The organism is Serratia sp. PL7 (assembly GCF_945957435.1).
In genome coordinates this window covers 56,785-114,455 of sequence record NZ_CAMFLB010000007.1, presented here as the reverse complement: position 1 = coordinate 114,455, position 57,671 = coordinate 56,785, and the positions used below count along the sequence as shown (strand labels likewise).

The window sequence follows — 57,671 nt, the reverse complement described above, 5'->3', positions numbered from 1 at the left end:
GTCGGCTCGACGTTTTGCACCGCGATAGGCTCATGCAGATGCACGATGTTGCCGGTATCGTCTTCCTTGCCTTCTTCTGCCTTGTACTGCCAGCGGCAGGCATTGGTGCAGGTCCCTTGGTTGGGATCGCGTTTGTTGATGTAACCGGAAAGCAGGCAACGGCCGGAATAGGCCATGCACAGTGCGCCATGCACGAAGATCTCCAGCTCCATTTCTGGCACCTGGCTACGGATTTCCGCCACTTCATCCAGCGACAGCTCGCGGGAAAGGATCACTCGCGTCAAGCCCATCTGCTGCCAGAACTTCACCGTTGCCCAGTTCACCGCGTTAGCCTGCACCGAGAGGTGAATGTCCATCTGCGGGAAAGCTTCGCGCACCATCATGATTAAACCGGGGTCGGACATGATCAGCGCGTCCGGGCCCATGTCGATCACCGGTTTCAGGTCACGCAGGAAGGTTTTCAGTTTGGCGTTGTGTGGCGCGATGTTAACCACCACGTAGAACCTTTTGCCTAGCGCATGGGCTTCGTTAATCCCAAGCTGCAGGTTCTCGTGGTTAAATTCGTTATTACGTACCCGTAGGCTATAACGCGGCTGGCCAGCGTAAACCGCATCGGCCCCATAGGCAAAGGCGTAACGCATGTTTTTCAGCGTTCCCGCCGGGGAGAGGAGTTCTGGTGTAAACATAGTGATTCTCGGTCTGATTTCAGGTCAGCACCGCGCCACCCAATGGCGCAGTGAAAGCGGGGGATTGTAGCGGCAGCCCGCCAAGAAATCAGCAATTAACCGGAAATTTTAAAGGGAGATTGATCTTCATCATCAGAAAAACCGCGCGGTAGCGGATACCGCGCGCAGGCCTGATGAGATTTATACGCTTAAATCACGTACATCTGTTGTAGGGCCATTCTTGATCACCGACTGAATCCCGCTTTTCGCTGCGCTATCCGAGCTGTACATCTGGCTGGTGCCAATCACCTGATGGTTTTTGGCTTTCAGCACGAAATAGGGTTTGTTGTTGCTGCTGACTTTCACTTCAAACTGCACCTCATTAGGCGAATTGGTTTGCACGGAGGCAATTCCGTTTTCCGCCGAGGCTTTGCTGGCATACATCTCGCTGGAGAGAATGATCTCGCCATTGCTGGCCTTCAGGTTGAAGTGATACTGCCCGTTGCTCGATTTTGTCAGCTCATAATGTCCACTTGCCATGGTCCTGCTCCTGATTAGTGCCAATAAGTGAGATAAGTGTAGCTAATGTCTCAGCAAGCGTTTTTTTAACGGTGAAGTAATGCGTATCAGAGCACAGAAATGGGTGGCTTTTTGTGTTCATGGACAGGTTGGGCTGGGGGTCGGTTGCCCTGGTTGCATTGGCGATTGCGTAACGGTTCGCATCGTTGGCACAAAACGTTCGACGGCAGATGATTTTGCTACGTTGAGAGGATAGGGTGGCTGATATCCGCATTCCTTATGTGAATGAAAAATATGTTCGACACTAACACGGTGAGCCTGCTTTTTCGTCAACATCCCCGGCTGCTTGCGGCGATGGAGCGGGTACCGCCATCGTCGGTGTGCATTTCCAGCATCACCCAGGCGGAACTGCTTTATGGCGTAGCCAAGCGACAGAACAAGGCGCTAAAACAGACGGTGATGATGTTCCTGGACGCCGTCACCGTTTACTCCTGGGACTCTGCGGCGGCACATTGCTATGGAGTCATGCGCGCAAGCATGGAAAAACAAGGCAGACCGCTGGGGGCGCTGGATCAGCTGATTGCCGCACATGCGGTAAGCCGTGGTGCAACCATAGTGACTAGCGATCGGGCTTTCACTATGGTCGCGGAGCTTGAGGTGGAAGACTGGACGCAGTAAGCGTCACAACCCATTGACCAACCGGCACTGTTCGGCTTCCCAGCGGTAGCCCACCCCGTAAACCGAACGGATAAACGCCTTGTCGCCGTCGATCAGCTCCAGCTTGCGGCGCAGATTCTTGATATGGCTATCGATGGTGCGATCGGTCACCACTCGGTAATCGTCATACAGATTGTTCAGCAGTTGTTCGCGGGAAAACACGTTGCCCGGCTGGCAGGCCAGGGTTTTCAGCAGGCGGAACTCCGCCGGTGTCAGATCCAGGATATGGCCCTGATAGCTGGCCTGAAAGCGCGGCTCATCAATATGCAACAGTGAATCATCATCGCTATGTTCCTGGGGCCGATAGCAACGGCGCAAGATGGTTTTCACCCTGGCAACCACTTCGCGCGGGCTGTAAGGTTTGCAGATGTAGTCATCCGCCCCGATCTCCAACCCCAGTAGCCGGTCGATCTCCTCGATTTTGGCGGTCACCATGATGACGGGGATGTCGGTAAAGCGGCGTAGCTCACGGCAAACGGTTAAGCCATCGCAGCCTGGCAGCATCAAATCCAGCAAAATAAGCGCCGGTGGCTGCTCATGCACCGCCGGGATCACCTCGCTGCCGTTGCTCAGCCAGCGGGTGGCATAGCCAGCCGCCTGCAGATAATCGACCAACAGCTGGCCCAGCTTGGGTTCATCTTCCACAATCATGATCTGTAGTGGCTGATTTTGGTTTTCCATCAAACAACCTTATTATTCACCAGAGATGGGGAAATCTACTGTAATGCGCACGCCGCCTAAAGGCGAGTGTTGTGCACGGATCTCGCCGCCGTGTGCCTCCACAATGTTCTGACAGATGGAGAGCCCTAGCCCCGAACCGCCGCTGGCGCGGTTCCGCGAACCTTCAGTGCGATAAAAACGTTCGAAGATGAGAGCCAGCTGCTCGTCGTTCACTCCTGGGGCGCTGTCCTGCCAGTAAATCCGCACCGTTCCCGGCAGGCGTTCGATACCAATCTCCAGCCGACCACCGGCATCGGTATAGCGTTGGCTGTTTTCCAACAGGTTGTTGAATAACTGGAGCAGTCGGTCAGGATCGCCGAACAGTGGCATCTGTTCCGGCAGGTTGGTGACGATTTCCAACTGTTTGGCATGAAAACGTTCACGGAAGGCCGCCACTGCGATCTGCACCAGATGCACGCAATCCACCGGCAATTTACGGTAGGCAAGGGCACCGAGATCGGAGAGTGATAACTGGTGCAGATCGTCCACCAATTTGGTGAGGGTTGAGACCTCCGCCTGTAGCGAACTGAGCGAAGCCGGTGTGGGTTGGCGAACGCCGTCTTGCAGCGCCTCCAACTCGCCACGCAGTACCGCCAGTGGGGTACGCAGCTCGTGGGAAACATCCGCCATTAACGCCCGCCGCATTTGCTCGTTCTTTTCCAGCGAGGTGGCAAGCTGGTTAAAGTCCTGCGCCAGTCGGCCCAGCTCATCTTGGCTGCTGACCGCTACCCGAGCGCTGAAATCACCCGCCGCCAGCCGATGGGTACCGGCGACCAGGCGTTTAACCGGTGCCAGCAGGCCGCGCGACATCAGCCAGGTCACTGCCGCCGCCAACAAGGTGGATAGCCCAACGATCATCCAACTGGTGCGCCGCTGCTGGCGATCGAAGTTGATGTCCGCATTGCGTGTCAGTTTTTCTGGCGGTGTAGCCACTACCCAACCGACGATCTGATTGTTGTAATGAATCGGGTGGCGGGTACTTTCTTTAGGGATCGGGCCGGAATGACCCACCAGCCGGTTATACTGGCTATCTACCACCCAGAATTGGGTGCGCCAGCCCTTGGGGGGGAGATTGTGGCTGCTGTCGCTGTTCTGCTCAAACGAACGCATAATCTGATACACCACCTGATCGTTGTTACGCAGAAACTCCCAGTTGCCATGGCGACGATACTGATCTTCCAACGCGTCGCCGAGCATGCTGATGCGTTGCTCATTGCTGTGCTTGATATAATCGATAAAACCCCGTTCAAAGCTGACGCGTACGCCCCAGTGCATGGTGATCAACACCAACATGCAGGTGGCGAAGATCGCCATAAACAGCTTACCGGTAATGCCAATTCTCATTGTGTCCTCGTGGAGCCGGTGCCCGGCTCTTTGGTCAACGTACGGTTGGGGGCGATGTCGGTCGGTACGCGGGCGAAAGCCAGCGCCGGTAGGGCAATAATCAGTGCCATGCAGCCATAGCTGTAGATAAAGGCGTTGTGGATAGCCGGGCTATCGGCCACCACCTGATGATGCGCGAAGCTGCCAATCAGGATCCCGGCAATGCTGACGCCCAGGCTCATGGAAAGCTGCATCACCATCGACAGCAAGCTGTTGCCGCTGCTGGCCAGCCGATCGGGCAGATCTTTCAGCGTCAGGGTATTCATGGCGGAAAAACGCAGGGAGTTAACCATGCCCTGGAAGAACAGCACCACCGGCAGCAGATAAACCCAGCCCAGCATCGCCACCAGCGGAAAACTCAGGGTGACCAGCGCCAACATCAACGTGGCAGTCACCAGCACATTACGATAACCGAAGCGGTTAACCACCTGTACCACGATGCGCTTCATGCCCATGCTGCCGATGATCATCGGGATCATCATCAACCCGGCGTGAAAAGGGGAAAACCCCATGCCCACCTGGAGAAATAACGGGGTCATAAAGGGCAACATACCGCTGCCGATCCGCCCCAACAGGCTGCCAGTCAGACCAACGCGGTAGGTTTCCGTCTTGAATAATCGTAGTGAAAACAGCGCCCGGCTGTTACCTCTGGCGTGCAACCAGTAGCCAGCCAACGCAGCGCAACCCATCACCACCAGCCCGGTGATGGTAGCAGAGGAAAGCCCCATGCCTTTATGCCCGTCAAGTGCCAGCGTCAGCGTAGCCATGCCGATCGCCAACATGATAAAGCCGCTGATATCGAAACGCCGGGTCTGCATGGTGTAATTGGGCATCAGCAGCGCGGTGGCAATCGCTCCGGCGATACCCACGGGAATATTGATCAGGAAGATCCAGTGCCAACTGGCGTATTGCACCAGAAAGCCCCCTAAAGCAGGCCCCATCAGCGGGCCTATCTGGCCGGGTAGGGTGACGAAGGTCATCGCCGCCATATACTGTTCACGCGGGACGATTTTCATCACCGTCAGCCTGCCGACCGGCACCATCATCGCGCCGCCGATGCCCTGTATCACGCGGGAGGCCACCAACTCATTCAGGGTTTCTGAACGGGCGCACAGGATCGACCCGAGCGTGAATAGCACGATGGCGCTGAAGAACACCCGTTTGACGCCTACCCGATCCGCCAACCAGCCGCTGGCAGGTAGCATTACTGCGACCGTCAACACATAGGAAACAATCACCGATTGCATGCGTAGCGGGTTTTCCCCCAAGCTGGCCGCCATGGAGGGCAACGCGGTATTGACGATGGTGGTATCCAGCGTCTGCATAAAGAAGCCGAAAGCCACGATCCACAGCTGCCATCGCACCGAGGTGGATCCTGGCGGGGCGCTGGGTTTGATGCTCATAGGTCCTTTCTCTCCCGCGTTGCTGTCGATCAGTGAGGCAGCGGCGTCAGTTTTTTACCGTGCCGGAACTTCATCTGTAAGCGGTCAAAGTACAGATAGATCACCGGCGTGGTATACAGCGTCAACAATTGGCTCATCAGCAGCCCCCCGGCGATGGTGATCCCCAGCGGCTGTCGTAGCTCCGCCCCGTCGCCGCTGGTCAGAACCAGTGGTAAGGCGCCAAACAGGGCCGCCAACGTCGTCATCATGATGGGGCGAAAACGCAGCAGGCAAGCCTGGAAGATGGCCTCACGGGCGCTGATCCCGCCGTTGCGTTGCGCATCCAGGGCAAAGTCGACCATCATAATGGCATTCTTTTTAACGATACCAATCAACAGCATAATACCGATTAGCGCAATCAGGCTAAACGGTGCGTCAAACAGTTCCAGCGCCAGCAACGCCCCAACCCCGGCAGAAGGCAGCGTAGACAGGATGGTCAGCGGATGGATATAGCTCTCATACAGTATGCCCAGCACGATATACACCGTGGCGATGGCCGCAGCGATCAGGAACAGCTGTGATTTCAACGTTTCCTGGAATACCTGTGCGGTACCGGCAAACGAACCTCGCACGGTGGAGGGAACACCCAATTGCGTCATGGTCCGTTCGATGGCTGCTGTCGCCTCGGACAGGCTGCCACCGTCCGGCAGGTTGAATGAGATAGTGGAGGCTGCCGACAGCCCCTGATGGTTCACCGCCAGCGGTGCGTTAGCTGGCCGCCATTGGGCAAAGTAAGACAGCGGGATCGGCTGGCCGCTGCTGTTGATCACAAACATTTTGTCCAGCGAGCTCACGTCCTGGGTATAGGGCGGAGCCACCTCCATCACCACTTTGTATTGGTTGAGCGGCTGATAGATGGTGGAAATCTGGCGCTGTCCGAAAGCGTTGTTGAGCAGGTTGTTGGCGTCGTTGACCGAAATGCCCAGTCGCGACATGGTCTCGCGATCGTAGGTCAGATCCATTTCAGAGCCTTTGTCTTGCTGATCGGAGTTGACGTCCGCCAGCTCCGGCAACGCTGCCAGCGCGGTGCGGATCTTCGGCTCCCATTCGCGCAGTGCGCCAAGATCGTCGGCCAACAGCGTGTATTGATAGCTGGCGTTGGCCTGCCGCCCACCGACGCGGATATCCTGTACCGCCATCAAGAACAGGCTAGCCCCCGGTTCTTTCGCCAGTTTGGCACGCAGGCGAGCGATCACCTTCTGGGCATCATCGGTACGTTCCGAGAGCGGTTTGAGGGAGATAAACATCGAGCCGCTGTTGGTGCGCGAACCGCCGGTAAAACCGGTGACGTTATCCACGTCCTTGTCTTCCCGCACGATCTTCATAAAGTCTTGCAGTTTGCTGCGCATTGCCTGAAATGAAATGCTCTGGTCGGCCTGGATAAAGCCCATCAGGCGGCCGGTATCCTGCTCGGGGAAGAAGGTTTTTGGAATACTGATGTACAGCCAGACGTTGAGGGCAATAGTGGCCAGGAACACAGCCATTACCCAGCGGGAATGGCCCAATACCCAGTTGAGCGAGCGGCCATAGCCCTGCTGCAAACCCAGCAACATGCGGCCAAAACCCCGAATACGCCGCTGTTCGCGCGGTGGCTGGTAGCGCAGCAGATAGGCGCACATCATTGGCGTCAGCGTCAGTGAAATCAGCAATGAAAGCCCGATCGACACCGAAAGCGTCACGGCAAATTCACGGAACAGCCTGCCTGGCAAGCCGGCCATAAACAGCAAGGGGATAAACACCGCCACCAGCGATACGCTCATGGAAAGCACTGTGAAGCCGACCTCTCGCACCCCTTGCAGGGCGGCTTTGATCGGTTTCATCCCGGCCTCGACGTGGCGCGAAATGTTTTCCAGCACCACGATGGCGTCATCGACCACAAAGCCGGTGGCGATGGTCAGCGCCATCAGCGACAGGTTGTTCAGGCTGAAGCCGCACAGATACATGGCGGCGAAGGAGCCGATCAGGGAAACCGGTACGGCCACTGCCGGGATCAGCGTTGCGCGGCCAGAGCGCAGGAAGATGAAGACCACCAGGATCACCAGCCCGATGGCTATTACCAAAGATTGCTCCACCTCGGCCAGCGAGGCACGGATCGTCGGTGAGCGATCCTGGGCAATACTCAGTTCGATCGAGGCGGGGATGTTCTCCCGCAACGCGGGCAACTCGGCGCGGATACGATCCACGGTTTGAATGATATTGGCACCGGGAGCACGGCTGATGGTCAGAATGATGGCAGGCTTGGCGTTGGTCATCCCGGCGTTGCGTACGTCCTGGACAGAATCGATGACGTTGGCCACGTCGCTCAGGCGTACCGCTGCGCCGTTGTTATAGTGAATAACCAACGGCTGGTAGGCCGCCGCGGTTTTCAATTCGTCGTTGGCCTGGATCTGCCAGCGCTGCTGTGGGTCATCTACCGCGCCTTGCGGTCGGCGTACGTTAGCGTTGGCGATGGTTTGCCTTACCGCATCCAGTGAAATCCCCTGGTTGAATAAGGCGCCGGGATTAAGCTCTACGCGTACCGCAGGTAGGGAACTCCCGCCGACAGAGACATCGCCTACGCCTTCCGTCTGGGCAATTTTTTGCGCCAGCTGCGTTGAAGCGAAGTCATACAGCTGCCCTTGGTTGTAGGTATCCGAAGTCAGCGTCAGGATCATGATTGGCGCGTCGGATGGGTTGATCTTGCGATAGGTGGGGCGGCTTGGCATCCCGGTAGGCAACAGACTTTGGGCGGCGTTAATCGCTGCCTGTACGTCACGCGCAGCCCCGTTGATATCGCGATCGAGATCGAACTGCAGGATCACCCTGGTGCTGCCAAGTGAACTTGTCGAGGTCATTTCATTCACCCCGGCGATCCGGCCCAGGGCCCGTTCCAGCGGTGTAGCCACCGAGGAGGCCATGGTTTCCGGATCGGCGCCAGGCAACGAAGCGCTGACCAGAATGACGGGGAAATCCACCTGCGGCAGCGGCGAAACCGGCAGCAGCCGAAAGCCAATCACTCCGGCGATGGTGATCGCCAGCGTCAACAGCGTAGTGGCAACCGGCCGGTAGATAAACAGGGCAAAGAATCTCACGACAGCTCCTGCGGTTCTGGCTGGCGGTGGGTATTGCGCGCCAATTTATCAAACAGCAGGTAAATTACCGGCGTGGTGAACAGCGTCAGGATCTGGCTCATCACCAGGCCACCGACCATACAGACTCCCAGCGGGCGGCGCAGTTCGGCGCCGACGCCGGTACTCAGCATCAGCGGTAATGCCCCCAGCAGCGCGGCCAGCGTGGTCATCAGGATCGGGCGAAAACGCAGCAGGCAGGCCTGATAGATGGCGTCGTATGGCGTCATCCCTTGCTCACGTTCGGCGGCCAGCGCAAAGTCGATCATCATGATGGCGTTCTTTTTGACGATGCCGATCAGCAAGATGATACCGATAATGGCGATCACATCCAGCTCATGGCCGGAGAGCATCAGCGCCAGCAGCGCCCCGACTCCGGCAGTGGGCAGTGTAGAAAGAATGGTCACTGGGTGGATAAAGCTCTCATACAGCACGCCCAGCACGATATACATCGCGACCACCGCCGCCAGGATCAGCCACAGCGTGCTGCCAAGGGCAGCCTGGAATGCCAGCGTGGCCCCCTGGAACTGGGTGGTGATGTCTTTGGGCATATTGAGGTCTTTCTCAGCCTGAGTGATCGCCTCTACCGCTTCCCCGAGCGAGTAATTACCGGCCACGTTAAACGACACGGTGGCCGACGGGAACTGATCGAGATGGTTGATCGACAGCGGGCCAACGCGTTCTTCTATTTTGGCGATGGTGCTTAATGGCACGATGGTGCCGTTGCTGCTGGTCAGGCGGATATCGTTTAACGCGGAAAGCCCTGGAGTGGTGGAGACATCATGTTCCAGCACCACCCGATATTGGTTGGCCTGGGTGTAAATGGTCGAGATCAGGCGCTGACCGAAGGCGTTATACAGTGCGCTGTCGACATCGCTCATGGTGATGCCAAGGCGCGAGGCCGAGTCTCGATCGACATTCACATAGGCTACCAGCCCCTGATCCTGCCAGTTGCTGGTCACTTCGGCCAGTTGTGGCGCCTGCTGCAATTCGGCCATTAACTTCGGCACCCACAGGCTGAGTTCATCCAATGACATTGCCTGGAGGGTGAACTGGTACTGCGTGCGGCTCACCTGCGTATCGATAGTCAGATCCTGCACCGGTTGCAGATACAGCTTCACGCCGGGGAACTGTGCCGTTTGTTGTTGCAGGCGAGTAATGATCGCCGGAATGCGATCGCTACGTTCGCTCAGCGGTTTAAGGTTGATCTGCAAACGGCCGCTGTTGAGCGTGGCGTTGCTGCCATCCACACCGACAAAGGACGTCAGGCTCTCTACTGCCGGATCCTTGAGGATTTCGGCGGCCACCTGTTGCTGGCGCTCGGCCATGTTACTGAACGAAACACTCTGTGGGGCTTCCAGCGTACCCTGAATGATGCCGTTATCCTGCACCGGGAAGAAGCCTTTCGGCATCAGCACATACAGAAACACGGTCAGCGCCATGGTGCCGAAGACGACGCCTAACGTCAGCCACTGATGGTTCAACACCACTTTCAGCCACACGCCGTATTGGGCGATCACTCGGTCAAAGAAACGCTCGGAGGCGCGGGAGAAACGGTTTTGCTTACGCAGCGATTCGTGGCTAAGCATCCTGGCGCACATCATCGGCGTCAGCGTCAGCGACACCAGCGCGGAAATCAGGATCGCCACTGCCAGCGTCACCGCAAACTCGCGGAACAGACGGCCAACGATATCGCCCATAAACAGCAGCGGGATCAGCACCGCTACCAGCGAGAAGGTCAGCGAGATAATGGTAAAGCCGATCTCTCCGGCCCCTTTCAGCGCCGCATCGAGCGGTTTTTCACCTTTTTCGATATAGCGCGAGATATTTTCGATCACCACGATGGCGTCATCCACCACAAAGCCGGTGGCGATGGTCAGCGCCATCAGCGTCAGATTGTTGATGGAGAAGTCGAGGAAATACATGACGGCAAAGGTGCCCACCAGGGAAAGCGGCACCGCCACGCTCGGAATAATGGTAGCGGGTACGTTACGCAGGAAGACGTAGATCACCATGATGACCAAGGCGATCGCCAGCAGCAGCTCAAACTGTACGTCGCTGACCGAGGCCCGGATGGTGGTGGTGCGGTCGGTCAGCACCTTCACATCTACCGACTTTGGCAGGCTCTTGATCAGCTCTGGCAGCATCTCGCGAATACTGTCGGCGGTGGTGATGACGTTGGCACCCGGCTGGCGCTGAATATTCAGCACGATGGCCTGCTCTTTATTGGCCCATGCCGCCAGGCGGTTGTTCTCCGCGCCTTGCTCAATGGTGGCGATATCTTGCAGGCGGATGGCTGCGCCGTTCTGATAGGCGATAATCAGCTGACGGTAATCCTCAGCGGTCTTCATCTGATCGTTGGCAGAGAGCGTAACCGAACGCGTCGGGCCATCCAGGCTACCTTTGGCCGAATTGACGTTGGCGTTACTGATGGCGGTGCGAATGGTTTCGCTATCCAGCCCATAGGCGGCCACCGCCGTGGCATTGAGCTTCACCCGTACGGCCGGACGCTGGCCGCCGGAAATGGTGACCAGACCGACCCCGCTGACCTGCGAAATCTTTTGTGCCACCCGGGTTTCCACCATGTCTTCTACCTGGGTCATCGGCAGGGCGGTTGAGGTGACGGCCAGCGTCAGGATCGGTGGATCGGCCGGGTTAACCTTGCTGTAAATCGGCGGGTAGGGCAGATCGTTGGGCAGCAGGTTGGTGGCGGCATTGATAGCCGCCTGCACTTCCTGCTCGGCAACGTCCAGCGGCAGTTCAAGCTGGAATTGCAGCGTGATCACCGAGGCTCCACCGGAACTCTGCGAGGCCATCTGCTTAAGGCCGGACATCTGCCCGAACTGTCGCTCCAACGGCGCGGTGATTGCCGAAGTAACCACATCCGGGCTGGCGCCAGGGTAGAGCGTGACGATCTGGATGGTTGGATAATCCACTTCCGGCAGGGCAGAAACTGGCAGTGAACGATAGCCAATGATCCCGGCCAGCATGATAGCCAGCATAAACAGCGTGGTGGCTACCGGGCGAAGAATAAACAGGCGGGAAGGCCCACCGCCGCTATGGGGGGACATCGACTGCATCAGGAATTCCCCTGAGGTTTAGCGCGGCGTTTCGGTTGTTCTGCATTCGGGGTGGCCGCCGCTTTATGAGGTGCCACCACTTCAACCTGCATGCCTTCGGTCAGGCGGTCGATCCCGTCAGTGACGACGCGGTCGCCCGCATTGACACCGGCGCTAATCACTACCTGCTGGCTATCCTGAATACCGGCGGTAACCCGATGTTTGCTGACCTTGTTGTCTGCGCTCAGCAGCCAGACGAAGTTGCCTTCGTTGCCCATTTGCAGCGCGGCGGTAGGGATCACCACCGCATTTTGCAGGGTGGCAACCTTCAGCCGGGCGTTAACGAACTGATTCGGGAACAGTGCATCGTCCTGATTGTCGAAGCGAGCCTTTAGTTTGATGGTGCCCGTCGCGGTATCGATCTGGTTATCCAGGCTCAATAACTCACCGGTGGTTAACAACTGCTGATTGGTACGATCCCAGGCTTGGACGCTTATCGGGCCAGCTTTCTGCGCTTTGACCAGATCGGCGATATTGCTCTCCGGCAGGGTGAAGACCACATCGATAGGGTGCGTTTGGGTGATCACCACGATGCCGGTGGTGCTGCCGCTGGCGATGTAGTTGCCTACATCAACCAATTTCAGACCCACGCGGCCATCAATCGGCGCGGTGATCTTACTGTAGGTTATTTGCAGTTTGGCACTGTCCACTGCCCCTTGATCGGCTTTGATGGCCCCTTCGGTCTGGCGAACCAACGACTCCTGGGTATCCAGCTCTTGGCGTGATACCAGGTTGGTTTTCGCCAACTGTTGGTAACGGGCGAGGTCACGTTTGGCATTGGCCAAGGTCGCCTGATCTTTGGCTAATTGCCCCAGAGCCTGAGTTAATTGCACTTCGTAAGGGCGCGGGTCGATCTCAACCAGCAGGTCTCCTGCCTTGACCTGTTGGCCTTCGGTAAAGTGGATTGCCATTAATTGACCATCGACGCGGCTGGTGACGGTCACGGTGTTGGCCGCGGTGGCGGTGCCTAATCCCGAGAGGAAACGCGGCACGCTCTGCACTGTGGCGGTGGCAGCCTGTACTGGAGACATCGGTGCTCCTCGTCTACCACCGGCTCTGCCTGCGGCTCCCGCTGGGCCTGAACCTGCCTGCTGCGCACCCGGCGCTGCATCGGTAGCCTGTGGCGCGCTAAAGTGACGCCAGATCAGAATGGCGGCAAGCACCACGATAACTATGGCTAGCAGGCGCAGGAGCAGTGAGCGGCGTTTGGGTTTTGTATTCATGGCGTTGGGCATTCTCTCCAGAGACAGTCATGCGGGCAATCAGTTGCCAAAAGTGATACTCCTTACAGGATACTAGTTTAGCGAGCCGTCACGGTGTAAAAATGAAGGAAATATGGAGGAAACGTCAGGTTTATCGGCGGAGAATGTATATTTAACCGAAACAACGCTTAGCTAGACATTTTCTGACATATAACCGATTCGTTTTAGCGTTCCAGCCGCTTTCGCGCTAATAATTGAGAGCGAATTTTTTCTTTTCCTTCAGGAGCGACATCATGAGCAAGCAACCGTTGGGCCGTTCAGGTATTCAGGTTCCGCAACTGACCTTTGGTGGCAACGTCTTTGGCTGGACGGTAGACGAGGCCACGTCTTTCAGTCTGCTGGATGCGCTGGTAGCCAATCAGCTGAATTTTATCGATACCGCCGACGTCTATTCGAGCTGGGCACCAGGCAATAAAGGCGGTGAATCGGAAACGGTGATCGGTAACTGGCTGAAGAAAAGCGGCAAGCGTGACCAGGTGATCATCGCTACCAAGGTGGGAAAACCGATGGGTGAGGGCAAACAAGGCTTGTCGCCACGCTATATTCGTCAGGCCGTAGAGGATTCATTGCGCCGCCTGCAAACCGATTATATCGATCTTTATCAGTCTCATGATGACGACCAGGACACCCCGCTGGCGGAAACCCTGGCGGCGTTCGATGAACTGATCAAGGCCGGGAAGGTGCGAGCCATTGGCGCTTCCAACTATCAGGCAGACCGGCTGGTGGAAGCGCTGAAAGTCAGCGAGCAAAACGGACTGGCGCGCTATGAAACCCTGCAACCGGAATACAATCTGTATGCCCGTGAAGGCTATGAGCAGGCGCTGGAAGCGGTGGCGCAGCAACAGGGGTTGGGGGTGATCAACTTCTTCTCACTGGCCAGTGGTTTCCTCACCGGCAAATATCGTAGCGCCCAGGATGTGGGTAAGAGCCAGCGTGGAGACACCATTGTGTCGCGTTATCTGAATCCGCGCGGTTTCCGCATTTTGGCGGCCCTCGATCTGCTGGCAGAGAAGCACCAGACCACGCCCGCACAGATCTCGTTGGCCTGGTTGATTGCTCGCCCAAGCATCACCGCGCCAATCGTTAGCGCCACCTCGTTAACCCAGTTGGATGAGTTGGTGAGTGCCACACAGTTGCAATTGGCTGCCGAGGATATCAAGACGCTGGATGAGGCAAGTGCCTGGTAAGACACCTGACATCAAATATTATTCAATGAGTTATCATCACCATCACGTGTTTGGCGACAGCTTACGATACAACACATGCTGGCGTAACGGATGGCCCAGAGGTAAACGGGGATGCTCGAAGGTTTCACCGCTGAAGGTCATCCCGATGCGCTCCATCACTCGGCGGGAAGGGAGATTAATTACAGCGGTAAAGGACACGACTTCTGACAGTTGCAGCCTATTGAAAGCGATATCCAGCGCGCAATGAGCCGCTTCGCTGGCATAGCCTTGGCCCCAATGCTCCTTCGCCAACCGCCAGCCAATTTCCACGCAGGGCGAGCAGGGCAAATCGTCGCCAGGAATGGCTAGCCCCACAAAGCCGATAAAGGCGGCTTGATGCTTCACCTCGACGGTCCACAGCCCCCAGCCGTGCTGTTGTATAAATTGGCGGATGCGATTGGCCTGAGCGTCGCTTTCAGCGTGGCTTAGCGTTGCCGGGAAGTACTTCATCACCTCAGGGTCGCTATTGAGCGCGGCAAAGGCGGGCAGATCGCTATCTTGCCAACCGCGTAGCAGCAATCTGGGTGTTTCACCTGCGATGATAGCCATAATGCTCCATTGTCAGGGGCGTTAGCCGCCCCTACGTTAATCAACGAAACAGCGTCTGCGCCCAGCGTGCCAACCCGGCGGTGACCGAGCCAAAATCGTTGCCACCGACGATCGGGATCCCCGGCAACTGCTGTTGCAGAGCGGTTCGCAGCAGCGGTGAGCGTGCGCTACCACCGGTCAGGTAAATGACCTGCGGCTTGCTTTGGCTGGTGGCCAAGGCGGCGCTAACCTGTTCCTGGATACGTAGCAGAGGTTGGGCAATGGCATCGGCCAACTGCTCCTGGCTGATCATCTCTGCCAGCTCCGGCTGCACAAAATCCAGTTGGGCGCTGATGCTTGCCTGACCAGATAGCGCGATTTTACTCTCTTCCGCTGCACGTACCAGCCGATAGCTCAGGCGCTGCTGATGTACTTTCAACAGACGTTTCACCTTCTCGGGTTCGGCAGCGTCACGGATCAGATCGCGCAGCATACGGCCATTGGCCGTGCTGTAGAAATCGATTTGGGCCGGGACATCGTTGGTCGCTACCGCGTTCCAATAAGGCAATGCAGGCATGGCGATGCCCTTCTCCGTTTCACCGCCCATACCAAACAGCGGCATCAACTGTTTGAACGCCAGCATGATATCCAGATCGTTACCGCCCACGCGGCAACCGCTGTGCCCCAACAGGCTCTGCTGGCGATCGGCACGATCGCGCCATTGTGGTCCCATCAGCAGTACCGAGCAGTCGGTGGTTCCGCCGCCGATATCGACCACCAGCACGGTTTTCTCTTCGCTTAGCGTCGCTTCAAAGTCTAGCCCGGCTGCAACCGGTTCGAACTGAAACTCGATCTCTTTGAAACCGGCCCGTTGTGCGGCGCGATGCAAAATCCCCTGCGCCTGCTGGTTAGCCTCTTCACCGCCGGTGCCCTGGAAGTTAATCGGGCGGCCAATGACGGCCTGATCGATGCCGGTTTGTAACACGTCTTCCGCCTGGCGCTTGATGTGGAACATCATGGCGCACACCAGATCTTCAAATAGCGCAATCTGCTGTGGCTTAAGGCCGTTAGCCCCGAGGAAGGATTTCGGTGAGCGGACAAAATACACTTCTTCCGGATCTTCGATGTAATGAGCCAGCGCCTGCAGGCCGAACAGCACGCTGTCGCCGTTGACCGGGATATCTTCCTCGCGGTTGAAGGTAATGGCGCGGCGCAGCAACTGCTGGTTTTCCTCACTGCCGGTTGGCACCTGCCAGTGGCGATGCAGGCACTCACTCACCGCCTCACGCGTCGGTGCGCACAGCATCGAAGGGAGATACGGTTCGTTGTTTTCCAACGTCAGTAGTTCAGGACCCTGGTCGCGCATAACGGCGACAGAACAGTTGGCAGTGCCATAATCGAAGCCAATAAACATTTTTCGTTCCCCATGCCGATGAAGGGGGGCGACTTTACCCGAGACTGGTCTGCCGAGCAACGAGTGGGCGGCTAACTGGCGAAAAATTTAGCGGCAATCGCGGCGGCATGGTTAACTTGATGGCAGCGATATCAAACAGGTTAATGTCCGATTCCCGCACGTCAGCCACAGGTCCGAACGCCATAATGAACAAAAAACTGACTCCGAGCGATGCCATGAAGAATCAACAACAGGCGCTGTATAGCGCGCTGAGTGCGCGTGACCGTAAGTTTGACGGACGATTTTTTGTCGGTGTCTCCTCCACCGGTATTTATTGCAGGCCGGTATGTAGCGCCCGCACGCCAAAAATCGAAAATTGTACGTTTTACCCTAGCGCTGCCGCCGCTGAACTGGCCGGTTTTCGCCCCTGCCTGAAATGCCGCCCTGAATTGGCTCCAGGGCTGGCGCTGATCGATCTGGGCAATCGCTATGCTCAGGTTGCGGTTCAACTGATCGAGCAGGGCTATCTTTCAGAGCACAGCTGTGAACAACTGGCTACCCGACTGGGGATTTCCGATCGCCATCTGCGGCGCATTTTTGCCGAGCAGTTCGGCGCTTCCCCCATTGATTACGCCCAGTCGCACCGTCTGTTGCAGGCCAAACGGCTGCTGGCGGATACCGATTTGCCCCTGAGCGAGGTGGCGTTTGCCGCCGGGTTTGGCAGCCTGCGGCGTTTCAATGAGCTGTTTAAAGCCCGTTATCGCCTGATCCCTTCGGTATTGCGTAGCACTGCTGGCCGAAGTGAGCGTGCCGCCTCCAGCGGGCTGGTGTTTCATCTGGGGTATCGACCACCTTACGATTGGCCGCGTATGCTGGGGTTCTTACAGGCGCGTGCAGTAAGCGGCGTGGAAAGCGTTGTCGGGCAACAATACTGCCGTTCGATCGCGGTGGATCAGGGGGGCGTCGAATATTGCGGTTGGGTGAGCGTCCAGCCAGAAGAGGCGCGCAACCGGGTGCGGGTGGAAATTGCCCCATCGCTCAGCCGAGTGACGACCGAAGTCCTGCGGCGTATTCGCCAACTGTTTGATCTGGATGCCGCGCCGGACCGTATTTGCGAGGCGTTAGGCGCGTTAGCGGCGGATGCGCCCGGTTTACGTTTGCCAGGCTGCGTCAGCAGCTTTGAGCAGGCTACGCGTGCGGTGTTGGGGCAGTTGGTCAGCGTCAAGATGGCGGCTACCTTTGCCGGACGGATGGCCGAACGCTGGGGAACGGTGCTGGAGCAACCGTATGGCGATATCACTCATATTTTTCCGCAGGCGGCGCGGATTGCCCAGCTGCAACCGGAAGATCTGCGCCCATTGGGCGTACAACTGAAGCGTGCGGCGGCGCTGATTGAAATTGCGCGCAGGGTGACAGAAGGGCGTTTGCAACTGGATAACGTGCTGGATATCGACCAGGGTATCAAAGAGTTAACCGCACTGCCGGGGATAGGCAGTTGGACCGCCAGCTATATTGCTATGCGGGCCTGGTCATGGCCGGACGTTTTTCTGGCGGGAGACTATCTGATCAAACAGCGTTTCCCCGGCATGACGCCACGCCAGATTGAGCACTATGCTGAACGCTGGCGACCTTGGCGTTCTTACGCCACCTTGCATCTGTGGCATAACGATCGTTGGGCACCTTCAGTGAATACCGAAGTAGCCGCCGCTGAGTAAATCGCTCAGCGGTAGCTCCAGCGCAACGGTGTCACCGTCTACCAGATCGACCCCGATGGCAGTCAGCGCACTTAGCGTAACTTGCTGATGTGCGGGGCCGGCCAGAGTTTGGGTATTAATACGATGCGCGGCACCATGGATCATCGAAACCATCAGCTCATCCATTTGGTTGCAGTGGACGTCGGTGATAAAACGCTCGTCGATGCGGATGTAATCGATAGTCTGGCCGTTTAACTGATCGAAGGCGTTCAGATTGCGGCCAAAACCATTGACGATCAGCTTGCAGCCCATCTGCTGCAAACGGCGAATAAAGGCACCGCCATCCTCTGGGTGATCGAGCACAATGGTCTCATCCACCATCAGATACAGTGCGCTGGCCGGCAGCACGGAAGCTGCCAGTAACTCCAGCAAATAATGTTGAAAATCAAGATCCAGCACGCTGTCTGTGGCCAATGGCAGCGCAATGGCCAGCCCCTTGCGGCGCAGAGCCTCGGCGTGTCTTTCCAGTACCTGGCTTACCATCCAGCGATCGACATCCGGCAGCATGCCGTAGAGCTGGGCGGCGGCAAGGAAGGACCCTGAGGCCAGCAGGCGATCGTCGGGTGGGTTAACGTGCAGCTTTAACTGATAGAAACAGACCGCCTGCGGCGTTTTAGGCGGTGAGGCAGCCCTGACGTGTAACAGCAATTGCTGATCATCGATAATATTCAGCACTTCCTGGCGCGTTAGCAGCTCATGCTGGCGCTCCATCTGTTGTTTTTGCCGGGCTTCATAAATATAAACCTGACCGCGGCCATGGTGCTTGGCGGTATAACAGGCGATATCGGCCTGTGCCAATAGCTCGCTGCTCTTGCTGCTGGTGGCCCCGATTTGGGTAATACCGGCGCTGGCGCCGACATGATAAACCTTGCCTGCCCAGCAGAATGGATGTTCGCCGACCTGCTCGATCATCTGCTGCATCAGGAGCTTGGCCTGCTCCAACGAACAGTCGAACAGGATCAGGCCAAATTCGTCGCCACCGAGCCGCGCCAGGCAGTCGCTGTTACGCAGTTGGCGTTGCATCAGTTGGCCAATCTCCCTGAGCAAGGCATCGCCTGCCGCGTGTCCGGCGCTATCGTTAACCGCCTTGAACCTGTCGAGATCGAGGAATACCAGCGAGTGCTGTTGCTGGTGTTCGGCCGCGCTGGCAATGGCACCCTTCAGCCTCTTTTCGAAGCTGGTGCGGTTTTTCAGGTTGGTCAGCGCATCGTGTGAGGCGTTATAGCTGAGCTTTTTCATCAGTTCCCGCGAGGCGCTGACGTCCTGCAACACCATCACTGCCCCCATCACCTCGCCCTCGATGGTTTTTAGCGGCGACACCGATTCCTGTACGTCGAAGCGGCGTCCGTCACGGCTATGCAGTACCAGAGCGTATTCTGCTGGCAGGGGGGGCCCCTCATGCAGACAGTTTTGCACCGGATTTTCTATCTCTGGGCCATCCTGGCCGTTGGTCATCCGCACTACGCCGTTGATCGGCATACCGAGCGCCATCTCCAGCGGCCATCCGCACATTTGTTCAGCTACCGGGTTCATAAAGGTGATACGCATGTCGCGGTCGGTGGAAATCACCCCTTCGCCGATGGCGTCCAGCGTAATGTGCAAACGTTCCTTCTCTTCGTGCAGCGCTTCGGTCAGCGATTTGATTTCCGTCATGTCGATATGGGTACCGATCATCCGCTTTGGCTCGCCGTGTTCATCGAAAATGGTATTACCCTGGGCGCGAATATGACGAATTCCCCCCAGGCGGGTCTTGATACGGAACTCCATCACAAACGGCTGGTGGCGGTCTGTGAGTGTTGCCATTTGCCGCTCAATGCGTTCACGATCCTCCTCCAGCATCAAAGAACTCCACAGTGCCAAGGTGGGGTTTTGATCCGGCGTCAGTTCGTACAGCTCGAACATTCGTTTGTCCCAGGTGAGTTTATCTCCGGGCAACATCCATTCCCACACGCCGATCCCGCCGGCCTGATTGGCTAGCGTTATGCGTTCCATCAGGCTGCGGTTCTCCGCTTCGGTACGTTTTAGTTCGTTGATATCTTCTACTTGGGAAATAAAGTACAGCGGTTGGCCCTGCGGATCGCGCACCAAGGATACCGCCAGCAGTGTCCAGACGCTCTCTCCGTCGCTGCGGATATAGCGTTTTTCCATGGTGTAGCTGCTGATGTGGCCATCAAGCAGGTCTTGTAACTGTGTCAGATCGGCATTTAAATCATCGGGATGGGTAATTTCTTGAAACGTCAGGCGGCGCAGGGTTTCTGGGGGATAGCGCAGCAGTTTGCACAGCGCCTGATTGACCTGTAACCATTTCCCTTCAGGTGACACCAGCGCCATGCCGATAGCCGAATACTCCAACGCATTACGGAAACGCGCTTCGCTTTCCACGATATGCTCTTTTTCTACCCGGAAGGCATGCATCACCATCGCCATGGCATGGGCCGGGATCAGGATCAACATCAGCGGCAGGTAGATTGTCACATCGCTTAAAAACGCTCCCCTATCCTGATAATGCAACAGCCCTAGCGAGATCATCACCGTAATCATCAGGGTCGTGGTAAAACAGATGATAAAGGCTTCGAGCCGCGGTAGGCTGATCGCTGCCCACAGCAACGGCAGGATGATTAAGTTAAACGGGAAGGGCATGTTGAGCAGCGCCAGATAGCTGAAGACCAGTGTCCCCAGCGATACCAGCAGCAGTTCAAACAGGTTTAGCGTTCTTAACATTGAGCGGCGATAAACCAGCCCGATCGGCGCCAGAGCCAGTACGCCAATCGCTTCGGAAATAAACCAGGTGCTGAAGGGCTGCCAAAAGGTTTCCCCTGGTTCCGGCGCTACTGCGGCCGCCAGTAGTGCGCTGAACATAGGCATGAAGATCACGGCGCAGAAAACAAATTTCAACCAGCTTGCCAAGTCGTTTAACGGATCGTTCGGCTGCAGTATTCGCCGTAATAGCAGGGTACAGACGGTGGCTTCCAGCAGGTTGATCAGTGTGAGTTTGACCGGGAACCAACTGAGGCCGAACAGCACGAAACTGGCAATACACATGCCGATCCCGCTGAAGATCAAGTGCAACGGCCAATTGCGTGGTGGTTGGTGGAACATCAGCATAATAACGGCGGCAGTCGGGAACCACAGCGGGGTAAAGTGGCTGGATTCTGCTGACAGCGTCAGGCACAGGTAGGCCAGCAGAAACACAATCAGTGCGCTCAGCAACGAGTGGGTGAACAAGGCACCTTTAGCCTTGAGTGGGTGCTGCGCTGTGCTGAGATCCATCGGTAACCTTCACTTGTGCTATCGACCAGGAAAACCTGCCGCCATTTTACTCACCAGAGGGGGTTCCGCGGGCGAGTAATACCTATCCAAGTATATACTTGTCTTGTTACAAGCCACAGTGTTACGCACAACTTGGCTCCGTTTCAGTCTGACCATCGGTGACACCGGCTAAAGCAGGAACACGGTCGCCAACCCCAGAAAGATAAAGAAGCCGCCGGTATCGGTCAGGGCGGTGATCAGTACGCTGGAGCCCACGGCAGGATCGCGGCCCAGTTTGAGCATGGTCATCGGTATGATCACCCCCATCAGCGCGGCGACCAGCAGGTTGAGCATCATGGCCAGCGTCATCACGCCTCCCATTGCCAAATCGCCATAAAGCAGATAGGTGACCAGCCCCATGATGCCGCCCCAGACGATCCCGTTGATGATGGCTACGCCCAGTTCTCTGAACAACAGGCGCGAAATATTGCCCTCTTCGATCTGATGCAGCGCCAGCGCGCGCACGATCATGGTAATGGTCTGGTTGCCGGTATTGCCGCCGATACCGGCGACGATGGGCATCAAGGCGGCCAGCGCTACCAATTGTGAAATGGTGTGTTCAAACAGGCCAATAACTCTGGAGGCGATAAAGGCGGTACAGAGGTTGATTGCCAGCCAGGCCCAACGGGTTTTCACCGCCTTGCTGACCGGGGCAAACACGTCTTCTTCCGGGCTTAACCCCCCCATACGACGCAGAGTGGTGTCGCTTTCTTCGTTAACCACGTCAACGATTTCTTCGATGGTTAACCGCCCCATCAGTTTGCCTTTGGCATCGATCACCGGGGCGCTGATCAGGTCATAACGTTCGAACGCGCTGGCCGCAGCTTCGGCTTTGTCTTCCGGCTGGAAGGTGGTGGGATCGCTGTCCATCACCTTAAACACCGGGGTTTGCGGATCGTTAAGCAGGATCGCGGTCAGCGGTAGTTCACCTAACAGGGTATTTTTGCGATCGGTGACGAACAGTTTATCGGTAGCGTCCGGAATGGTTTTGCGTTGACGCAGGAAGCGGTGTACGGCCCCCAAAGAGACATCAGGGCGTACCGAGACCAGCTCGAAATCCATCATCCAGCCGACGGTATCCTTGCCGTAATGCACCATCTCGCGCACCTGCTCACGCTGCTCTGGCTCCAGTGAGGTCAGCAGGCGGCCCATCAGGTTGCGCGGCAGATATTGCGCCAGATAGGCCTGTTCATCGACATCCAGGGTTTTGATCGCCTTGAGCAGGTCTTTATCGCTCATCTCTTCGATCAGGCTATCCCAGACGGGTTCAGCAACTTCTACCAGGGTTTGGCCGCGCTTGGTGTTATCCACCAGCCGCCACAGCGCCAGGCGTTCATCTTGTGGCAACGCTTCTAGCAGGTCCGCAAGGTCAGCGGCGTGCATATCTTGCAGCAAGTGGGTGATTTCGGCGGTATGATTAAGCAGTTCGCCTTCGCTGAGTTGTTTTTCATCCCCTGAGCGACCAAGAATGCCGTCAATCAAAGGGGCATTATTTAACAGTAGGCTTAGAATGCGCTGACGATACTCAGCGACTTTTTTGACGTTATGTGTTGCGGCGGACATGGAATTCCTTAACGCTGACTTGGCACACCGGGTTCCTTTTAGACTATCTTTAAAAGATAGAGCATAGCGGCAGTTGGCGTGATTTTTATCAATCTGATGGCGCAGGGTCAGCAGCTTTGGCGTGCCAGTGACTCAGGGTGAGGGTCGCTTGGTAGGGCAAGATAATCACCGATTATCCACGCGGGCTTCCTGGGTCTGCGGTTCAGGCAGCGATCTTTTTTCCTGATGATGGGGAATAGCGGCAATGGCGGCATACAGCAGGCGACCGACTAGAATGATGAAACTGATCAGCAGCACGACTTTGGTCATACGCCCGGTTGTGGTCTTTCTCATGGTTCATTGAGCCCGTCGGTTTTTCCCATTGGCATTGTTCAAGCACCGTTTGGGGCTGCCGCTGGTAAATGATGGTGGCGATTACTGTTGTTTGGCCTGCCATGGCTAACATTGATCTAAATTGTAAATGGAATTCTAGGCTCTGATGACAAAAGATGTCCATTTATTTCCGTGCGTTTGACTGAGCAATTTAGTTGTGGTTTATGTCCACCGCTTTTTAAGCGGTCACTCTAAATGCATGGGATATAGATTTTGTCTGATTTTTTGTTGTGTATTAATAGGTTATTATCAGCCTATGAAGTGGCGTATGGATTTTTCTTAGCCTTTTCTCTATTAATTGATCGTGGTCAAATCTTAAGCTATCGCAGAGAATAGAATTCACAGCCATTCTTGATGCTGGAAGTGCATGTCTCAGCTTGCTCCCCGAATGGTTCTGTGGTGGGATCGGATCCTGCCTTTTCTGCGATTTAAAACGCTTAAGCGACGAAGTGAATCACGCCTTAGCGGATACAGTGTCTTGATGGGTATTTTAAAGTTCTGGAATAATTTACGTGACCGTTGGTGGGGCCAGCCTATAGTGCTGAGCCTGCTGCTGGTGCCGCTTGCAGGCTGGCTATCGCCACGCCTGATGCTGCCTGACGGCAAAGTGTATCTGGTTTATCTACCGCTGGTGGTCTGCTTTTCTTTGCTGATGGTGTATGACTGGCGTGCCATGCCAGGCATCGCTTTGGCGATCCTCATCCGTTACTCCAACCGTTCCAGCAGCGAAGTCGACGTGATCATGACGTTGCTGTATGTGGGATGTCTGAGCATTTGCTGGTGGGGCTATCGCTGCCAGTCGCAGCGCCGCTGGTGTGTGGGGCTCACCGAGCTGAAGCTGGGTAAATACCGGCTGATCTGGCTGGTGCTGATGCCGCCAGTGCTGTTTATATTTGGTTTACAGCTGGTTATCGGCCTCGATTTTTTGCCGGACGAACTCGGCATGCTTTCCGGTAGCGGTAATCATTTACACGCACTGATCAATTTTCAGGCCATCCTGATTGGCTGCCTGTCTTCCATGCAGTTGTTCTATTTCGCCTTACGGATCATTAAGAATCCCAAATTTGCCCGCGTACTGTTGGGAAGGATCCGCCGTGAGATGGCGCCGTCGGTCAAAAAGAGTGAGCTGCAACTGTGGTTGGTGGTGCTGATTGCCTTGGTGGTGGTACTTGCCTACCACACGGCAGATACCAACGCGATGCAGGTGCCCGACTACAGTCTGACGCTGTTATTGCCGGTGATGCTGTATAGCGCCATGCGCTTTGGTTATCTGTTCAACTGTATTATCTGGGCGGCGACTCTGCTGGTGCTGTTCTTTAACTATCCGGGCTATGTGCAGTGGGACAGCCTGCTGCATAACCTGACCATGATCTCGTCAATGATGCTGGCGTTCACCCTCAGTATTTTGCTGACTTCTGCGGTGCACACTCGCCAGCGAATGGATCATGCCAAGGCGCAAAACGCCTCTCTGAAAGATCCCGTTATCGGCCTGCCCAACCTGCGCGCATTGAAGCGCGATCTGGCCAAGGTGCCGCGCTCTACGCTGTGCTTCCTGCGGATTTCCGAGTTGGATTTGCTCAGCCGGAACTATGGTATGCAGTTGCGCATCCGCTTCAAACAGAAATTGGCGGGCAGCCTGCGCACGGTGCTCGAGGAAGGGGAAGACGTCTATCACCTGTCGGGGTACGATCTGGTGCTGCGGCTCAACGGTTCTGACGGTGAGGCACGGGTGGCCAAAATCCAGAGTACGCTGGAGAAGTTTCGTCTGGTGTGGAACGGTCTGCCAATCCATCCACCGCTGGGAATGAGCTACTGTGGAGTCTATTCGGAAGTGGAACATCTGCATCTGTTACTGGGGGAATTGAGCTCGTTGGCGGAAATGTCGCTGACCAGTGGTCGGCCTGAAAACGTGCAGAACGGTCATCATGTGGTGCAGGATGAAATCAAGCGCAAAGTCGCTTTGTTACACTGGGTGCAACGTTCGCTAGATAACGACGGTTTCATGCTGATGGCTCAACCGATTGTCGGGATTCGCGGCGATTCTTATCATGAGATCCTGCTGCGTATGCTGGATGATGAAGGTAACGTCATTCCTCCCAACGAATTTCTACCGGTGGTGCATGAATTTGGTTTGGCTTACCAGTTGGATATGTGGGTACTGCGCCAAACCCTGCAATTTATGGCGCTCCATCGCGAAGGTATGCCTAGCGCGCGCTTTGCGGTGAATCTGTCACCGTCCTCGCTATGTCGCCCAAGCCTGTGCCAAGACGTGCGCGATGCCCTGCGGCAATACCAGATTGAGCCTTATCAACTGGTGCTGGAGGTGACAGAGTCTCATCTGGTGCAGGATGTGAAATATGCCAAGAACTCGCTGAAAGAGCTGCGTCAGTTAGGTTGCCGCATTGCCCTGGATGATTTTGGCACCGGCTATGCCACCTACGATCGACTGAAAGAGCTGCATGTCGATATCTTGAAGATCGATGGCAGTTTTGTGCAGGACATGCTGACCAGCAAGGTGGATTACCAGATCATTTCGTCAATCTGTAAAGTGGCGCTGATGAGAAGGTTGTCGATTGTGGCGGAATATGTCGAGTCGGCCGAGCAGCGCGATGCGCTTAAAAGCCTGGGCGTGGATTATATGCAGGGCTACTTTATCGGTAAACCTCAGTTGTTGGCGTCTCTAGTGCCGATGGAACCACAGTCGGAAGACGAAGAGTCTGACTGAGAGTATGCCCCTCACCCTAACCCTCTCCCACAGGGAGAGGGGACCGATCGAGTACGCTGATTTTTCTGCGCCATACTCCATCCGCGTTCTACTCCGCATATACCGGAGCAGCATAGGCCACCCAAACACTCCGGTCAGCTCCCTCTCCCACAGGGACCGATCGAGTACGCTGATTTTTCTGCGCCATACTCCATCCGCGTTCTACTCCGCATATACCGAAGCAGCATAGGCTAACCAAGCACTCCGGTCAGCTCCCTCTCCCCGTGGGAGAGGGTTGGGGTGAGGGGCACAAACGGCTGGATATTCCATTAAGATCTCAATCAAAACGTACTGAATACGGTGTGGGTTACGCCGCAGGTTTTGCGTCTGCGTCCTGCTCGCCTTCTTCTTCTATCACCAGTTTCCAGCCAACCACGTCATTCCAGTATTCCTGCTCACGCTCGAAATCGAGCTGTACCAGGTTATTCTGCGTCAGATAGCCCACTGGGAAGCGTAGCGTCCAGTGATTATCATCGGTTGTCAGACGTAGAGTTTCCGGCGTGGTAGTGGCCTGACGCTGATTGTTAAGCAGGGTACTCAGGCGTAACAACTGGATCAGCGGCAGATAATATTTCTTCTTGAACAGGTTCAAGCGGGGTAACTCTTCGAGCTTGATCGCTTTACGCTGGAAGCGCACCAGCGCCGACAGCAGCAACTGCTGTTCCTGGTTGAAGCCCGGCAGGTTGGTATTTTGCAGAATATAGGCGGAGTGGCGGTGCATACCGCTATGGTTGATGCTCAGCCCCACCTCATGCAGCATGGCGGCCCATTTCAACAGCGCCTCTAACTGTGGCTGCACCAGTTTGGTATTTTGCGCCATCCACTGAGCGTACAACAGCTCGGTGGTATCGAGCACGCGCTTTGCCTGCTCGCGGTCAATATTATAGTGATCGGCCAGGCTTTTGGCCGTGCGGCTGCGAATATCCTGGTGGCGGAAGCGGCCTTCCATTTCATACAGCACACCTTCGCGCAGGGCTCCGTCTGACAGGCGCAGATCGCGGATTGCCAGCGCATCAAACACCCCACACAGGATCGCCAGCCCCGGCACAAATACCGATTGACGATCTTCCGACAGGCCCGGCAGGCTCAGGGCGCTGAAGTTTTTAAACTGCAACACCTGCTCAACCAGCAACTCCAGCCGTTCAAGGGTAATCAAACCGTCTTTTTCACCCATGGCCACCAAAACTTCGTGAGCGGCCTTGATGGTGCCAGATGCCCCCAAGGCATATTGCCAACCCTGAATGCGGTATTGCCAGGCCAGGGTTTCCAATTTTTGTGCGGCGGCCAGGCGTGCCCGCTTAAAGTTGGTTTTGCTGATCTCCCCATCTGGGAAGAACAGGTGGGCAAAGCTCACGCAACCCATGCGACGGCTCTCTGCCAGCAGAGGCTCGAAATCCTCCCCGATCACCAGTTCGGTAGAGCCACCGCCGATGTCGATCACCAGCTTGCGGCCTTTTTCCGGCTGAGTATGTTCGACACCCATAAAAATCAGGCGGGCCTCTTCCTGCCCGGCGATGATTTCGATTGGATAAGGGATCACTTTTTCCGCCCGCTTGAGGAACACCTCGGCATTCACCGCCTGACGCAGGGTGTGAGTACCTACGATCGTGACGTTATCCGCCGGGAACCCCTGTAATCGCTCGGCAAACAGCGCCAGGCAGGCCAAGCCGCGCTCCATGGCTTCTTCACTGAGCACGTTTTCGCTGTCCAATCCATCGGCAAGGTGTACCCGCTGTTTTAAACGGCCTAACACCTGTAAGGCGCCGTTAACGACGCGGGCGATCACCATATGGAAACTGTTCGAGCCAAGATCGATGGCAGCGATTTCCTGTGGCTTATTATTGGTTGCAGTGCTTTTTAGCGGCATAGTTGCTGGCCTAGTTGTCCGGTTGTTCCAGAGCTTTTAAATACTCATAAATGGCCACCTGTGCACGGACCTTACGGCGATTGCCACGCGGTACATACTGGTTGCTCAGTTCTTTATCGATATAGCGTGCCTTGACCGTATCGCTGAACAGCAGCTCCAGAATGTCCAGAACGCGCTGCTTGAGCGCCGGATCCAGCAGCGATACTGCCACTTCGATACGGTAATCTATGTTACGGGTCATCCAGTCGGCGGAAGAGAGGTAAACCCGTTTGTCACCTTTGTTTTCGAAAACGTATACCCGATCGTGTTCCAGAAAACGGTCGACGATGCTGATAACCTGAATATTGTCACTAATGCCCGGCAGGTTGGGGATCAGCGAACACATGCCACGTACCAACAGACGGATTTTCACGCCGGCAGCGGCAGCGGTATATAACCGATCTACCAGCCCTTTATCCACCAGATTATTTATTTTCAACATAATAGCGGCGTTTTCACCGGCTAATGCGTTGGCAATTTCACGATCGATCAGATCGTACAGCATACGGCGGGAGTTCTGCGGCGACACCATCAGGTTGTCGAAGGAGACCGGCCGGTACGGATTTTCAATAAAATTGAATACCCGGCGTACTTCGTTAGTGATGCGCGAATCGGCGGTCAGCAGCGAGTAGTCGGTGTAGATACGGGCGGTTTTTTCGTTAAAGTTGCCGGTACCAATATGAGCATAGCGCACAATATCGTCGCCTTCACGGCGCGAAATCAGGAATAGTTTGGCGTGAATTTTCAGCCCCGGTGCGGAGAAGATCACGTGCACCCCGGCCTCGGTCAAGCGTTTGGCCCAGTGGATGTTGGCCTCTTCGTCGAAGCGTGCCTGTAGCTCCACCACCACGGTCACTTTCTTGCCGTTATGCGCCGCATGGATCATCGATTCGATAATGCGCGAGTCTTTGGCTACCCGATAGATATTGATTTTTATCGCCAGCACGCTGGGATCGAACGACGCCTGACGCAACAGCTCCAGCACGTGTTCAAAGGTGTGGTACGGGTAATACAGCAGCACGTCTTTTTCGCGGATGGCATCGAAGCCATTGCGGAATTTATCGAACCAGATATGCCGCAGGCGCGGTAACGGGCGATTGACCAGATTGGCCTTGCCGACGTTCGGGAAGCTGATGAAGTCTTTAAAATTGTGGTAACGGCCACCGGCAATCACCGAGTCGTAATTGGATATCCCCAGCTTGTTGCGTAGCAGCTCCACCATCTCGTTGGGCATATCGCGCTGATACACAAAGCGTACCGGCTCGGCGGTCAGGCGCTGTTTCAGGCTCGACGACATCAGTTCCAACAGGCTGGATTCCATTTCGGTCACCAGATCGTATTCTGCATCGCGCGTCATTTTCATCGAATAGGCGTTGAGCGCGTCATAGTCGAAGAAGCCCTTGAAGATGTCGTCCAGGCAATAGCGCAGGATGTTATCCAACAGGATCATTGGCTTGCGTCGGCGGGGGGCTTCCGGCGGCAGATTGACGAAACGGGGCACTTTATCGGAAGGAATTTCCAGTAACGCATAATCGATGCGCGTACCGCGAATGATCTCCACCGCCAGATAGGTGTAATCGTCCTTCAGGAACTGCACCAGATTGGTGTCGTGATTGATCAGGATCGGCGTGATGTGCTGGCGCAAATGATGCTTGAAGTATTGCCGCAGCCAGATTTGCTGGTTCTCCGACACCTGGCGCTCGTTGATCAGGAAGATCTGGTTGCGCGCCATCTCCAGCAGCAGATCGTTGTACAGGCCGTCGAACTCCTGATCGGTCTTCAGCACCTTGGCCTGAATTTTTTTCAGCAAATGACGTGAAGCGCCACCTGAACCCTGTTCTTCGCTGATCAAGATGCGCCGTTTCAGATCGGCAAAGCGGACTTTGTAGAATTCATCCAGGTTATTGGAGTAAATGCCCAGAAATCGCATGCGCTCAATCAAGGGATTGCTCTTATCTGCGGCTTCCTGCAACACGCGTTCATTAAAGGATAACCAGCTTAATTCTTTGTCGATGTAGAGCTTTTCCTGACCCATTGCTACTCCAGTTCAATTTTAGAAAAGGATCGGACTTATCGCCGAATACCGCTCTAGTGTCCTTCTTCATTATTGCGAGAGATTGACAACAATGTCCAACATATCTGCGGAGTTATCCCGCCGCATTGCCCGCCACAAATTGTTATTCCTCCATCGTGGTACCCGGCAACTTTGTCATGCAAACGTCACAAAACTGACATAAGATGCCCGGTTATCTTTGGGTGCAAGCCCGACAACGGAACCGACGACAGGCAAATGGCACAGACAACGCTTAACCAACATCCCCGGGATCGCCTGCGTGCGCACGTTGATCGTGGCGTACAAGGGGCCGTGACCGTCAGCGGGCTGCTGGTATTGATGACGCTGATGCTGATCTTTGTCTATCTCTTGCTTTCGGTTTTACCGCTGTTCAAACCGGCCTCGCTAGGCACTTCGCGCGTATTGCCAATGAGCTACAGCTCCCCGGCGCTGGCCATTGGGATGGACGTACAGCAGCGTATTGGTTATCGCATCGATCGCCAGGGGGAAGGGCATTTTTATCCGTTGCAGGCACCGAGCAATAACCCTGCACAGCAAACGCTATTGAGCCAGCCTACATTATTGGCTCAGGCGGTTGGAGAGCGTGACCTGTTTGCCCTGGCTCGCGGGGATGGCCGATTGGTGGTTGCCCAAGCAGATTTTGCACCGGCGGGCGGTGGTGAACCCCAGTGGCGTTTCCCGCTGGGGCAGGAGCCCTTGGCGTTTGATCCCCATGGGCATGCATTGACATTGCTAAGCCTGGCACAAGTCCGCCAGGCCAATTTCCTGCTGGCGGCGGTAACGGACGACAATCGGCTGCTGTTTGGGCGTTTCAGCCCGACGCTTCAGGGCCAACCCACGGAAATCCCTTTGGCCGACGCACCACAACAACTACTGCTAACGCCGGATGGCCGCCAGCTTTATCTGTTAACCGGTAACCAACTGGCCCGCTATCAGATTGAAGGGACGCAACCGCAGCTGCGTGAAACGCGAATCCTGGGTGAACATCCTCCCTACCGCCTGACGGCGTTGCCAGGGGGGAGCGCATTACTGATCCAGGCTGGCGACGGCAGCCTGCGTGAATGGTTTGACGTGGAGAAAAACCAGCGCTACCAGTTAGCACCGATACAGCAATTTGCCCATCAGACTACCACGCAGGAGTTGTTGGTCGCCGAACCGTATCGGCGGGTGTTCGCCACCTTGCAGCCGCAGGGCGAGTTCGCCTTGTTTTCCAGTATCCAGTCCAAGCCGTTGCTCAAGGACAAGCTCCCCGCCAACGTACAACAGATGGCGTTTGCCCCACGTGGCGACGGTCTGTTGCTGGAAACGGCCCAGGGTTGGCAGCATTACGCCGTGGATAATCTCTATCCAGACGTCACCTGGCGTTCACTGTGGCAGCGGCTGTGGTATGAGAACTACCCTGAGCCGGCCTATGTGTGGCAATCCACCTCGGGGGAAGATAGCTACCAGGCTAAATTCAGCCTGATGCCGGTGATCTTTGGCACCTTCAAGGCGGCGGCGTACTCCATGTTATTCGCCATCCCGCTGGCGTTGGCCGGGGCAATTTATACCGCCTGCTTTATGTCGGCAGGGTTAAGGCGGGTCGTCAAACCGGCGGTCGAGGTGATGGGCGCGTTGCCAACGGTGGTGATTGGGCTGGTGGCCGGTATCTGGCTGGCACCGATGATCGAGCGTTATCTGCTGGCCGTGTTGGCTTTGCCGTTCTTGTTGGCAGGGGTCGTGCTGTTATGCAGTTGGCTGGTTAACCGATTTACGACGCGGCCTTGGTCACCGGGTTGGGATTTACTGTTGCTGTTACCGGTGGTGGTGCTAACGGTTTGGCTGGCGCTTGCTGTAGGACCTTGGCTGGAGCTTAAGCTGTTTGGTGAACCGCTGCATTTCTGGTTGGGTGAGGACTTCGATCAGCGCAATACGTTGGTGGTGGGCGTGGCGATGGGCTTCGCACTGGTGCCGATTATCTTTTCGCTGGCAGAGGATGCGTTGTTCAGCGTGCCAGCCTCGCTTAGCCGGGGTTCATTGGCCCTGGGGGCCACCCAGTGGCAAACCGTATTGCGCGTGGTGTTGCCTTCCGCCAGCGCCGGTATTTTCTCTGCGCTAATGATCGGTTTTGGCCGCGCGGTGGGGGAAACCATGATCGTGCTGATGGCCACCGGCAACACGCCGCTGATCGACGGCAGCCTGTTCCAGGGCTTACGAGCGATGGCGGCCAATATCGCCATCGAAATGCCAGAGGCCGTCACGGGCAGCAGCCATTATCGGGTCCTGTTCCTGACCGCGCTGGTGCTGTTCATCTTTACCTTTGTGTTTAACACGCTGGCGGAGGCGGTACGTTTACGCTTGCGTAAGCGCTATACGCTGAACCAGGAGACACCATGAGAAGCTGGGTGAAAAGCGGCTCCCCGTGGATTTGGCTGACGGCGGCATCGGTGGCCATCAGCCTGCTGGCGCTGATCGGCATTTTACTGCTGCTGGCCGGGCAGGGGACGCGTTATTTCTGGCCCAGCCCAGTCTATCAGTTCGAGCTGAATCAGACGGCCGCAGGCCCGGTAACGGTCGTGGGTGAGCTGTATCAACGGCAGACGATCTCGCGCCAGCAATTGCAAGACGCCGGTGTTGCATTGCCACCAGGAGAAGCACAAAGCTTTATCCGTTACTTGATCAAAGTGGGGAACCGGGAAAACGAAGGGCAGGATTTTCGTACTTTGCTGGCCAGTGACGTCAGTAAAATGACCACCCCACGCGACTTATTGGTGTTGGAGCGCAACAGTCACGGCACCGCTTACGGCTACCTGGCCGGTTTACTGGAAGATGGCCAACCGTTAACCGGCAGCGATCTGAGCCAGGCGTTGCAACAGCGCTTGCCGCAGATTGCGGCGCTGACGCGACAGGCACATGATATTCAGTTTCGCGACATGGCACGGATTAACGAACAGTTTGAGCATTTACGCCTGCATGAAAAGAGCCTGCAGCGTGAGAATAAGCTGGATGCGCGCTGGCAAGCCTCTATCCGTGCCGAACGGCAGGAGTTGCAACGCCAATACCGTCAGCTTGCAGGCAAGCTGCAAGGATTGGAACGCGATCGCCAGCGTGATGCCTTATTGCTGCGCGACATGCACGGGCAGGTTCACACCATTGCCCTGAGCCAGGTGCGCGATGCCTGGTACCCGAACGACATGAGCAGCGGGCAGAAGCTGGCGCACTGGGCCAAGCAAATACAAAAATTTCTGACCGACAGCCCACGGGAAGCCAATACCGAAGGGGGCGTGTTCCCGGCGATCTTTGGTACCGTGTTGATGGTGATCCTGATGTCGATCGTGGTGATGCCGTTTGGCGTGATTGCCGCCGTCTATCTGCACGAGTATGCCGGTAATAATCTGCTGACGCGGCTGATCCGCATCTCCGTAGTGAATCTGGCAGGGGTGCCGTCGATCGTCTACGGGGTATTTGGTCTGGGATTCTTTGTCTATATGGTGGGAGGCTCGCTCGATCGGCTGTTTTACGCCGACTCCTTGCCGAACCCAACGTTCGGCACACCGGGCGTGCTGTGGGCCGCCTTGACCCTGGCCTTGCTGACCTTGCCGGTGGTGATTGTCGCTACTGAAGAAGGGTTGTCGCGCATTCCCGTTTCGTTGCGCCAAGGGTCATTAGCTCTGGGAGCCACCCGGGCGGAGACCCTCTGGCGGATCGTGCTGCCGATGGCGGCACCGGCGATGATGACCGGCCTGATCCTGGCCGTAGCACGAGCGGCTGGGGAAACAGCTCCGCTGATGCTGGTTGGCGTGGTGAAATCGGTACCGGTGCTGCCGGTGGACGATATTTTCCCCTATTTGCACCTGGAACGTAAATTCATGCATCTGAGCTTCCAGATTTACGATATGGCATTTCAGAGCCCCAGCGTAGAAGCAGCGCGGCCACTGGTGTTTGCCACGGCATTCCTGCTGGTGTTAATTGTTGTTGGGTTGAACCTGACGGCAATGGGTATCCGGCATTCGCTAAGGGAGCGGTATAAAGCATGGTCGCAGTAACAAGGTTAAATCTTTTGGGGAGTGCCAAATGAGTCTGATAACGCCGGGCAGCCTACCCCGGTTGGATGTCCAGCATCTTGCCGATGAGCATACCGCGCTGGCGGTCAACGGCCTGGATCTGTTTTATGGTGACAAGCAGGTGCTGCACAATATTTCCCTGCGCATTCCCAAACACCGGGTGACGGCGCTGATCGGTCCTTCTGGCTGCGGCAAGTCGACGCTGTTGCGCTGCTTTAACCGGATGAACGATCTGGTGGATCGCTGCCGGATTGACGGCGAACTGCAACTTAATGGCGAAACCATTTCCGGCCCGCAGATTGACGTTGCCGCTTTGCGGCGGCGCGTGGGCATGGTATTCCAGCGGCCAAACCCGTTCCCGAAATCGATCTACGAAAACGTGGTTTACGGCCTGCGCTTACAGGGCGTCCGTGACAGGCGCATTCTGGATGAAGCCGTGGAGCGATCCTTACGTGCCGCCGCGCTGTGGCATGAGGTGAAAGATCGGTTACGGGAAAATGCGTTCCGCCTATCCAGCGGCCAACAACAGCGGTTGGTGATTGCACGGGCGATCGCGGTTGAACCGGAAGTGTTGTTGCTCGATGAACCGACCTCTGCGCTGGATCCGATTTCCACCTTAACCATCGAGGAACTGATATCGGTGCTGAAACAGCGCTACAGCGTGGTGCTGGTGACCCACAACATGCAGCAGGCTGCGCGGGTTTCAGATTATACGGCGTTTATCCACCAGGGGACGCTGGTGGAATATAACGATACCGACGAGATTTTCACTTCGCCACGCCAACGCCGTACAGAGGATTACATTACTGGCCGCTATGGCTGACGGGCGAGGAGCTTAATTGGCATGCTTGCTCGGCTGTGCGGTCGGTTGTTCCTGCTGTTCAGTTTCAACCTTTTTCAGTGCGGTCACTTTTGCCTGAGCGGGCTGGGCCTGTGGAGGCGTTTTTTGCATCAACTGCGATTGGCCAATAAACAGGCCGCCTTTCTCGATGGAGATTTCGTCGGCGAAAATATCACCGCGCATGCTGCCCTTCGGCTGGATTGACAGCGAGTCGGCGAAGCAACGTCCTTCAACGGGGCCATTGATCATGATTTGCTGGGCGCGGATCTCGCCTTTGACATGGCCGCTGGTTTCAATGCGCACCATGTGGCTGCAAATGATGTTTCCCTCAACCCGGCCTTCGACAATGATATTGCCATCGCCTTCGATCACACCGGTGAACAGCGCACCATTGGAGATAAAGGTGTCCTTCTTGGCACGGATTGGCTTGATGGCGTCGGCAACTTCAGGCAGGGCGTTTGGCTCAGAGTGAGCAGCCGGCTGAGGCACGGGCTGATCGATCAGCTCCTGCGCTTTTTCCTCATTAACGGCTTTATTTTTCTTATTGAATGACAGCATTTGATCCATCCTTGTTATTTTGTAGATAAACGCCAGCGTTGCCAACAGTGCCAGGACCAAGGCGGCCAGCAGCGCGCGTTTTAAGTAGATACCGGTGAAGCTGATCCCTGTCAGCCAGAGAACGATGGACAGTGTCCATAATCCCCATATACACCATAATAAGTTGTAATTACGCATGTTTTTCAGGCCGTTAGAAGTCCATTCGCCGCGAAAGTGCGGGATGCCAGGCGGCAGCCAGCGTGACGGTTCCTGTAGGGCTATCCGTAGTAGCGGGTGATGATACCTAATAATGCTAGCTAATTCACCACTCGCTTGACCAACCCAGGATATTCTGAAGTTGCCAAAAAATTGATTATTTGTATGATTTTAAAGGTTAAATTGATTTTTTGCATGAATATCGAGTGCGGACACACTCTGTCAAACAACTCAACGACATTACTCTGGCAACCGGCGTAAGATGGCTGGTCACTCACATCTGGAGGTTGTATGTCTTTATCGATTTATGCCCATTCCCCATTGCAGTTTGTCCGTGGTTTGCAGATCCTGTCGGCGTTACTGAAAAAAGGTGAGCAGTTCTTGCAGCAGAAGCAGCAGGCTGAAAGCGTGCTGTTAGAAGCTCGACTGGCGCCAGATATGTTTCCACTGCTGCGGCAAGTACAAATTGCCAGCGATGCTGCCAAAGGCGCAGTGGCCAGATTAGCCGGGCAGGAAGTACCGTCCATGCCGGATAACGAAGCCAGCTTTGCCGAACTGTACCAGCGTATCGAAAAAACCATCGCCTATGTGCAGGGCTTCCAGGCAGCCGATTTTGCCGAGGCCGATGACCGCAACATTGAGATTAAAAGCAAAACGCGTGACTTCCACTTCACCGCGCAAGATTTCCTGCTGACTTTCGCCATCCCCAACTTTTATTTCCACCTGACCACCGCCTATAACATCCTGCGTAATCAGGGTGTGGAAGTGGGAAAATGGGATTATCTGGGCGCGAAGTAATTCTGCATCTTTCGGGGAGAATAATATCTCCCCGGCTGGCTGTTATTTAATCAATGGCTTATCACCAGACTGGGCAGTCTTGAACTTCGCCAAATACTGCGGCTGGAAGATGCACATGCGCAGCACGGTGCGGTATGCACCGCTAACGAAGAATTCGTCAATCAATTCGCCTTCGACCTCAAAGCCCAGCTTGCTGTAAATATGGATCGCCTTCGGGTTTTCTTTATCGACGATCAAATACAGCTTATACAGGTTAAGTACCGAGAAGCCGTAGTCCATCGCAAGTTTGGCGGCGGTGCTGGCGTAGCCTTTGCCCTGATGCGCCGGATCGATGATGATCTGGAATTCGGCGCGGCGGTGGATATGGTCGATCTCTACCAGTTCAACCAGCCCGACCTTGGCCCCTTCATGCTCGATGATAAAACGCCGTTCGCTCTGATCGTGAATGTGTTTATCGTACAGATCGGAAAGCTCGACAAAGGCTTCATAAGGTTCTTCGAACCAGTAGCGCATGACGCTGGCGTTGTTATCCATCTGGTGAACAAACGCCAGATCTTCCCGCTCCAGCGGGCGCAGCCTGACGTTGGTGGTACTCGACATACATTCTCCTAGGTATCAGTAATCTGGCAAAAGTATAACCCCAGGAGCAGATTCAAGGCGAAAAAAAACGGCGCCGTGAAAGGCACCGTTTAGATTGCGGCTAAATTGCGGATCAGTCGGCGGCATAACCTTGCGCTGGCAGGCGTTCATCGTCCAGCCAGGCGGCGTTATCGTGCATTGCCAGCCGCCCTTCGATAAACCAGCTCACCACCAGAGGGTATATGGTGTGTTCCTGGGTCTGCACCCGCTCAATGACCTCATCTTCCTCGTCACCGGGGAAGATCGGTACCTTGGCTTGCAGGATCACCGGGCCACCGTCGAGCTGCTCCGTGACGAAATGCACCGAAGTGCCATGTTCGGCGTCGCCGTTGTCGATAGCCTGACGATGGGTATGCAACCCAGGGTATTTCGGCAGCAGAGAAGGGTGGATATTCAGCATGCGCCCGGCATAGTGCTGCACAAAGGCGTTGCTGAGAATGCGCATATAACCGGCCAGCACCACCAGATCGGGTTGGTATTGGTCGATAGCCTGCGCCAACGCGGCGTCAAAGGCTTCGCGATCGGCAAAGGCTTTGGCATCCAGCGCTTGAGCGGCAATGCCAGCCTCTTCGGCACGCTGCAGGCCATAAGCCTGCGCGTTATTGCTGAATACCGCCACGATAGTGGCGGCAATCCGGCCCTGTTGGCAGGCATCGATCAGCGCCTGGAGATTACTCCCCTGGCCGGAGACCAACACCACAATCTTTTTCATCACTGGATGACCACTTGTTGTTCGTCAGAAGAAGCGGTCAGTTTACCAATCTGCCAGGCTTTTTCACCCGCGGCGGTCAATATGGCGATGGCTTTTTCTACCGACTCCTGTGGCAGCGCAATCACCATACCGACACCGCAGTTAAAGGTACGGTACATTTCATGACGGCTCACGTTGCCTGCCTGCTGCAACCAACTAAACACGGCAGGCCACTGCCAGCTCGACTCGTCGATCACCGCCTGCATCCCTTCTGGCAACACACGTGGGATGTTTTCCCAGAAGCCGCCACCGGTCAGGTGAGCAATCGCGTGCACTTCCACTTTCTCGATCAATTCCAGTACCGATTTGACGTAAATCCTGGTCGGCTCGAGCAGATGATCTGCCAGCGGTTTGCCTGCCAGGTCAGTGGTGGTGGGGTCGGTCTTGCTCACTTCGAGTATCTTGCGCACCAGCGAATAACCGTTGGAGTGCGGGCCTGAAGCGCCCAGAGCGATCAGCGCATCGCCGGACTGTACTTTGCTGCCGTCGATGATTTCAGATTTCTCAACCACGCCCACGCAGAAACCGGCGACGTCATAGTCTTCACCGTGGTACATGCCGGGCATTTCGGCGGTCTCGCCACCCACTAACGCACAGCCGGACTGTTTACACCCTTCGGCAATCCCGGTGATCACGCTGGCGGCGGTATCCACATCCAGCTTGCCGGTAGCGAAGTAATCGAGGAAGAACAAGGGTTCAGCGCCCTGAACCACCAGATCGTTAACACACATCGCCACCAGATCGATACCGATGGTGTCGTGGCGTTTTAAATCCATCGCCAGACGCAGCTTGGTGCCCACGCCGTCGGTGCCGGAAACCAGTATCGGCTCGCGGTATTTTTGCGGCAACGCGCACAGGGCGCCAAAACCGCCCAGTCCACCCATCACTTCCGGGCGGCGGGTCTGTTTCACTACACCTTTGATGCGGTCTACCAATGCGTTGCCAGCATCGATATCGACACCTGCGTCTTTATAGCTGAGAGAGGTTTTGTCGGTCACTGCGCGATCCCCACGACGGTTTGCGGTTTGAGAACGGTGCTTCCGGCGGTGGTGCCGGAACCAGGCGCGGCAATTCTAACAGCGCAAGCAAACGTTTGCGAGAACCATGTGAGCCCGCTCGAACTTTTCGTCTTCTATACTGTTGATCACGCTTTTGTTGATCTCGATCCGGCTATTGGTAGTGGCGTCGGAAGCAAAAGGCGGTATAATCCGGCGATTTTTTTGGCCGTCAACCACCTTAATAGGAGAAAAATGATGAAGATCGTTGAGGTGAAACACCCGCTGGTTAAGCACAAGCTTGGTCTGATGCGCGAACACGATATCAGCACCAAACGCTTTCGTGAGCTGGCTTCTGAAGTGGGTAGTTTGCTGACCTATGAAGCGACCGCCGATCTGGTGACAGAGAAAGTTACCATCGAAGGTTGGTGTGGGCCGGTTGAAGTTGAGCAGATTAAAGGGAAGAAGATTACCGTAGTGCCAATCCTGCGTGCCGGTCTGGGCATGATGGAAGGGGTGCTGGAGCACGTACCGAGCGCTCGTATCAGCGTGGTTGGGGTTTATCGTGATGAAGAAACCCTGGAGCCGGTCCCTTATTTCCAGAAACTGGTTTCCAACATTGATGAGCGCATGGCGCTGGTGGTTGACCCAATGCTGGCTACTGGTGGTTCGATGATCGCCACTATCGACCTCCTGAAGAAAGCCGGTTGCAGCAGCATTAAGGTGCTGGTGCTGGTCGCCGCTCCTGAAGGGATCGCCGCGCTGGAGAAAGCGCATCCAGATGTTGAGTTGTATACCGCTTCGATCGATCAATGTCTGAATGACAAAGGGTACATCGTGCCTGGCCTGGGTGATGCAGGCGATAAGATATTTGGTACCAAATAATAAATAAGCCGACCTGAGAGTCGGCTTTTTAATGCCCTTTGGATTGCCAACCCTGACAATCCATTGAGCATTTATCACCAAGCCAACACAACTGATACTAACTCAGAGGAAAAACACCCCATGACCCGTCGCGCCATCGGCGTTAGTGAACGCCCGCCGCTGTTCCAGACCATCCCACTCAGCTTCCAGCATCTGTTTGCCATGTTCGGGGCCACCGTGCTGGTGCCAATCCTGTTCAAGATCAACCCGGCGACGGTACTGCTGTTTAACGGCGTGGGGACATTGCTATATCTGTTTATCTGTAAGGGCAAGATACCGGCCTATCTGGGCTCCAGCTTTGCGTTTATTTCACCGGTGTTGCTGCTGTTGCCGCTGGGGTATGAGGTTGCACTGGGTGGCTTTATCATGTGCGGCGTGCTGTTCTGCCTGGTCGCGCTGATCGTCAAGAAAGCCGGAACCGGCTGGCTGGACGTGATGTTTCCGCCTGCGGCGATGGGCGCAATCGTTGCCGTCATCGGTTTGGAGCTGGCGGGCGTGGCGGCCAACATGGCCGGGCTGTTACCGGCGGAAGGCACCTCCGCAGACAGCACGACCATCACCATTTCACTGGTGACGCTGGGTGTTACCGTATTGGGCTCGGTGCTGTTCCGCGGTTTCCTGGCGATTATCCCGATCCTGATTGGTGTGTTGGTAGGCTATGCGCTGTCGTTCTTTATGGGCGTGGTGGATCTGACGCCAATCCGTGACGCACACTGGTTTGCCTTGCCGACCTTCTACACGCCACGCTTTGAGTGGTTTGCCATCTTCACCATTCTGCCTGCGGCATTGGTGGTAATTGCCGAGCACGTTGGTCACCTGGTAGTCACGGCAAACATCGTTAAAAAAGACCTGCTGCGCGATCCTGGCCTCCACCGCTCAATGTTTGCCAACGGGATTTCCACCGTGATCTCCGGCTTCTTCGGCTCTACACCGAACACCACCTATGGTGAGAACATCGGTGTCATGGCCATCACCAAGGTTTATAGCACCTGGGTGATCGGCGGAGCGGCAATTCTGGCCATTCTGCTTTCCTGCGTAGGCAAGCTGGCGGCGGCGATCCAGGTGGTGCCGGTGCCGGTGATGGGCGGCGTTTCCCTGTTGCTGTATGGCGTGATTGGTGCTTCGGGTATCCGCGTATTGATCGAATCCAAGGTGGATTATAACAAGGCGCAGAACCTGATCCTGACCTCGGTGATCCTGATTATCGGCGTTAGCGGCGCGAAAGTGCATATCGGTGCAGCAGAGCTGAAAGGTATGGCATTGGCGACCATCGTCGGCGTCGGCCTGAGCCTGTTGTTCAAACTGATCAGCCTGTACCGCAAGGAAGAAGAAGTGATCGATGTGCCAGAAGAGCGACTGGACCAAAAATAATCGGCATAGGTCTATTAGCCTGCTGGTAGAGTGGGCCTGATGGTGATTGTGCCAATATTACTCACCTTAACGGTGGGAATATTGGCTTCATGGTCAGGCGATGTCTCTTGAGTGCTTCCAGGCCCACGATAGCCTGCTTGTTGCATCATGATAGCAGGCTATTGAGCAACAGGGGCGTGCATCTACCATAGGTTGCCCGCTTATAACCGATTACAGTAAAAGACCGGAATGTCGGTTTCATAGATAAAGTACCCTTGCTTACCTGCTGGGCGTATGGTGTAGCCTGACAAACTGTTTATTTTAGAAAAAACATCTGGCACAATGCGTTTTTCGATATTTTCAGGGATGGTATCTCGGGCATATTTATTGATATAGAGGGTTTTAAAAAAATACAAGCCATTATCGTCAACTTGGTAGCTGACGATGATATCACGTCTGATAAAGTAAGTGTTCTTTCCATCATTAAAGTTTGCAGTTATTGAGAATTTACCTCTTCCATCATCTTTATCGCTGTCGCCTTTTAAATTTATAATTATATTGTAGTTGGCGACTACTTCGGGGTTGGGTTTGTAAAATTTGTAATAAAGTTTAGTTTCGCAAGAGATAGTTTCTGTTTTGTTTTCCAAATAAAATAAGTAATACGCAGCGGCCAAAATAGCACTGGTCAAAATTACTAATGGAATAATGAATTTAGTTTTCATAGCCAGTCCAATGATATGATTTACAATTACTTCTAGCATTACCATCAATGCGATTATCACATAAGAAAATTGATTCTCTTTTGATTTCGGTATTTACAAAATAATACAAAGACTGGTTCTCTACGTTATTGCACTGTATGTTGTGAGTGTCAATTCTTGATTTGATATATGAGAGGGTGAGTTTCCCATCTTCTCCATAAATATCACAATGTTGATACTTCCCTATTAATGTGTAATCGACCTCTAAAGGTTCTTTGGCGTTGTAAATATAAATTGATGAGCCAATAATGAGGATGAAAACCATCGCCATAAAATAGATGCTGCGTTTTTTTATAAAACCGGGCTTTTTCTTTGGTAATTCATTGATTATTAATTCCGGTTGTTCTTCCACCTGTTGTTTTTGATGATCTTCTTGCTGTACGTATTCAACTTCATCCTGAAAGGGCTCAATAGTAAATTCTTGCGGGATATTAAACCCGGAGCGCGGGGTTGTTTTAATAATATTTTTATCACACCCTAGTGAGCAAAGGTGTTTTCTCAGGATATAGATGTGCTGATATAGAGTATTAGTGCCTACAATAACGCCTTTCTGTCCCCAAATATCATCGATAAGCTCATCTGGAGAGACAATTTGATGTTCGGCATCAATGAGTTTTTGTAAACATTTAGCCGCAGGGTTAGAAAGCTTTACTTTTACTTCTGGCTCATTAAGGTTGAAAACTTCCCCGTGATCAATATTGTAAACTATCTTTTTATCTATCAAATAGTAACCAACCATCTCAATCCTCTGAGTAATGAATGCCACCCATAAGGATAGGATTATTCCCAGCGCATGTAAAGTCTTATCCCGATTTAATTTAACATATATATAGTGTCTAAGAGTAAACAGGCAACGTGCGGCGGCCAGGTACAGATGCTTTGTTGCAGTAGAAAGTGCCGGAGGGGGATGCCCTTACTCCGGCTTCGCATATTGCACGTGTATCAGATGCGGGTGCAGTACAATAGCGTGGTATCGGTCCGACCTACCGGATAGCCTTGTTTTTCAACCCGGCATACCGTGTTACTTGATATACCATTCACGATATGTTTGCTTGGGCTTTGACATACGGCCTCTCTGCTGTGCGCTTTTGAATTGAGATAGGTCCAGGATACATTATCAGAGGAGCTATAGAGGGCACAGTTTCCATATTGATGCGAAAGCGAGTCATTATTTAACAGTTGGCGGTCGCTATTAACCAATAAAATGATTAGGCTGATAATAAACGGCATGAAATAAAATAGCTTATGCCACCCGGATGAGGTCTCAACCTGGGTGGGGATGTTTGCATTTACTGATAATCTCAGCAGATTTTTGCTCACTTGTTCATGAATTGATGCGCGATTTTCTGTGCATTGAAACTCATCTGCTATTCGTTCAATAGCAAAGTTTGTGGATATATTAAATCCGAGTTGTGGCGTGGTTTTAATAATCTCTCTATCTATCCCTAAAACCCCGAAATTTTTTCTTAACATATAGATATGTTGGTAAAGCGTATTCGGGCCGACAACCATTCCTTTTTGCCCCCAAATGTCCTTAACAAGAGCATCTTGTGAGATGATCTGATGCTTGGCATCAATCAGGATCCGTAAGCACTCGGCGCCAGGTTTTGACAGCTTTATTTTTACATCTGGTTTATTCAGCTTAAAAATGACACCCTCTACGCTATTGTAAACTATAGTTTTGTTAATCAGGTAATCATTGGTCATTTCAAGCTCCTTCATAGTAATAATAATCTGAAGGCGGTGAGTCTAGCATATAAAACATACTAGCCCACAGAAAGGATTGCGGGGATATAAGTATCATGATTAAAGCGCAGGGGAGATAAGGTCTGATGGGGGGTTTATTAGTCTCGAAAAAATGCCACCATAACTGGCGGCATTAGAAGGTTATAATTATCACTATTATTTAGCAAGGCTTTGGATAGCTTGCTAATAATAATTTATGGTGAATACCACCTTGCTGTCTGCTTTGCCTGGTGTCACTTTGTTCTCTGTTTTGATATACCTGGCTACCAAAGGAATTGTCAGGTTGGTATTAGCACTATTGCTAACAGCTATCCGCTGCTCAGTACCGAGATTGAACAGGGTGTTGCTAGCTTTGTTACCCGAAGCAAGCTGGATACCAACGCCGTTGGCCGTGTTGTTTGAAGGTTCTAATTTGACGATACCGCTGGCAGCATTGATGTTGCCATATAATGCGGACAGCTTTAGCCCAATGGCATTACCGGTATATTTTAACCCAGAAATCGCGCCGGTTAAGTGGACCGTGTTAAAGGCATTATTGATATAACCGTAAAACCTTGGGCAGTTGGTCATTTTGATTGAGGCATCACGCCATTCGCTGGAGCCTTTTGACATCATATCAAAGATATCCCAGGATCCAAGATCAACAGTATAATCCGGTACGCTGCAGGTTTGAGAGATAATCCTTAAACTGCCACTAAAGTTAACGGTATAGGGCTTCCATGAGTAAAGGACGGCGCTGCCGTTGGCAACGGTGTAATCGTTACGAATGACGGCGGTAGGTAAGGAGCTGCCGTTCAGCGTACCCGGTGTGATATTACCGGTTTTTATCAGTAACATCGTGATGGTGGTCCACACCTGTATATCACCAATGCTGGCTCGCGTTTCACTATACCATTGGAAGGGAGTGGCATTAAGACCCGTGTTGCCTCTGGCGATCACCACGCCAACGCCAGGGATATTGGTGTTGTAAATTTTTCCTGAATAAGTTCCCCCTTGCCAGCTGGAAAGCGACTGCGGCATTTTGGTGAGATAAATATATTGCCTGTCCGTATGCGGGCCGGTGCCATCACAAAGACCATGGGGCGCTTTGGCATAATCCTTGGTTGAGGTGATGTTTTGCCGATAAATGATGGACCCGAGGGGGAGTTCATTACCCACGGTGATATTCCCTCCCTGCAAGGGAAAGGCATCGGTTCTGACCGGCACATTTATCTTACAGGTTAGCGCTAAACCAGCTGAACTGTAGGCAACCAGAACGACCAATAAGGCGTGCAAGCTATAGTGAGTTAAGGTCGTTCGAATGCTTTCAAGCCACCCGTTAGTAAACCTGTTCATTGTTAATCCTCCCGGCAGATTGAATCAAAGCGGATAATGTTTTTAATGGTCGAGCCTGGTTGTTTAGGCGGTAAAATATAATTCAGCTGGCAGTATTGACCTGGTTGGCTACCCCACTTGACCGTAAGCTGGTCCCGTTGCTTTTCTACCCGCGCATAAATTTGTCCCATCTGGCCAACGCTGCCGATGTTGTTTTTCACACTGTCGAATACTTCAGCCCCAAATGGCACTGCTTCGCCATTAGTGCGTTGCGCCATGATCAACAGCGGTGTCCCTTGCTGTGTTTTAAACGTCACCTTGCTCACTGCACCTGCATGTGGGGCAACTTTGTCACTGGTATTTTCCAGCTCGACTTCGTACGGGATGCCTTTTGGGTCGATGGTGATTTCATTCATCTCATACGGGTTCAGATAAGGCACGGCGGCGTGTCCCCATGGATCGATGCGCACCCCGGAATAGCCGCCCACCTTGGCGCCGGTCGCCCCTTTGGCTTCAACCACGGCGAAGGTATCACCGGTATAAGGTGTCATGACGATACCTTGCGGCCAGGCGATCATCGTGCCACTCAGCCCAGCCGACGCATTCTGGTAATGTCTTCCCGCGCCGTAAGTGGCGGTCATATGGGTGTAAGCTGAACGGTAACCGCCGTTGAGTGCCATGCTGCTGCCCCCGCCCTGGTTATAATGCATCGCGCTGGCGCCGTAGTTGTATTGATAGTCTTCCCCGGCACTGCCAGAAATACCAACTTGTTGGCCACTTTGCCCCGTGGTGCTGTGATTCAGGCTGGCGCTCAGCGAGGGTAGATTGGCATTTTCTTTACGCCCTAATGGCATGCTGAGGTTCAGCAGCCAGTTGGTTTCCATACCGCCCCGCATGCCGCGTACGCGCCCAGCGCTCAGGCTGTAGCTGATATCGCGATATTCGTTGCTGTAGCCCAGTTGATATTGAAGATCGGTATTGCCTTGATTCCAGTAATCCTGGGTATAACCGGTGACATACATTTGCCCCCAACCGGCTGGCAGCCCTTGATTCATGGTGATATTAAATCGGTTACGTGGCCGCCAGATATTGTCAGCCGACTGACCGCGCTGCTCGGCATCGATCGCCCGCATGGCGGTCATATAGTCGTAATAGCCGGAGGTTGAATAGCGATAGGCGGCGATGGTCAGGTTACTGTTGGTTGCCGGCAAGAACTTGCTGTAGCTCAACTGGAAGCTCTGCCCGCTGTTCATCCGCTCTTTGGTGCTTTCCAGATGGACTCGAGCCTGGCTGACATCGGCGGAGAACGCGCCAATCGAGGTGCTCAATGCTGCCCCCAATTGCAGCGCATAATAATCATTACTTGCCTGCAGGCCGCCGTAACCGGTCAGGGTATTGGTCAGCCCGCGTTGATAAGTGGCCTGCACCAGAGTGGGGTTTGAGGACAGCGATATATCATTGAGTTTACCCGCTACCACGTCGTAGTGGTGGGTGCCTGGGCGTAGCAACTGGGCGACTGACGCATAAGGAACCTGAAAGTTCTGCACGCTGCCGTCTGCTTCCTTAACCGTCACGTCCAGATTGCCGCCAAAGCCGGTCGGGTACAGGTCGTCAATCACGAAGGCCCCCGGCGATACCGTGGTTTCATAAATAACCAGACTGTTCTGGCGCACGGTGACTCGCGCATTGGTTCGAGCGATCCCACGAATATTGGGTGCATACCCGCGCAGGGAAGGGGCCAGCATGCGGTCATCGTTGACTAGTTCAATCCCTCGGAATGGCAGGGTATCAAACACCTGCCCTTTGGTGCTGGTTTCCCCCAGGCGCACACGGCCCAAGATCGCCGGAATATCGCGCTCGACATAGTTGTTGATCGACTGGTATTGCCCGCCGATCCTCTGCTGCCAGTTATAATTCCCGTCGTGTCGGAAATACCAGGCGCCGATATTGATGCCGGCATTTATCCCGGTGTAGACCGAGTTGCTGGTTTCTCCGCGAGAGTGCGTGGTATAGACGTTGGTGTTATACCCTAACAACAGTGCAGGGATGCCCTTATCCCACAGCTCCGGGCTGACATAGCCGCGCGCGATATTCTGCATCATTGCCTGAGGGATGCTGATATCCAGGCGCTGTAACCCTGAGTCGAATGCTACCTGAGCTTGTGGGATCAGTTGGGTGAGCGGATAGCAACTTTGTTCATTGCGAAGTGCCTCAGTAAAAGTGGCTGGCAGCTGGCTATAGTTAAAATTGATTTTTTTCAGGATGCCTGGTGACAGGCAAGGCAAGACTTGCTTATTCGCCTGCTCGACAAACAACACCTTTTCGTGCGTCGCCAATTCGCCGTTAACATAGATATCGGCTGGGGAGGTGCCCGGTGAAGCGGCTGCGCCGTGTTCAAAGCGGGATAAATCAACCGCGTCTGCCTCAGACGAGCTTAGAAATATCGGGTCGAAACGCACGCCAGTTCCCGTAGGAGCATCGTTGCGCAAAATCGCTGGCGTATCTTCTGTGGCCTGGGCCGCAGGCATGAAGGCCAACATTACCATGGTAGCCAATAGAGAATAATGGAATGGATGACGCATAGTAGATAAACAACCCTGTTTATATTTATCCCAAATACAACGACGGATTAAAGAACAGCCTTCACTGTTTTAACCGCCCCCCAGTCGTTAACGTATTCGTAGGAGATTGCAGCTCCCGCAAGTAAAGTGCGCGCGTCTTTCAGTGTGAATTGTTGAACGCCGCCGGGAGGCACCATCTCGCCTTCAGTAGAGAACGTATTTCCCCCTTGATGCACGACCACCGAGACTAATGAAACGTAATAGGGTGAGGAGTTGGTTGCCTGAAGTTTTCCGTTGCTAAAAGACCAAACCAACTTTTCGGCAGCGTCGGCTGCTTTGGTGTTATCGGCAATGGCAGCCGGACGATAGAAGATTTTTATCCGGGTACGGAAGGCGACCTGCAGGCGATTGGGCGCGATATTTTCCTTCACCGGTGGAATTTCTAATACGTTCAGCCAATACACGGATTCTTTATTTTCAGGCAATGCAGGAGATGCGGTATAACTCAGGCGTAGCGTCTGGCTTTTATTGGGATCGATTCGGTTAATGGGTGGCGTCAGAATAAAGGGCACGCGAATTTTTTCCGGTTTGGCATCGGAGTCGCCGGTATCAATCCAGCTTTGTACCAACATGGGAGCCTGACCGACATTCGATAATTTAACGGTCACTTCCTTGTCATTCCCTGGATAAACCACGCGGGTCCCGTTGACCACAATACTGGCCGAGCCAGGCAGCGGGGAAATCAGTAGAAAGCATAAGGCGGCCCAGAGTGTTAACGGGAATGATTTGCTGAACATAAATACACTATCCTTGAACAATGAACAGGGAGGTTGCCCTCCCTGATAAATCAAAACATTATTTGTACTGCAGGTTATAAACTACGCTACTGGTCACTGTACCCGGCGTGGTTTGGCCATTGGCATAATATTCAACGGCGTACGGCAACAGCGCGGTACCATTGGCCTGATCGATATCGATATAAGTCATATCATTGACCTGGTTGGTGCTACCGATGTCGATGACTTTATAGTTGCCGGACACGTCCAGTAATTGCAGATCAACCTTGGTGGCGCTACCGCCAACGTTTTTCAGGCGCCCAGTGCCCAGGTCTACCGTATTGCCCGGTTGGAAGAACGCCGAAACCTTGGAATGGCCGCCCGTAGTACCGATCACACATTTGGAGATGTTCATCTTGAAAGAGGCACGGCCGGTGGTGTCACCCGCGCTAGTCAGTTCGGTTACGCTAACGGTGGGCAGAATGATGGTGGCATCAGCGCCCTGGCCTTCGATGTCCACGTCACAGGTGCTGTCAGTCAGCAGGCCATTAAACGTAATGGTACCGGTTGAAGCAGCCTGTGCTGAAGCGGTCAAACCCAGTGCAGCCAGCAGAGAAAGACTAACAATTGTTTTTTTCATCTTTAAAACGTCCTTTATAGATCGAGTATCGTTACCATCATGGTAATACTTGGTGTATAAGTAGGCTGTAGCGAACAATAAGTGGCTTATTTATTCGTCATGCCTGCTTTTTTAAACGTAAAGCTACGTTCAAACCTGTCGCCCATTAATATGGATACCTTTAACGAGCGATTAAATTATCTGACTTGGTTTAAATGACGGATTTACACGCTTCAGTGCAGTCCGAGGATTTTAACCTTCATCATCAATTCCTGATTGCTGAATACGCCCAGCCGTTTCATTGAATTACGCTTGTGGGTACTAATCGTTTTAACGCTTTTGTGGGTCAATTGCGCAACCCGGTGTGGGCTATGGCCCATCGATAAATGCCGTACCGTTTCCCTTTCCATCTCGGATAAGTTCAGCTTTGGGGGACTGTTTACATCAAACCGACCCATTAAGAACAGCATCGATAATTTTTTTTGTAATTCCTGTTTGAGTCTGGTGATGGTTATATCCAAATCGAACAGGCAAACGCTCCAGTCGGTAGGGGTACCTTGTAACAAGCGCTGGCAGCGTTCAGAACAAAAAACGATGCTGGGTATCTTCGGTGCTGCTCGGTTAACAAAGGGCAGCACGTCGGTCAGGCATTTCTGGCTGATTACCCATATATCGATTTGAGGGATCGCCCGCCCTGGTTCTAAAGGCAGGTGTAGCGGAATATCGGCTAATACGCTCTCTACTCCATATTTAAAAAATGAGTCAACCCCATAAATATTGATTACTGGCTTATACTTCATTTTTCCTCAAAGATACAGTTCTGGCAGTAGGCGCAATAGGGACCCTGATTGGCATAATCTGGTTTATTGTTATTTAACTGCAAGGTGATAATCGGACTCTTGGCTGAGTTTATTGCTTATTAGGCCATTTTTAATAGTAAAGCGTTTTTATATCGCCCCTTGAAATACTGATGCCTTTGCTTCTGGATGTAATGATAATCTCTTCTGAAATCCCCAATAACGCCAGTTTTAACTTGAGCTCTTTGAGTTCTTGCCACAGAAATTGGTTGGAAGATGAATAGTTCATCTTGCCAATGACCTCGATCAACAATTCCTGACGGCTGACATACTTGTCACCGGCATGCTTGAGTAAATAGGTGAGTATGGCCATCGTCACTTCTTTTAACGAGACGATCGCGCAGGAGAAGTTGGCGCTAGGTTTGTCCGTGCTGAGGCGAACTATCCTGTTATGCTTAACATCGATTTGCAGATCCGGCTCAACCCAGAAGCCAAATAGTTTTTTCCTATCCATTTCCTAAAACTCCTGTTATTAGGTAGAGAGCCTATCCATTGGTAAGACAATTCTATGTTCTTACTCATATAAAACAATACGTTTAATATCCTGATCTTAGGGTTTCCATTTTGTAACGAAATGGAATTTTTGACTAAATTATTGCCATTTTTTAGATGTAAAAACTGCATTATCCAGGTGTGCTAAATTTTGCGCTACAGTTGATCAGGATTTTGAATTCAGCATAAAGTGTCAAAAATAAATATTTTTTGGAATAAAAATCCATATTTTTAATTAAATTTAATAAATTCATTTAGATACGCTCAAGACTGAAATTGAGTTAATTCCTATTTTCTGGCCACTGATTTTGACAAATTAATGCCCGCTTCAATTTCTGGTTCGTCAGAGAACGCTGAGCTTGTTCAAGCTGCGACTCCCGTTTGCCAGACTTATATTACGCAGGATCCAGCGGTATAAAACTCAAAGTTTATCATTCAATCTCAATGAGATGGCGTAACTATCCTGTAGGAACTTGGTGTAAATTAATTGCATTAATAATGTTGTATTTTTGGTTTTTAGGCTGTTTTTTATTGGGATATTTAGCTGCAATCGATAGTGCCTCATTGATCAGAAAAATCTTAATGAGGTATTAATCTTCACATTAATGACAACTCTTGGGTCATTCGCCATAAGTGGGTTTGGCCAGGCCTATTTGATGGAGGGCATATCTGACACTTTATCAACGGGTTGGCTGAATCGAGGTGGTGGGAAAGCAGGAAAAAAATGAAGGGCGGGTAGCCAAGCGGGCGCAGTAAATGCCGCGCCCATACAGAGCGACTCTGTTTATTGATTGGCGGGTTGGGCCGGCTGTTCGGTTTTACCGTCGGCTTGTTGAGTCTTATTGTCCATGCTGTTCTTGAGCTGCTCGGTTTTTGCCTTGGCCTGTTGCGCCAGATCGTTCGCTCCGTTAATTGCATCGGCCTTGATGTTTTTGGCTTGATCGATCAACTGCTGGCTTTGTTTGTCTGCATCCTGTTTGATCGCGGCGGCCTTGGCCTTGGCATCATCAGTGAGGGCATCTGCCTGCTTGGCGGCGTCATCTTTAATGGCGGAAGCCTGGTCCTTCAACTGTTCCGTCTGGGCCGCCGCGGCCTGTTTGATCTCTTCCGCTTTAGCCTTGGCGTCGTCGGTCAGTTGATCCGCTTTCTTTTCCGCCGCATCTTTCATTTGTTCGGCACTGTCTTTGGCCTTATCCAGATGGGAATCGACCTTGGCATCATCGCAACCCACCAGCAGTAAACCTACCATTGAGGCCAATAGCACTTTATTCCACGCTTTCACGGTCTAGCTCCTTTCGGTCATCTTCAATTTGTGCGATTTATCTTAGAACAGCTTTGCCGTATAAGACAAATTTGGCAACTAAATTGCGTTGTTCTCATGGCGGGTTCAACAGCGGTTGCTTTCTGTGGTAGACTCTTCGCGTTTTCCTGCCAGTTTTGGTTGAGGTGCTTTTCTGAATACGCCGGCACAGCTGTCACTGCCACTTTATCTACCCGATGATGAAACTTTTGCCAGTTTTTATCCGGGTGAGAACCCATCCTTGTTAGCCGCGATCCAATCCGCAGTCCGTCAGGAGCATGGTAGCTACATCTATTTCTGGTCACGCGAAGGCGGGGGACGCAGCCATTTGTTGCATGCGGCCTGTGCCGAACTCTCGCAGCGTGGCGAAGCGGTAGGCTATGTGCCCCTGGATAAGCGCGCCTATTTTGTGCCCGAAGTGCTGGACGGCATGGAACAGCTGGCGCTGGTCTGCATCGATAACATCGAATGCATTGCCGGTGATGAGGAATGGGAAATGGCGATTTTCAATCTCTATAACCGCATTCTGGAAACTGGCCGCACCCGCCTGTTTATCACTGGCGATCGTCCGCCGCGCCAGCTAAATCTGCATTTGCCGGATCTGGCCTCGCGCCTGGATTGGGGGCAGATCTACAAGCTACAGCCGCTGTCGGACGAAGAGAAACTACAGGCGTTACAGTTGCGTGCCAAACTGCGTGGTTTTGAACTGCCGGAAGACGTGGGCCGTTTCCTGCTCAAGCGTCTGGATCGTGAAATGCGCACACTGTTTATGACGCTCGATCAGTTGGATCGCGCGTCCATCACGGCACAACGCAAGTTGACCATTCCGTTTGTGAAGGAAATCCTGGGGTTGTAGCCGTCACCACGCTTTAGGCTATTCACCCTTCGTGCAATAACGCACTGCGGAATGACAGGATGTGCGCCTGCGCAGCGCTGGCGGCGGCGTCGCTGTCCTGTGCGGCCAACGCGCTGATAATCGCCCGGTGTTCATCGATAACTTCCTGCATATGCCCTTCTCGCGACAGCGTGCTGGCCCAGAAACGTTGGGCTCTGGCGTGCAGTACGCTCAGAATATCCGCCAGCATGTTATTTCCGGCAATCTGTGCCAGCTCCTGATGGAACTGATGATCCAGCGTCATCATCCGCACACGGTCACGATCCTGGCTGGCGGTTTCGATCTGCTGGTTCAGTGCGTTCAGCGCGGCAACCTGTGCCTGGGTGATCTTGGCACTGGCCAGGCGCATACACAGCATTTCATTGGCCAGCCTGACATCAATCAACTCTAACGCATCGTCTATCGATAGCGGCGCTACCATCACCCCTTTGCGCGGGATCACCTGCAGCAAGCCCTCATTCGCCAAACGGTGGATCGCCTGATTGATCGGTGTTCTGCCCATATCCAGCTCACCCATTACCTGCGCGGTATTGAGATACTCACCTGGTTTGTAACTTAACGTCACCAATGCCTGCTTGAAGCGGCGGTAAGCCACTTCATTGAGCGACAAACCGGCTTCATCTGCTACCGGGAACCCTCGATCCTCTGCGTCAATGGTCTTCACATACTACTCCTGCAAGAAGAAATTTTTAGACATGGTACACAAAAACGTCACATGGTAGTCGCTTAGTTGTTAACTGAAGATATAGTGAAATTTCACACCATTTTAACTAAAGGGACACAATTGCCATGAGGCTGACCTTTACTTTACCAGAAACCTGTAGTGCCAAGACGCTGGATGCTGACATCGATCATCTGGTCATCGCTGGCTGGACCGGTCGCGATTATAAGGCAATTCAACATCATATCCAGGAACTGGCCGAGCTGGGTGTCCCTCAACCCAGCAGCGTCCCGCTGTTTTACCGTGTGGCGGTTAATCAACTTAGCCAAGGCGATTGCATCGAAGTGATCGGCGAGGCGACCTCCGGCGAAGCGGAACCGCTCATTTTCAGCCATGGTGGTGAGCTGTATGTCTCATTGGCATCCGATCATACCGATCGTCAGTTGGAAGTACACAGCGTAGCACTGTCCAAGCAGATCTGCGTTAAACCGGTAGCTCGTGCTGCCTGGCCATTATGCGAAGTGAGCGATCACTGGGACTCCTTGATCCTGCGTTCATGGGTTAAGGAAAATGGCGCGTTTCAGCTTTATCAGCAGGGGACTCTCGCCAGCCTGCGCACTCCCGGTGATTTGCTCGAACGCTATCTGAGTGGACAGCAACTGCCAGAAAGCGGCATGGCGCTTCCCCTGCTACCGAGTGACGGGCTGGCAATGACCTGTGGCACGGTCGCGGCGATTGGGGGGATCCGACCATCAGCCGAATTCCGTATGGAACTGGTGGATGAGGTGTTGGGGCGCACCATCGCCCATAGCTATCGCAGTATCGAACTGCCGGTGGTGGCGTGATGGCTAAGTTAACGCTTGTACAGGCCGCAGCCGGGTTGGCCAGTGGAGAGTTTACTTCCAGGCAGTTGATCGCCGGTGCCTTGGCGCAGATCGCCGATCCGCAAGGGGAAGGGGAGCGTACTTTTACTCAGGTGTATGCCGAATGGGCACAACAGCAGGCGCTGGCGGCTGACCAACGTCGTGCAGTAGGCAAACCGCTGTCCCCTTTGGATGGCGTGCCGGTTTCGATCAAAGACCTGTTTGACGTGAGCGGGCAGGTAACTACCGCTGGTTCTCAGGTGCTGGCCGGTGCTGCGGTGGCCAAGAAGCACGCTGCGATAGTAGAGCGTCTGTTGCAGGCGGGAGCGGTAGTGATCGGTAAAACCAACATGACCGAGTTCGCCTACTCCGGGCTGGGACTCAATCCGCATTTTGGTACCCCTGCAAATCCCTGGGATCGCGCCGTCCGCCGTATCCCCGGCGGATCGTCTTCCGGTGCGGCGGTCGCGGTAGCTGACGGTATGTGCTGCGGTGCTGTTGGCAGTGATACCGGGGGATCGGTACGTATTCCGGCCGCTTTCTGTGGCTTGACCGGCTATAAGCCTACCGCCCGTCGAATGGCCAGCGGTGGACTGCTGCCGTTGTCGCCTTCGCTGGACTCTATTGGGGTGATTGCTCATGACGTTGCCAGCTGTATCGCACTGGATGCGGCGATCGCCGAGCAAGCGCTACGGCCTGAGTCACAATCCTTGGAGAGTGCACGTTTTGCCGTCCCGCAAACGTTAGTGCTGGATAGCTTGGACGAAGAGGTTGCAGCGGCGTTTGAGCGCACCTTGAAACGTTTGGCCCAGGCCGGTGCGCAGATTGACGCTATCCCTTGCAGCGAATTCGCCGAATTGGCGGAGATCAATGGTGCCGGTGGTTTTACGGCACTGGAGTCTTGGCATTGGCACCAGCCGTTGATTGCCGAATATGCCGAGGGTTATGACCCCCGGGTGCTGTCACGCATTCGCCGTGGCCAGCCGTTGGGCGAGAGCGATCTTCAGCAGCTACGGCAGCTGCGTGCCAGTTGGCAACAGCGGGTGACAGCCAAGGTGCAGGGTTTTGACGCCTTGTTGATGCCAACCACGCCGTTGATAGCGCCAACCATTGCCGAACTGGCAGAGGACGACGAAGCCTACTTCCGTGCCAACGGTGCCGCGCTGCGTAATCCTTCCGTCATCAACTTCCTCGACGGCTGTGCGTTATCACTACCCTGCCAGCGGCCAGGTGAGGCCCCCGTCGGCCTGATGGTGGCCGGGTTACCCATGCATGACCAGGCGCTGCTGGGTTGGGCGCTGGCAATCGAACGTTGCCTTGCCGGCGCGTGATTTTTCGGCAGGGTGCCACCTTGCCTTACTGACTCTACCAGGAGAATACCCATGATCGGTTCCCCGAACGGAATGCTGTTTGTTGCAACGGATGTCGCCGCGCAGGATGAGGCGGATTTCAATCAGTGGTACGACCGTGAACACGTGGAAGAGCGGGTGCGTGTTCCCGGTTTTCTATCCGGTACGCGCTATCAGGCGCTACAGGGGGGGCGCAAATACCTCGGGCTGTATAAAACCGCCTCTCTGGCCAGTTTTACCTCCCAGGCCTATCGCAACGCTTTTACCCAACAGACACCGTGGTCGGTTGCCTGCCTGGGCAAGATGCGCGATCCCCTGCGCCGGGTCTGCACGGTTGAAGCCGTCACCGGCCAGGGCAGTGGTAGCCATCTGAGCATTATCACGCTGGCAGTGAGTGAGCAGGATGTTCTGAAAAACGATGTTAAGCACCTGGGTTCCTTGTTGGCTGAACAGCCGGGTTTTGTGCGCAGCAGCCTGCTGTTGCCAAACGCCGAGCTCAGTTCTCCGCTTCCGCAAGAGTCGCGGGAAAATCGTCAGCTGTTACCGATGGTGTTGATCGAGAGTAGTAGCGCAGAGGCGGGGCAGCGTTTGAGTGAGCTGGCTTGCCACACGTTGAAAATCCCTGCTGGCGAGGAGGTGCATTACGCACTTGGCTGGCAACTGACCTCACAGGAGCTGGCATCATGAATACGTCCACCACTGAAACACCGATTGTGGACTTATCGGTGAAAGATCACGCCGTCGATCCTCCTAAAACCGGCAGGTTGGCGGCCGCCAGTTCGATAGGTACCGCGCTGGAATGGTATGACTTCACCGTTTACAACATCATGGCGGCGTTGATTTTCAACCATGTTTTCTTCCCGTCATTCGATCCGTTGGTCGGCACCATTCTGGCGTTTTCCACTTATGCGGTCGGCTATGTTTCACGGCCCATCGGCGGCATCGTCTTCGGGCATCTTGGCGACGTGTTGGGACGGCGTTTTGTGCTGGTTGCCACGCTGGTGATCATGGGCGTGACTACTACCCTGATGGGATTACTGCCCGGCTATGCAAGTTGGGGGATTTGGAGCCCGCTGTTGCTGGTGGCACTGCGTTTTATCCAGGGCATTGCGCTGGGTGGGGAATGGGCTGGAGCCGTGCTGCTTTCGATGGAACATGGTAAGCCACATCAGCGTGGGCGTAACGCCTCATTTGCGCAAGTCGGTCCCTCTTGCGGTTCGCTGATTGGCACCGGGCTGATCGCGTTGGTGACCATGGCGATGTCGGCAGACGATTTCCAACAGTGGGGATGGCGCATTCCGTTCCTGTTGAGCCTGGTGCTGGTGGTCTTTGGCCTGTGGTTGCGCCGTGGGGTCGGGGAAACACCGGCGTTCCTGAAATTGGAAGCGTCGAAGGATGTTACCCATTCGCCGATCCGCGAGGTTTTCACCCAACACCCACGCTCGTTGCTGATCGCCGGTGGTTCGCGCATTGGCTCCGACGTGTTGTACGCCTTGGTGGTGGTGTTTACCCTGACTTACGTGACCACGGTGCTGAACCTGCCACGGCCACTGGCGCTGACTGCCACCATGCTGGGGGCGATCGGCAACGCGATTACCGTACCGATGTTTGGCGCCTTATCCGATCGCTTAGGCCGCCGACCAGTGTATATCGGCGGGGCACTGGCGGGGATAGTCTGGGCTTTTGCCTTCTTTGTGTTGCTCGATAGCAGTCAACCGGTGTTGATTTGTACCGCAGTAGTGATTGGCTTGTTGATCCATGCGGCGATGTTCGGCCCGCAGGCTGCCTTCATCACCGAACAGTTCCCGACCAGGGTGCGCTATGCTGGTTCTTCGCTGGCTTATACTCTGGCGGGGATCGTGGGAGGTGGCTTTGCGCCGTTGATCATTGCTTCGTTATTCACTTCTTTTGACAGCACGCTGGCGATTTCGGCTTACGTTGTGCTGGCACTGCTAATTACCTTGTGGGCCTTGCTCGCCGCCCGGGAAACAGCGCATAAACCGTTGTAAATACAGTCGCCGGGCGAATAACGCCCGGCTTGCCGTTACGGGATCACAAGATCTCCAGCACCTTCTCCGGTGGCCTGCCAATACGGGCTTTGCCTCCTTTCACCACGATTGGGCGTTCGATCAGTTTCGGATTGCCCACCATCGCTTGCAGCAGTTGTTCTTCACTCAGGGTTTCATCCGCCAGCCCCAGCTCCTTGTAGAGATCTTCTTTCTTACGCATCAGTTCACGTGCTGAAGCGAAACCGAGCTCTTGCAACAGCTTTTTCAGCTCGGCGACGGAAGGCGGCGTATCCAGATACAACACCACCTGCGGTTCGACGCCATGCTGTTCCAGTAGTGCCAGCGTTTCCCGGCTTTTCGAGCAGCGTGGGTTGTGATAAATAGTGACGTTTTTCATCTTTCTCTTTCCTTGTTCAAATCAAGTGCGTTGGAACTTGCTGAAGGTTCTTTGCAACTGACGCAGTTGGTCAATCCGCGCATCATAGCGAGCCTGTTTCAGGCTGCCCAGCTTTTGCAATGAGCTGGCGTTACTGAGCAAACCTATTGCCTGA

General features: G+C 54.2%; 47 protein-coding genes (2 of these 47 only partly in view). 15 read left to right on the top strand and 32 right to left on the bottom strand.

Going from position 1 to position 57,671, the window contains the following annotated elements:
* Together yegQ and N6G83_RS26615 are read right to left on the bottom strand one after the other, a co-directional pair.
* On the bottom strand, nucleotides 1-686 hold the 5' portion of the coding sequence (yegQ, locus tag N6G83_RS26620) for a tRNA 5-hydroxyuridine modification protein YegQ (RefSeq protein WP_024527032.1). 667 nt of this gene lie to the left of the window's left edge; 686 of the gene's 1,353 nt are visible here — the first part of the coding sequence; it begins with the start codon at nucleotides 684-686; its stop codon lies beyond the left edge, outside the window.
* A 180-nt stretch (nucleotides 687-866) separates the two neighbouring features.
* Entirely contained in the window at nucleotides 867-1,205 is a 339-nt protein-coding gene (locus N6G83_RS26615; protein ID WP_074029413.1) for a YegP family protein, read from the bottom strand.
* Nucleotides 1,206-1,478: 273 nt separating this feature from the next.
* On the opposite strand from N6G83_RS26615, the gene N6G83_RS26610 reads away from it, so the two are divergent.
* On the top strand, nucleotides 1,479-1,862 hold the full coding sequence (locus N6G83_RS26610; protein ID WP_065686568.1) for a type II toxin-antitoxin system VapC family toxin: 384 nt from the start codon (nucleotides 1,479-1,481) through the stop codon (nucleotides 1,860-1,862).
* Nucleotides 1,863-1,865: 3 nt separating this feature from the next.
* On the opposite strand, the gene baeR is transcribed toward N6G83_RS26610, so the two are convergent.
* From baeR to N6G83_RS26580, 6 genes are read right to left on the bottom strand one after another with little or no spacing between them, the layout of a single operon-like run.
* On the bottom strand, nucleotides 1,866-2,582 hold the full coding sequence (gene baeR / locus N6G83_RS26605; RefSeq protein ID WP_024527036.1) for a two-component system response regulator BaeR: 717 nt from the start codon (nucleotides 2,580-2,582) through the stop codon (nucleotides 1,866-1,868).
* Between the two features lie 12 nt (nucleotides 2,583-2,594).
* Complete coding sequence (baeS, locus tag N6G83_RS26600; protein ID WP_024527037.1) at nucleotides 2,595-3,965, bottom strand: two-component system sensor histidine kinase BaeS; 1,371 nt, start codon at nucleotides 3,963-3,965, stop codon at nucleotides 2,595-2,597.
* Complete coding sequence (locus N6G83_RS26595) at nucleotides 3,962-5,407, bottom strand: MFS transporter (protein ID WP_024527038.1); 1,446 nt, start codon at nucleotides 5,405-5,407, stop codon at nucleotides 3,962-3,964. Before N6G83_RS26595 ends, baeS begins: the two co-directional genes overlap by 4 nt.
* Nucleotides 5,408-5,436: 29 nt before the next feature.
* Nucleotides 5,437-8,517: a multidrug efflux RND transporter permease subunit MdtC gene (gene mdtC, locus N6G83_RS26590; protein WP_211135638.1), complete on the bottom strand. Its 3,081-nt coding sequence runs from the start codon at nucleotides 8,515-8,517 to the stop codon at nucleotides 5,437-5,439.
* A complete protein-coding gene (locus tag N6G83_RS26585; protein ID WP_211135637.1) occupies nucleotides 8,514-11,633 on the bottom strand; it encodes an MdtB/MuxB family multidrug efflux RND transporter permease subunit in 3,120 nt (1,039 codons plus the stop codon). Before N6G83_RS26585 ends, mdtC begins: the two co-directional genes overlap by 4 nt.
* On the bottom strand, nucleotides 11,633-12,895 hold the full coding sequence (locus tag N6G83_RS26580) for an MdtA/MuxA family multidrug efflux RND transporter periplasmic adaptor subunit (protein ID WP_211135636.1): 1,263 nt from the start codon (nucleotides 12,893-12,895) through the stop codon (nucleotides 11,633-11,635). Before N6G83_RS26580 ends, N6G83_RS26585 begins: the two co-directional genes overlap by 1 nt.
* Before the next feature lie 272 nt (nucleotides 12,896-13,167).
* On the opposite strand from N6G83_RS26580, the gene N6G83_RS26575 reads away from it, so the two are divergent.
* Nucleotides 13,168-14,121: an aldo/keto reductase gene (locus N6G83_RS26575; protein ID WP_260524058.1), complete on the top strand. Its 954-nt coding sequence runs from the start codon at nucleotides 13,168-13,170 to the stop codon at nucleotides 14,119-14,121.
* Nucleotides 14,122-14,163: 42 nt separating this feature from the next.
* Here the strand turns inward: N6G83_RS26575 and N6G83_RS26570 are convergent, their stop codons facing one another.
* Together N6G83_RS26570 and yegD are read right to left on the bottom strand one after the other, a co-directional pair.
* The gene (locus tag N6G83_RS26570; RefSeq protein WP_409529725.1) at nucleotides 14,164-14,709 is read right to left on the bottom strand and encodes a GNAT family N-acetyltransferase; all 546 of its coding nucleotides are present in this window, start codon (nucleotides 14,707-14,709) and stop codon (nucleotides 14,164-14,166) included.
* 40 nt (nucleotides 14,710-14,749) lie between these two features.
* On the bottom strand, nucleotides 14,750-16,102 hold the full coding sequence (gene yegD, locus N6G83_RS26565; protein ID WP_024527043.1) for a molecular chaperone: 1,353 nt from the start codon (nucleotides 16,100-16,102) through the stop codon (nucleotides 14,750-14,752).
* A 185-nt stretch (nucleotides 16,103-16,287) separates the two neighbouring features.
* On the opposite strand from yegD, the gene alkA reads away from it, so the two are divergent.
* Nucleotides 16,288-17,796 carry a DNA-3-methyladenine glycosylase 2 gene (gene alkA, locus N6G83_RS26560; RefSeq protein ID WP_211134940.1) on the top strand — a complete coding sequence of 503 codons (1,509 nt, stop codon included), beginning with the start codon at nucleotides 16,288-16,290 and terminating at the stop codon, nucleotides 17,794-17,796.
* Here the strand turns inward: alkA and N6G83_RS26555 are convergent.
* The 3 genes from N6G83_RS26555 to N6G83_RS26545 form a co-directional block, all read right to left on the bottom strand.
* Nucleotides 17,764-21,105, bottom strand: coding sequence for a diguanylate cyclase (locus N6G83_RS26555; RefSeq protein WP_211134942.1), 3,342 nt, complete (start codon nucleotides 21,103-21,105; stop codon nucleotides 17,764-17,766). The genes alkA and N6G83_RS26555 overlap by 33 nt on opposite strands.
* Before the next feature lie 168 nt (nucleotides 21,106-21,273).
* Nucleotides 21,274-22,707, bottom strand: coding sequence for a magnesium transporter (mgtE, locus tag N6G83_RS26550; RefSeq protein WP_024527046.1), 1,434 nt, complete (start codon nucleotides 22,705-22,707; stop codon nucleotides 21,274-21,276).
* Nucleotides 22,708-22,872: 165 nt separating this feature from the next.
* The gene (locus N6G83_RS26545) at nucleotides 22,873-23,040 is read right to left on the bottom strand and encodes a YfgG family protein (RefSeq protein WP_065686557.1); all 168 of its coding nucleotides are present in this window, start codon (nucleotides 23,038-23,040) and stop codon (nucleotides 22,873-22,875) included.
* 520 nt (nucleotides 23,041-23,560) lie between these two features.
* Between N6G83_RS26545 and N6G83_RS26540 the strand changes: the two genes are divergently transcribed.
* Nucleotides 23,561-25,804, top strand: a complete 2,244-nt coding sequence (locus tag N6G83_RS26540; protein ID WP_211134944.1) for an EAL domain-containing protein — start codon at nucleotides 23,561-23,563, stop codon at nucleotides 25,802-25,804.
* 346 nt (nucleotides 25,805-26,150) lie between these two features.
* On the opposite strand, the gene ppx is transcribed toward N6G83_RS26540, so the two are convergent.
* Nucleotides 26,151-27,710, bottom strand: coding sequence for an exopolyphosphatase (gene ppx, locus N6G83_RS26535; RefSeq protein WP_024527048.1), 1,560 nt, complete (start codon nucleotides 27,708-27,710; stop codon nucleotides 26,151-26,153).
* 10 nt (nucleotides 27,711-27,720) lie between these two features.
* Nucleotides 27,721-29,784, bottom strand: coding sequence for a polyphosphate kinase 1 (gene ppk1 / locus N6G83_RS26530; protein WP_024486375.1), 2,064 nt, complete (start codon nucleotides 29,782-29,784; stop codon nucleotides 27,721-27,723).
* A gap of 255 nt (nucleotides 29,785-30,039) precedes the next feature.
* Here ppk1 and N6G83_RS26525 point away from each other — a divergent pair, with 255 nt between their 5' ends.
* The 3 genes from N6G83_RS26525 to pstB are packed head-to-tail and all read left to right on the top strand — an operon-like array spanning nucleotide 30,040 to nucleotide 34,689.
* The gene (locus N6G83_RS26525) at nucleotides 30,040-32,199 is read left to right on the top strand and encodes an ABC transporter permease subunit (RefSeq protein ID WP_211134946.1); all 2,160 of its coding nucleotides are present in this window, start codon (nucleotides 30,040-30,042) and stop codon (nucleotides 32,197-32,199) included.
* Complete coding sequence (gene pstA, locus N6G83_RS26520) at nucleotides 32,196-33,848, top strand: phosphate ABC transporter permease PstA (RefSeq protein WP_024527051.1); 1,653 nt, start codon at nucleotides 32,196-32,198, stop codon at nucleotides 33,846-33,848. The genes N6G83_RS26525 and pstA overlap by 4 nt, the downstream gene beginning before the upstream one ends.
* Before the next feature lie 28 nt (nucleotides 33,849-33,876).
* Nucleotides 33,877-34,689, top strand: coding sequence for a phosphate ABC transporter ATP-binding protein PstB (pstB, locus tag N6G83_RS26515; RefSeq protein WP_211134948.1), 813 nt, complete (start codon nucleotides 33,877-33,879; stop codon nucleotides 34,687-34,689).
* A 12-nt stretch (nucleotides 34,690-34,701) separates the two neighbouring features.
* Here the strand turns inward: pstB and N6G83_RS26510 are convergent, their stop codons facing one another.
* Nucleotides 34,702-35,442 (bottom strand): polymer-forming cytoskeletal protein, encoded by a 741-nt coding sequence (locus tag N6G83_RS26510; RefSeq protein WP_226906468.1) that lies wholly within the window; start codon nucleotides 35,440-35,442, stop codon nucleotides 34,702-34,704.
* A gap of 309 nt (nucleotides 35,443-35,751) precedes the next feature.
* Here N6G83_RS26510 and N6G83_RS26505 point away from each other — a divergent pair, with 309 nt between their 5' ends.
* Complete coding sequence (locus tag N6G83_RS26505) at nucleotides 35,752-36,258, top strand: DUF1993 family protein (protein ID WP_024527053.1); 507 nt, start codon at nucleotides 35,752-35,754, stop codon at nucleotides 36,256-36,258.
* Between the two features lie 42 nt (nucleotides 36,259-36,300).
* Here the strand turns inward: N6G83_RS26505 and speG are convergent, their stop codons facing one another.
* The 3 genes from speG to purM form a co-directional block, all read right to left on the bottom strand.
* The gene (gene speG, locus N6G83_RS26500) at nucleotides 36,301-36,858 is read right to left on the bottom strand and encodes a spermidine N1-acetyltransferase (protein ID WP_098930169.1); all 558 of its coding nucleotides are present in this window, start codon (nucleotides 36,856-36,858) and stop codon (nucleotides 36,301-36,303) included.
* A gap of 112 nt (nucleotides 36,859-36,970) precedes the next feature.
* The gene (purN, locus tag N6G83_RS26495; protein ID WP_098930171.1) at nucleotides 36,971-37,609 is read right to left on the bottom strand and encodes a phosphoribosylglycinamide formyltransferase; all 639 of its coding nucleotides are present in this window, start codon (nucleotides 37,607-37,609) and stop codon (nucleotides 36,971-36,973) included.
* On the bottom strand, nucleotides 37,609-38,646 hold the full coding sequence (gene purM / locus N6G83_RS26490) for a phosphoribosylformylglycinamidine cyclo-ligase (RefSeq protein ID WP_024527056.1): 1,038 nt from the start codon (nucleotides 38,644-38,646) through the stop codon (nucleotides 37,609-37,611). The genes purN and purM overlap by 1 nt, the downstream gene beginning before the upstream one ends.
* A 255-nt stretch (nucleotides 38,647-38,901) precedes the next feature.
* Here purM and upp point away from each other — a divergent pair, with 255 nt between their 5' ends.
* Nucleotides 38,902-39,528 (top strand): uracil phosphoribosyltransferase, encoded by a 627-nt coding sequence (upp, locus tag N6G83_RS26485; protein WP_024484908.1) that lies wholly within the window; start codon nucleotides 38,902-38,904, stop codon nucleotides 39,526-39,528.
* Nucleotides 39,529-39,648: 120 nt separating this feature from the next.
* Nucleotides 39,649-40,938: a uracil permease gene (gene uraA / locus N6G83_RS26480; protein ID WP_021178765.1), complete on the top strand. Its 1,290-nt coding sequence runs from the start codon at nucleotides 39,649-39,651 to the stop codon at nucleotides 40,936-40,938.
* Nucleotides 40,939-41,138: 200 nt separating this feature from the next.
* Here the strand turns inward: uraA and N6G83_RS26475 are convergent, their stop codons facing one another.
* The 10 genes from N6G83_RS26475 to N6G83_RS26430 form a co-directional block, all read right to left on the bottom strand.
* Nucleotides 41,139-41,639: a hypothetical protein gene (locus N6G83_RS26475; protein ID WP_098930173.1), complete on the bottom strand. Its 501-nt coding sequence runs from the start codon at nucleotides 41,637-41,639 to the stop codon at nucleotides 41,139-41,141.
* Entirely contained in the window at nucleotides 41,629-42,417 is a 789-nt protein-coding gene (locus N6G83_RS26470) for a transcriptional regulator (protein WP_211134950.1), read from the bottom strand. Before N6G83_RS26470 ends, N6G83_RS26475 begins: the two co-directional genes overlap by 11 nt.
* A 203-nt stretch (nucleotides 42,418-42,620) precedes the next feature.
* On the bottom strand, nucleotides 42,621-43,385 hold the full coding sequence (locus N6G83_RS26465) for a winged helix-turn-helix domain-containing protein (RefSeq protein ID WP_211134952.1): 765 nt from the start codon (nucleotides 43,383-43,385) through the stop codon (nucleotides 42,621-42,623).
* Nucleotides 43,386-43,607: 222 nt separating this feature from the next.
* Nucleotides 43,608-44,759, bottom strand: a complete 1,152-nt coding sequence (locus N6G83_RS26460; protein ID WP_211134959.1) for a fimbrial protein — start codon at nucleotides 44,757-44,759, stop codon at nucleotides 43,608-43,610.
* 2 nt (nucleotides 44,760-44,761) lie between these two features.
* On the bottom strand, nucleotides 44,762-47,320 hold the full coding sequence (locus N6G83_RS26455; protein ID WP_260524057.1) for a fimbria/pilus outer membrane usher protein: 2,559 nt from the start codon (nucleotides 47,318-47,320) through the stop codon (nucleotides 44,762-44,764).
* Nucleotides 47,321-47,367: 47 nt separating this feature from the next.
* Nucleotides 47,368-48,096, bottom strand: a complete 729-nt coding sequence (locus N6G83_RS26450; RefSeq protein ID WP_065686542.1) for a molecular chaperone — start codon at nucleotides 48,094-48,096, stop codon at nucleotides 47,368-47,370.
* A 58-nt stretch (nucleotides 48,097-48,154) separates the two neighbouring features.
* Nucleotides 48,155-48,715, bottom strand: a complete 561-nt coding sequence (locus tag N6G83_RS26445) for a fimbrial protein (protein WP_211134963.1) — start codon at nucleotides 48,713-48,715, stop codon at nucleotides 48,155-48,157.
* Between the two features lie 212 nt (nucleotides 48,716-48,927).
* Complete coding sequence (locus N6G83_RS26440) at nucleotides 48,928-49,494, bottom strand: LuxR C-terminal-related transcriptional regulator (RefSeq protein WP_211134965.1); 567 nt, start codon at nucleotides 49,492-49,494, stop codon at nucleotides 48,928-48,930.
* 130 nt (nucleotides 49,495-49,624) lie between these two features.
* The gene (locus tag N6G83_RS26435) at nucleotides 49,625-50,005 is read right to left on the bottom strand and encodes a winged helix-turn-helix domain-containing protein (protein WP_211134967.1); all 381 of its coding nucleotides are present in this window, start codon (nucleotides 50,003-50,005) and stop codon (nucleotides 49,625-49,627) included.
* An 822-nt stretch (nucleotides 50,006-50,827) separates the two neighbouring features.
* Nucleotides 50,828-51,325 carry a hypothetical protein gene (locus N6G83_RS26430; protein ID WP_024527059.1) on the bottom strand — a complete coding sequence of 166 codons (498 nt, stop codon included), beginning with the start codon at nucleotides 51,323-51,325 and terminating at the stop codon, nucleotides 50,828-50,830.
* A gap of 172 nt (nucleotides 51,326-51,497) precedes the next feature.
* On the opposite strand from N6G83_RS26430, the gene hda reads away from it, so the two are divergent.
* Nucleotides 51,498-52,199 (top strand): DnaA inactivator Hda, encoded by a 702-nt coding sequence (gene hda / locus N6G83_RS26425; RefSeq protein ID WP_024484905.1) that lies wholly within the window; start codon nucleotides 51,498-51,500, stop codon nucleotides 52,197-52,199.
* Between the two features lie 22 nt (nucleotides 52,200-52,221).
* Here the strand turns inward: hda and N6G83_RS26420 are convergent, their stop codons facing one another.
* Nucleotides 52,222-52,902 (bottom strand): GntR family transcriptional regulator, encoded by a 681-nt coding sequence (locus tag N6G83_RS26420; RefSeq protein WP_024527060.1) that lies wholly within the window; start codon nucleotides 52,900-52,902, stop codon nucleotides 52,222-52,224.
* Between the two features lie 125 nt (nucleotides 52,903-53,027).
* Between N6G83_RS26420 and N6G83_RS26415 the strand changes: the two genes are divergently transcribed.
* From N6G83_RS26415 to N6G83_RS26400, 4 genes are read left to right on the top strand one after another with little or no spacing between them, the layout of a single operon-like run.
* On the top strand, nucleotides 53,028-53,744 hold the full coding sequence (locus N6G83_RS26415) for a DUF2848 domain-containing protein (protein WP_211134969.1): 717 nt from the start codon (nucleotides 53,028-53,030) through the stop codon (nucleotides 53,742-53,744).
* Nucleotides 53,744-55,093 (top strand): amidase, encoded by a 1,350-nt coding sequence (locus N6G83_RS26410; protein WP_211134971.1) that lies wholly within the window; start codon nucleotides 53,744-53,746, stop codon nucleotides 55,091-55,093. The genes N6G83_RS26415 and N6G83_RS26410 overlap by 1 nt, the downstream gene beginning before the upstream one ends.
* Nucleotides 55,094-55,144: 51 nt before the next feature.
* The gene (locus tag N6G83_RS26405; RefSeq protein ID WP_199063355.1) at nucleotides 55,145-55,798 is read left to right on the top strand and encodes a DUF4286 family protein; all 654 of its coding nucleotides are present in this window, start codon (nucleotides 55,145-55,147) and stop codon (nucleotides 55,796-55,798) included.
* The gene (locus N6G83_RS26400) at nucleotides 55,795-57,120 is read left to right on the top strand and encodes an MFS transporter (RefSeq protein ID WP_074031441.1); all 1,326 of its coding nucleotides are present in this window, start codon (nucleotides 55,795-55,797) and stop codon (nucleotides 57,118-57,120) included. Before N6G83_RS26405 ends, N6G83_RS26400 begins: the two co-directional genes overlap by 4 nt.
* Nucleotides 57,121-57,163: 43 nt before the next feature.
* Here the strand turns inward: N6G83_RS26400 and arsC are convergent, their stop codons facing one another.
* Together arsC and N6G83_RS26390 are read right to left on the bottom strand one after the other, a co-directional pair.
* A complete protein-coding gene (arsC, locus tag N6G83_RS26395) occupies nucleotides 57,164-57,517 on the bottom strand; it encodes an arsenate reductase (glutaredoxin) (RefSeq protein WP_211134979.1) in 354 nt (117 codons plus the stop codon).
* 21 nt (nucleotides 57,518-57,538) lie between these two features.
* Nucleotides 57,539-57,671, bottom strand: the 3' portion of a protein-coding gene (locus N6G83_RS26390; RefSeq protein ID WP_021178754.1) for a tetratricopeptide repeat protein. 1,337 nt of this gene lie beyond the right edge of the window; only the last 133 of its 1,470 coding nucleotides appear in the window; the start codon falls outside the window, past its right edge; it ends in the stop codon at nucleotides 57,539-57,541.

Excerpts from the sequence above, each read along its gene's own strand:
- upp (WP_024484908.1), top strand. The coding sequence starts at position 38,902 with ATGAAGATCGTTGAGGTGAAACACCCGCTGGTTAAGCACAAGCTTGGT.
- N6G83_RS26470 (WP_211134950.1), bottom strand. The coding sequence starts at position 42,417 with ATGGTTGGTTACTATTTGATAGATAAAAAGATAGTTTACAATATTGAT.
- N6G83_RS26595 (WP_024527038.1), bottom strand. The coding sequence starts at position 5,407 with ATGAGCATCAAACCCAGCGCCCCGCCAGGATCCACCTCGGTGCGATGG.
- N6G83_RS26440 (WP_211134965.1), bottom strand. The coding sequence starts at position 49,494 with ATGAAGTATAAGCCAGTAATCAATATTTATGGGGTTGACTCATTTTTT.
- N6G83_RS26460 (WP_211134959.1), bottom strand. The coding sequence starts at position 44,759 with ATGAACAGGTTTACTAACGGGTGGCTTGAAAGCATTCGAACGACCTTA.
- N6G83_RS26525 (WP_211134946.1), top strand. The coding sequence starts at position 30,040 with ATGGCACAGACAACGCTTAACCAACATCCCCGGGATCGCCTGCGTGCG.
- baeS (WP_024527037.1), bottom strand. The coding sequence starts at position 3,965 with ATGAGAATTGGCATTACCGGTAAGCTGTTTATGGCGATCTTCGCCACC.
- pstB (WP_211134948.1), top strand. The coding sequence starts at position 33,877 with ATGAGTCTGATAACGCCGGGCAGCCTACCCCGGTTGGATGTCCAGCAT.
- ppk1 (WP_024486375.1), bottom strand. The coding sequence starts at position 29,784 with ATGGGTCAGGAAAAGCTCTACATCGACAAAGAATTAAGCTGGTTATCC.
- N6G83_RS26405 (WP_199063355.1), top strand. The coding sequence starts at position 55,145 with ATGATCGGTTCCCCGAACGGAATGCTGTTTGTTGCAACGGATGTCGCC.
- N6G83_RS26455 (WP_260524057.1), bottom strand. The coding sequence starts at position 47,320 with ATGCGTCATCCATTCCATTATTCTCTATTGGCTACCATGGTAATGTTG.
- N6G83_RS26585 (WP_211135637.1), bottom strand. The coding sequence starts at position 11,633 with ATGCAGTCGATGTCCCCCCATAGCGGCGGTGGGCCTTCCCGCCTGTTT.
- N6G83_RS26505 (WP_024527053.1), top strand. The coding sequence starts at position 35,752 with ATGTCTTTATCGATTTATGCCCATTCCCCATTGCAGTTTGTCCGTGGT.
- N6G83_RS26450 (WP_065686542.1), bottom strand. The coding sequence starts at position 48,096 with ATGTTCAGCAAATCATTCCCGTTAACACTCTGGGCCGCCTTATGCTTT.
- ppx (WP_024527048.1), bottom strand. The coding sequence starts at position 27,710 with ATGCCGCTAAAAAGCACTGCAACCAATAATAAGCCACAGGAAATCGCT.
- purN (WP_098930171.1), bottom strand. The coding sequence starts at position 37,609 with ATGAAAAAGATTGTGGTGTTGGTCTCCGGCCAGGGGAGTAATCTCCAG.
- N6G83_RS26465 (WP_211134952.1), bottom strand. The coding sequence starts at position 43,385 with ATGACCAATGATTACCTGATTAACAAAACTATAGTTTACAATAGCGTA.
- N6G83_RS26610 (WP_065686568.1), top strand. The coding sequence starts at position 1,479 with ATGTTCGACACTAACACGGTGAGCCTGCTTTTTCGTCAACATCCCCGG.
- N6G83_RS26545 (WP_065686557.1), bottom strand. The coding sequence starts at position 23,040 with ATGAGAAAGACCACAACCGGGCGTATGACCAAAGTCGTGCTGCTGATC.
- N6G83_RS26615 (WP_074029413.1), bottom strand. The coding sequence starts at position 1,205 with ATGGCAAGTGGACATTATGAGCTGACAAAATCGAGCAACGGGCAGTAT.
- yegD (WP_024527043.1), bottom strand. The coding sequence starts at position 16,102 with ATGTTTATTGGCTTCGATTATGGCACTGCCAACTGTTCTGTCGCCGTT.
- N6G83_RS26400 (WP_074031441.1), top strand. The coding sequence starts at position 55,795 with ATGAATACGTCCACCACTGAAACACCGATTGTGGACTTATCGGTGAAA.
- baeR (WP_024527036.1), bottom strand. The coding sequence starts at position 2,582 with ATGGAAAACCAAAATCAGCCACTACAGATCATGATTGTGGAAGATGAA.
- N6G83_RS26445 (WP_211134963.1), bottom strand. The coding sequence starts at position 48,715 with ATGAAAAAAACAATTGTTAGTCTTTCTCTGCTGGCTGCACTGGGTTTG.
- N6G83_RS26540 (WP_211134944.1), top strand. The coding sequence starts at position 23,561 with ATGGGTATTTTAAAGTTCTGGAATAATTTACGTGACCGTTGGTGGGGC.
- N6G83_RS26435 (WP_211134967.1), bottom strand. The coding sequence starts at position 50,005 with ATGGATAGGAAAAAACTATTTGGCTTCTGGGTTGAGCCGGATCTGCAA.
- speG (WP_098930169.1), bottom strand. The coding sequence starts at position 36,858 with ATGTCGAGTACCACCAACGTCAGGCTGCGCCCGCTGGAGCGGGAAGAT.
- N6G83_RS26415 (WP_211134969.1), top strand. The coding sequence starts at position 53,028 with ATGAGGCTGACCTTTACTTTACCAGAAACCTGTAGTGCCAAGACGCTG.
- N6G83_RS26510 (WP_226906468.1), bottom strand. The coding sequence starts at position 35,442 with ATGCGTAATTACAACTTATTATGGTGTATATGGGGATTATGGACACTG.
- alkA (WP_211134940.1), top strand. The coding sequence starts at position 16,288 with ATGAACAAAAAACTGACTCCGAGCGATGCCATGAAGAATCAACAACAG.
- N6G83_RS26555 (WP_211134942.1), bottom strand. The coding sequence starts at position 21,105 with ATGGATCTCAGCACAGCGCAGCACCCACTCAAGGCTAAAGGTGCCTTG.
- N6G83_RS26580 (WP_211135636.1), bottom strand. The coding sequence starts at position 12,895 with ATGAATACAAAACCCAAACGCCGCTCACTGCTCCTGCGCCTGCTAGCC.
- N6G83_RS26410 (WP_211134971.1), top strand. The coding sequence starts at position 53,744 with ATGGCTAAGTTAACGCTTGTACAGGCCGCAGCCGGGTTGGCCAGTGGA.
- mgtE (WP_024527046.1), bottom strand. The coding sequence starts at position 22,707 with ATGTCCGCCGCAACACATAACGTCAAAAAAGTCGCTGAGTATCGTCAG.
- pstA (WP_024527051.1), top strand. The coding sequence starts at position 32,196 with ATGAGAAGCTGGGTGAAAAGCGGCTCCCCGTGGATTTGGCTGACGGCG.
- uraA (WP_021178765.1), top strand. The coding sequence starts at position 39,649 with ATGACCCGTCGCGCCATCGGCGTTAGTGAACGCCCGCCGCTGTTCCAG.
- N6G83_RS26570 (WP_409529725.1), bottom strand. The coding sequence starts at position 14,709 with ATGGCTATCATCGCAGGTGAAACACCCAGATTGCTGCTACGCGGTTGG.
- N6G83_RS26575 (WP_260524058.1), top strand. The coding sequence starts at position 13,168 with ATGAGCAAGCAACCGTTGGGCCGTTCAGGTATTCAGGTTCCGCAACTG.
- N6G83_RS26475 (WP_098930173.1), bottom strand. The coding sequence starts at position 41,639 with ATGAAAACTAAATTCATTATTCCATTAGTAATTTTGACCAGTGCTATT.
- arsC (WP_211134979.1), bottom strand. The coding sequence starts at position 57,517 with ATGAAAAACGTCACTATTTATCACAACCCACGCTGCTCGAAAAGCCGG.